Origin of the sequence: Novosphingobium sp. SG919, from assembly GCF_012932495.1 — a bacterium.
GTDB classification, from domain to species: domain Bacteria; phylum Pseudomonadota; class Alphaproteobacteria; order Sphingomonadales; family Sphingomonadaceae; genus Novosphingobium; species Novosphingobium rhizosphaerae.
In genome coordinates this window covers 1-56,829 of the sequence record NZ_JABCNG010000008.1, presented here as the reverse complement: position 1 = coordinate 56,829, position 56,829 = coordinate 1, and the positions used below count along the sequence as shown (strand labels likewise).

Genomic DNA, 56,829 nt, shown 5'->3' with positions numbered 1-56,829 from the left:
GATAGAACAGGTCGTTGGAAACGGCCGCGTCCACGGTGACCGACTGGTTGGTATCGGCCAGGACGGTGATCGAGGGCAGCAGCCACATGCGGTGGGCCTGGGCGGGGCCGGCCAGGGCCAACGCCATCAGCGGCGCGGCCATCAGGAAAGTCTTGCGATTCATCGGCAAAGTCCTGTCAGCGAAGGGAAACGGAAACCTGGCCCAGTTCGGCATGGCCACTGGCGCCCGCCGGGGCAGGCTTGGCGGGGACGGAAAACGGCACTTGCACCAGTTCACGGCCGCCGGTTTCGCGCGCGGCTTCCACGAACAGGGTATAGGCGCCCGGCTTGAGCCCGGCTGGCAAGGGGATGCGATAGGCACCGGGCGCGCGGGTCTGCCCCGAAAGGCCATCAGCCGGCAGCGAGAGCGAGCGGCCACCCTTGCGCCACCAGCTGCGCAGATCGCCCAGCCACTTGGTGCCCGGTTCGCGGCCCACTTTCTTGATATCGTACCACACCCACAGCGTGCGCGCGGCGCCGCCGCCGGCGGGCTCGATCCAGCCGGCCACATAAGGGCGGTGGTATTCCGCCACTGCAAGGCGCGGCACGTTGACGGTGATCACGCCCGCGGGCGCGGCCGGCGCGGCGAAAGCGAGGTGCGGTGCGGCCAGCACACCGGTTGCCAATGCAAGGGACTTGCGCATGAACGATCGGTTCTTTCTTGCGTCAGTGGATGAAGAACAGGGCAATGCCGGCCGGTATCACCAGGCCCAGCGCCACCAGGGGCCAGGTGGCCGGGCGATGGCGGGCATGAAGCTGCAGCAGGATCAGCCCGGTCAGCGTGAAGACGACGCAGGCCAGCGCAAAGACATCGATGAACCAGAACCACACCGATCCGGTATTGCGGCCCTTGTGCAAGTCGTTGGCCCAGGAAATCCAGCCGCGGTCGGTCTTTTCCGACGTGATCGCGCCGCTTTGCCGGTTGATGCTGACCCAGCGATCCGTGCCCGGACCGGGCATGGCGACATAGACTTCGTCGTCAGACCATTCGCCGGCACGCCCCTTGGGGTCGATGCCCACGGCCCCGGCCACGGCAGCGGCCACGGGATTGGGCAGGGGGGCGTCGCTGGCCGCCGGGGCAGGTTGGATCTGGCGCAGCAGCGGGCCAGGCAGGGTGGCATTGCGATCGACCACCACGGGCTGCGCGTTGATCTGCGCCGCGTGATTGAGGGTGATCCCCGTGATCGCGAACAACATCATGCCGACCAGCGCAATCGCCGCGCTGATCCAGTGCCAGGTGTGGAGCTGCTTGAGCCAGAACTGCCTGGCCTTGCGCGCTTTCTTGGCATCCGCGCGCGCGGGGGGGCGAGCGGGGGCTCGTGCGGGGGCTTGCGCGGGCACGCTGGCCGGCGCGGCGGCCTGGCTGTGGGGGCGGTCGATCTGGTCAAGCGTGCTCAAGGGGGTGTCCGTCCGAGGCGGTCTGTTAGGTCGCTCCTAACCTAATGCGAGTCATTTGCAAGTTTGCCATTGTATCAAGTCTGTTACGGATTCGTGCGGCTCCGCATTTGCCCGCACGCCGGGCTGCCCGCCCATTAAGCATCCCAACGCTAGGGAACGTGTGAAAATCCGCCACCGGAGTGATCTCGATGCTGAGCGTGCAAACCCGGCAAGCGACACGGCTTGTCATCGGCCTGGTTGTACTTGCCATCGCGCTTGCCGCGTTTGTGGTCGGGCAAATCCGCTTTGGCGGGCCGATGCACCATGAAAGCCTGCTGCAGGACGAACTGCTGGCCGATATTCTGCCACCGCCCTGCTTTGTGGTGGAACCTTACCTGCACACCACGCTGATGCTCACCGATCCCGGCCATGTCGAGCCTGGGATCAAGGCCCTGCAGGAGGAAGAAGCCCAGTTCAAACAGCGTCTGGCCTATTGGCAGGCGGCGCCCGTGCCCGATGACATGCGCGGCGCTGTAAACGCCACGCTGGATGCCGAGGTGCAATTCTGGAAGACGGTGGACGAACAGTTCGTGCCGGCCGTGCGGCGCGGTGACAGCGCCGCGATGCGCGCGGTTCACGATGGCCCCCTGACCCAGGCCTATGGCCTCCAGCACGATCGCGTGAATGCGCTGGTCGACCTGTCCAACGCCGAGCGGGGGCGCCTTCTGGATGAAGGATACCGGCGGGTGCTGGGTTCGCTGGCGCTGGCCGGGCTGTTGGCGCTGGCCGTGCTGGCAGTGATTGTCTGGGCCGGGATCCAGTTGCGCCGCCGGGTGATCGCGCCGCTGGTGGGCACGGCGGCTGGCATTCAGGAAATGGCCAAGGGGGATTACGATTACCCCATCGATGGCAATACCCGGCCTGACGAAATCGGCGAAATCGTGCGCGCGCTGGACGTGTTCCGCGGTGCGGCCAAGCGCAGCCAGGCCGGCCGGCGCGATCAGGAACTGGTGGTCAGGGCCTTGACCCAAGGGCTCGACGTGATGGCCGCACGCAATCTGGAAGTGCGCCTGGAAGACCCGTTCCCCGGCGACCTCGATACTTTGCGCAACAATTACAACACGGCCGTCGGCGCCATGGCCGAGGCGCTGCGCGCGGTGCGCGTGGGTGCCAACAAGGTGTCGCGCGCGATTGCCGAGATCCGCGCCGCGTCCGAAGACCTGGCCCAGCGCAACGAGCAGCAGGCTGCCAGCCTGGCCACCACGGCGCATTCGCTCGATACCGTGACCAGCAGCGTGGGCGAAACGGCCGAGCGCGCCGCCAACGTGCAAAGCGCGGTCGGCGCCGCGCAGCGCGAGGCCGAGGCCGGCGGAGACGTGGTGACCCGCGCGGTGGCGGCCATGGCCGGGATCGAAGCTTCGTCCGAGAAGATCGGCCAGATCATCAGCGTAATCGACGGCATCGCGTTCCAGACCAACCTGCTCGCGCTCAACGCCGGGGTGGAAGCGGCGCGTGCCGGGGACGCCGGCAAGGGCTTTGCCGTCGTGGCCAGCGAAGTGCGCGCCCTGGCCCAGCGCAGCGCCGACGCCGCGCGCGACATCAAGGAACTGATCGGCGAAAGCACCGCGCAGGTAAGCCAGGGTGTGACGCTGGTGGGCGAAACCGGCGAGCGGCTGGGTGATATCGTGGCCCGCGTGGGCGAGATCGGCGGCCTGGTGTCAGGCATTGCCGAAGCGGCGATTTCCCAGGCGGACAAGCTGCGCGAAGTGAATCGCGCGGTCAGCGACATGGACCGCATGACGCAGCAGAACGCGGCCATGGTCGAACAATCGTCTGCCGCCACGCGCAGCCTCGCGACAGAGGCCGAGGCTTTGGCCCAGCTCGTCGGCACGTTCCAGACCCGCGACGTGGCCAACCGCCCGGCCCACGTCGCCAAGGCGGGAGACCTGCGCCGCGATTCGATGTTGGAACAGGCCCGCACCGGCCCCCGCCTGGCTCTGGCGGCGGGCTGACCGAGGCCGCCTGTCCTGCTATTTCGCCGCTGCGCCGGCCTTGGCGCGCTGGGCCAGTGCTTCGGGTGAGGGGATCACCTGGCCCAGCTCGGCAATGACCGGATCGGGATCGATCAGCAGCGCTTCTGTCGTGTGGCCATCGCCCCTGCTGCCCAGCCGCACCCAGGCAATCGACGGCTTCTGGCCGTTGATGAAGATATTGAACATCTTGCCTTGGGCCTTGGCCGTGAGCGCGGCATGCAGCAGCAAGGCATCGGGCTGGGTCAGGGGCGCGCCGTCGTTGAAATAGGCCACCAGGCCATTGGGCCTCGGCTCCTTGGGCACGATTGCCATTTTCGATTTCTGGGTGTTCCACACCTGCTTGCTCTGCGCCTCGAACGCACTGACCGAGGCATAGGGCAGGATGTAGGAAAACAGCGTGCGGTTGTTCTTGTCGCGCTCGGCCAGGGCGGCCAGCATCCGTTCGCGCCGGCGGTTTTCGCGCTGCAGCCGGGTTTCAGCGAGCATGCCGATCTGTTCCTCGGGCTTGCTGCCGGGCAGCAGCAGCGCGGCCACGCCTTCGAGCGCGCCTGCCGAGGGGGCGGTCCATTCGCTGCGCGCGGTGAACACGCGCCGGGCTTCGGGCACCTTGCCGGCGTGGAACGCGGCCACGACGCCGTAAAGGTCCAGCAATTCGATCACGTTGCTGGCGTCGGCCTCGGCCTTGCCTTCGGCGCGGCGCGCTTCCAGGTTCTGGCGCGCTTGCTCGGCCCGCTTGGCCGCCAGCTCCCACTGGCCGGCCAGGGCCAGCGTGAGGGCGCTCCCGGCATAAACGGCGGATTCGCGCGTGTCGGCCAGTTGCGACTCAAAATCGGCCAACAGCGTCTCGCGCCGCGCTGCCGCCTCGGCAAAGCGGCCGGCATCCTCCAGGCGAATCGCGGCGCGCAGCAGGCTCAAGGTGTCCAGCCGCGCGGCCTGGTCGTAGAACCGCAGCTCGTCAGCCGTCAGGGCCATGCCCGACACGAGGTAGGGGTCGGCAGCCACTTTGGGATACCACGACCACGGCATCTTCAATGCGCCGCGAATCCGCACGGCGGTCGATCCCTCGGGGTCGCCCAGTCGCAGCCGCGCCTCGCCTTCCAGCAGGTCGAACGACAGGCCCATAGACCGGTCGAAATAGGGATTGCCGACCAGGTTGGCGGCCTGCGCCTCAGCCCGGGCCTTGCCCACATCGGCCACGGCGCCGCTGAAATCCTTGGCCTCGATCCGGTGCGCCGCGCGCGCCAGGATCAGGGGCAGGCGGCGGATCACGTTGTGTTCGCCCTTCTGCGGATCGTCGATCAGCTGGCTACAGGCCTCCACCCCCTTGGCGCCGAACTGGCGCTTGGCCGGATCGGCCATCTCACGCGCGGGGGCCAGCAGGCCCAGCAGCGTGACGGCGCCCACCAGCCGGGCGAAGCTTTCGCCACCGGTCAGGTTGTTGGGATTGCCGTCGCAACGCAGGTACCAAGAGCCGTTCTTGCGGAAATCCTCCAGCTCGGCCGCTTTTGCTGCAGCCTCTGCATTGCGTTGCTGTTCCTTGGTCAGCGGCGCAGGCGGTGCCGTCACCGGCGCGGGCGGCGCGGCATCGGCGGCCTGCGCCACGGCGCCATGCAAAATGGCCAGGGCAGCGGCCCCGGCCAGGATGGATCGGTTCATTGTGTCTTGCCCCCTGCTGCGTTCGTCAACGCTGCCCAGCAAACGGCATTTTGCAATGTTTCGCAATATGCCGCCTGCGTGCGATCGTGGGCAAGGCAAGCGCCAGGCTCAGCGCGGTCGGCGGTGTTCGCCTTTCACCCAGCGGACCGTGCCCGAAGACGCGCGCATCACCACGCTGTCGGTGGTCATCACCCCGTTCTTGCGGATCTTGACGCCATCGAGCAGCGAGCCGTCGGTCACCCCGGTGGCGGCAAAGATGCAATCGCCCTTGGCCAATTCGTGCAGGTCATAGATCTTGCCAAGATCGGTGATGCCCCACTTGCGCGCGCGGGCGCGTTCGTCCTCGTTGCGGAACAGCAGGCGTCCCTGGAACTGCCCGCCCACGCAGCGCAGCGCGGCGGCGGCCAGCACGCCTTCGGGTGCGCCGCCCGTGCCCATGTAGAGGTCGATGCCGGTGTCTTCGTTGGTCACCGCGATCACACCGGCCACGTCGCCATCGGGGATAAGGCGAATGCCGCAGCCCAGGCTGCGCAGTTCGGCAATGATGCCTTCATGCCGCGCGCGGTCGAGCACGCAGACCACGATATCGCCCGGCGCCACGCCCTTGGCGGCGGCCACGGCCTTGACGTTGTCGGTGACCGACCGGTTGAGATCGATCACGCCAGCGGGGTAGCCTGGGCCAACGGCGAGTTTTTCCATATAGACGTCGGGCGCGTTGAGCAGGCCGCCTTCTTCGGCGACGGCCAGCACGGCCAGGGCATTGGGGCCGGCCTTTGCCGTGATCGTGGTGCCTTCCAGCGGATCGAGCGCGATGTCGATGCGCGGTCCGGTGCCGGGGGCAGAGCCAACCTTCTCGCCGATATAGAGCATGGGCGCCTCGTCGCGCTCGCCCTCGCCGATCACCACGGTGCCATCCATGTAAAGTTCGTTGAAGGCCGCGCGCATGGCCTCTACAGCGGCAGCGTCGGCTGCCTTTTCGTCGCCGCGGCCGATCAGGCGTGAAGCACCGATCGCCGCAGCTTCGGTGACACGTACCATTTCGAGCACGAGAACACGGTCGAGAACTTGGGAAGCTGCGGGCTTCTCGGGAGATTGGGCGGTCACGGTGCCTCCTGTGGGTGGACAAACAGCGCGGTCGACGCCTGTGCAGACGTATGCACGCTATGTCTGGGCAGCCCCTAGACGGGAGGTTACCGTGTTGTCGAGAGTGCCCTTGCCGATTGTTGCCATGGCTCTGGCCGGCTGGCTTGCCCTGGGCCAGGCGCCCGCTGTTCGCGCCCAGGATGCCACGAGTGCCTCGGCTGCTGCGCCTGCCACCGATGCTTCCGCCGATCCGGCCCCGGCCGTCAAGGTGCCGCAGGTGGCCGGCCCGGGCCTGCCCACGTTGAGCGACACCGACGGCAATATCGCCCAGCGCATCATCACCGGCAGCCAGGCCACGCGCTGCCGCCCCGGCCGCAGCGCCGATGGCGCGATCGTGGTGTGCCGGGATGCCGAATCGCGCGAGAAGGAGCGCCTGCCCCTGCGCGACCAGACCGACACCGCCCAATCCACCAACGACGGCCTGCCCCGCGCGCCCAATGTCTTTGGACTGGCACCGTGCAAGGGCAATGGCGCCTGCGTGGGTTTTGGCAGCGTGCCGCCACCGATGTATTACTTCGATATCACCGCGCTGCCCGAGCCGCCCGCCGGATCGGATGCGGACCGCATCGCCAAGGGCGAGATCCGGGCGCCTTGAACTGCAAAAAGGCCGGGAAAGGGTGTCCTTTCCCGGCCTTTTTGCATTGGCGATCAGGCGGTTTGCCTCATTCTTCCAGAATCGGCAGCACCACCGGCGCCTCTGCCAGGCAGGGCGAGCCGTCGAGCAGGCGCAGCGCATGGTCGATCGCGCTTTCCGGTCCGTCGTGGGTCACCATGTGCACCAGGACGGTATCGGCATCGCCGGCCACCGGGCCGGGCGTGCCCTTCTGGATCAGGCTTTCGATCGAAACCCCGGCATCGCGCATCGCCGCAGTGATTTCCGCCAGGGCGCCGGGGCGATCGGCCACGTTGAAGCGGATATAGGCGCTGCCGATGCGCTGGCCGGTCTGCGCGGGCGGCATTTCGCGCAGTTCGGCAACCGGCATGGAGAAGGGCGCACCGATGTCACCGCGGGCGATGTCGATCAGATCGGCCACCACGGCGCTGGCGGTGGGGCCATCGCCCGCGCCGGCACCCTGGAACAGCAGGCGCCCCACGAAATTGCCTTCGGCAACCACGGCGTTGGTGGCGCCGTCCACGTGGGCCAGCGGATGATCGCGGTGGACCAGGTGGGGTTGTACGCGCTGCACCAGGCGGCGCTGGCCGGCGGCGTCCAGCTCGGTATCGGCCATGCCGATCAGGCGGATGTAATAGCCCAGCACATCGGCCTGGGCGATATCGGCGGCCACGATGCGGCGGATGCCGGTGGTGGTCACGCTCTTGAAATCCACCTTGGTGCCGAATGCCACGCTGGACAGGATCGCCAGCTTGTGGGCGGCATCGATGCCATCGATGTCGAACGTGGGGTCCGCTTCGGCATAGCCCTTGGCCTGGGCTTCGGCCAGCACGTCGGCAAAGTCGCGGCCGGTGTCTTCCATGGTGGAAAGGATGTAGTTGCAGGTGCCGTTCAGGATGCCATAGACGCGGTTGATCTCGTTGGCGGCAACCCCTTCCTTCAGGCTCTTGATCACCGGGATGCCACCGGCGACCGCCGCTTCGAACTTGAGCGCGGCGTCGGCCTTTTCGGCCAGCGCGGCCAGTTCCAGGCCGTGGTGGGCGATCATCGCCTTGTTGGCGGTGACCAGGTCCTTGCCCGCGGCCAGCGTGTTGCGCGCCAGGGTCAGCGCCGGGCCGTCAGACCCGCCGACCAGTTCCACCACCACGTCCACGTCGGGCCGCGCGGCCATCGCGGTCATGTCGTCTTCCCACGCATAGCGCGACAGGTCGACGCCGCGATCCTTGCTGCGATCGCGCGCGGCCACGGCCACGATCTCGATCCGCCGCTCGGCCCGGCGGGCAATGAGATCGGCGTTGGTTTCGATCAGCCGGATCACGCCACCGCCAACGGTGCCGAGCCCGGCGAGCGCGATGCGCAAGGGTTCGCTCATGGTTTTCCCACTCTCGTCAAGTCTGGGGGTGCCCTAGGCGAGCGCCGCCCAAAAGGCCAGTATCAGTGCGTGGGCATCAGTGCGCGGGCCGGTTGCGCGTGCATGGTCCCAGTTCACGCACCACCTGGGCATAATCCTCGCTGGCGATCTGCCGATCATCGGCCGTGCCGCCGATCACGCTGCGCGGCGGCAGGGCCGGGGGCAGGGAGCAGGCCAGGCGATACCAGGCCAGGGTTTCAGGCTGGGGCGGCTTGGCCGATTGATCGACGATCTCGGAAAAGCTCACCCCCCAGACGGTGGGCTGGCCGGGGCGGCGCAGGATCGAAAGCGACGCGGGCTTGCCGTCGGGCGTGGTCAGGAAGACCTGGGTTTCCCCCTCCCCGGCCAGATTGCCGGGAACGTGCATGGTTTCGCGCACCCCGGTGATCAGCGGCGGCTGGTCCCGGTTGACCAGTTCGGTCAGGATCGGGCGCAGGCGCGCTTCAAGTTCGGGCGTCCACGCCAGCATGGCATCGGGCGCCACCAGCTTGAATTCGCCCGGTCGGCCATCCACCGTCTCGCCCAGCAACAGCACCGGCAGCTTGCGCAGCTTGGGCACCTTGCCGCGCGCATCGAGCGGAACGTCGGCCAGGAAGCGCAGCGTCTCGCCAATGTCCGAGCCAACCAGCAGGGCGGTGGTGCGCGCCTCGATATAGAGCCGGACCTTGCCCGGGGCGACGTCGGTGGCGATGCCGGGCTTGATCGTGGATTGGACGGTGATTTCCGCCTTGGCCACCACGCGGGCGGGCATCGCCAGATCGACCAGATCGGCATAGCTGAGCGCCGGCCCGTCGATCGGGCGAATCATTGCCGGGGGTGTCTGGGCCTGCAAGGGCATCGAAATGCTTGCAAACAGCAGCGAGCCAGCGACAAATTTTCGCACTGGATGCGCGGATTTGGGCATATTCCTCCTTCCGTGCGGCGCTGCGCCGCAAAATTGCTAAGATTTCCTTGCGATTGCGGGACGCATGGCTGAATCATGGCTTAACCGATAAAGCATTTGCGCCCTTATGGGTTCGGCGTTAAAGCTCCCGGTCGTTCGGGCAAAGAAAAAACCAAGTCCGAACCATGCCGCCGCCGGGCCCTCTGCGTCCGATGTCGGCGGTCCGGGTTGTTCGGCAGGGTGGAATGAAATCGCTGGATTGTCTCGTCGGCCGGAACGGTGATTCCGGGCGTCGGTCCTTTCTGGGCGCGATGGGCGTTGTCTTTGGGCGATGTATCGGGCCTGGCCGGGACGTTCAGGAGTAATGGAGCTGAATGGCATACGCTGACCAACAGATGAGCGGTAACAAGATCACCGCGCTCATCATCGTTGCTGTTCTTCATGTCGTCGTGGGGTATGCGCTGGTCACCGGCCTTGCCTACTCGGCGTTCAAGAAGATCAAGGACGTGACCACCGCGGTCAAGATCGAAGAGGAAAAGCCGAAGGAGCCGCCGCCGCCGCCCCCGAAGCAGCCTGATCAGCCGCCGCCGCCGATCGTTGCGCCGCCGCCGCCGATCAACCTGAATCTGGCCCCGCCGCCGATTCAGGCTGTGACGACGCCGCCGCCGGTCGCCCCGCCGCCGGCTCCGGTCGTGCTGCCTCCGGCGCCCGCTGCGCCGCCCCCTCCCCCGCCTCCGCCGCCGCCGGTTCCCGGTACGCCGCGTGGGAACCCGGGTGATTGGGTGACGCCGAACGACTACCCCTCGCGTGCACTGCGTGAAGGTGCCACCGGCACGACCGGCTTCCGTCTGGAATATGACGCAGGCGGTAAGCCGACGAACTGCACGGTCACGCGCTCTTCGGGTAACCAGGAACTTGACGCCGCAACCTGTCAGAATCTGATGCGTCGCGCCCGTTTCAAGCCCGGCACCCAAAATGGGCAGCCAGTCGGCAGCGTGTACTCCAGTTCGGTGCGCTGGCAGATCCCGAAGGATTGATGCTCGACATCGATCCTGGGGATCAGCCCCGGGTTCGGCCAACGTCCCTGCGCAGCTTTTTGCACTTGCTATCGAATTCTTGAGAGGAAGACCCGAATGTTTATCCAGACGCTTGCCGCTGCTGCGGCCAATGCCGCGCCGCAGAACAAGTTCGGCTTCGTTGAAGCCCTGCAGGCCGGCGGTTTCATTTCGTACGCCACGGTGACCATCCTGGGCATCATGTCGTTCGGCTCGTTCTTCATCCTGTTCACCAAGTATTTCGAACAAGCGAAGATCCTGGGCCAGTACAAGGCTCTCGCCAACTTCTGGCGTGCGCCTTCGCTGCGTGAAGGCGCTGCCAAGCTGGACAAGAACAGCGCATGGCGCCAGCTCGTCGACGACGGCATCGCCGCCGAAGACCAGCACGCCAAGATGACCGACTCGCTCGAAGCCCATGACTGGCTGCACGGCTCGCTCGCTCGCTCGGAAGCTTCGATCAACGCGCGTCTCGCCGGTGGTCTGCCCTTCCTCGCCACCGTGGGCGCCACCGCGCCGTTCATCGGTCTGTTCGGTACCGTGGTCGGCATCTACCGCGCGCTGATCGCCATCGGTCTGGCCGGTTCGGCCTCGATCGACAAGGTGGCCGGCCCCGTCGGTGAAGCTCTGATCATGACCGCGCTGGGTCTGCTCGTCGCCGTGCCGGCCGTGCTTGCCTACAACTGGCTGCAGTCGCGCAACAAGAAGATCGCCGAGCTGCTCCAGGGCTTCTCGACCGACGTTCTGGCCAACATCACCTCGAAGGGCGCTGTGAAGCCTGCCGTGGGTCCGGCTCCGGCCGCCAAGCCGGTTGCTCCGGCTGCTGCTCCGGTCAAGAAGTAAGCTGTCACCCCAAGACCGGTGGCAACCGCTACCGGTCTTGTCCGCAGAACGCGGGTCATGGCCAGGGCGGCCTTACCAGCCCACACCCTGGCCCCTCCCGCGGCTTCAATCGGATAGGATGTAACCAATGGCAATGTCTGTAGGCGGCGCTGGCGGAGAAGAACGCCCGATGTCGGACATCAACACCACGCCGCTCGTGGACGTGATGCTGGTGCTGCTGATCATCTTCCTCATCGCGGTTCCGGTCGCGATCCAGACCGTCGAGAAGCTCAAGGTTCCCGTACTTCCCTCGGAAGAAACGCAGGACAAGGTTGAAAACCTGCTTCTCGCCGTTGTCTCGACCGACGCGAACGGCCGCAGCCCGCGCGAACCGGGCTATCAAGGCTCGACCCGCAACGGTGAATGCCGCGTCTATTTCAACAACGTGACTCCGGTGGACAACACCGAGCTGTACAAGCAGGCTTTCGAGCGCCTCGATGCGATCGTGAAGCGTGAAGGCGGCGCGGCCAACATGGACCCGGAAAAGATCCCCGAAGTGCACATCCGTGGCGACGTCAATGTTCCGTGGAAGTGCATCGCTGGTGCGATCTACAACGTGCAGGCTGCGGGCTATCCCAAGGTCGGCTTCATCTCCACCCCGGTCGATCCCAACGGCTAAGGCCTGACGGAGACCGCCCGGGGCGCGCCTTTCGGGGCGCGCACGGCGAACAGGAGTAACACACCATGGCAATGAGCGGCGGCAAGGACGATGGCGCGCCGATGATGGAAATGAACACGACGCCGTTGATCGACGTCATGCTCGTGCTCCTCATCATGTTCATCATCACCATCCCCGTGGCCACGCACTCGGTCAACGTGAACCTGCCGCAGGCGACCCCGCCTACGAACACGCCTCACATTGACCCGGTGAAGAACAAGCTGATCCTGACGCAGGATGGTCAGATCCTCTGGAATGGCTCGACCATTACCGAAGGCAACCTGATCTCGCTGCTCCAGGCGACCAAGGCGATGAATCCGGAACCGGAACTGCAGTTCCAGCCGGACGCCTATGCCAGCTATGAAACGGCCAACCGGCTGCTGAAGGACATCACCGAATCCAAGGTGACCAAGTTCGGCTTCGTCGGGAACGAAAACTTCGCCACCTTCGGGAAGGCGCAGTAAGGCTTTCGGGCCCGTTTCTTCCGGTTGCCACACCGGAAAACCCGATCAAGGGGCGGAGTGATCCGCCCCTTTTTCTTTGTCTGTGCGCAGCATGATCGAGACAAACAAGGCGGGGCCACGGATCAACGCCGCGGCCCCGCTTTGTGTTCAGGCGATCCAGCCCCGGCACATCGACCGGCGGCACGCCGCCGTCACAGGATTTCGAAGACCTTTTCCTTGGGCCGGCACAGTCGCACGCCCTTGGGCGTTTCCACCAGCGGGCGCTCGATCAGCTTGGGCGCGGCCGCCATGGCAGCCAGCACGGTGGCGTCGTCCGCTTGGGGAAGCCCGCGCGCCTCGGCATCGGTGCCGCGCAGCCGCAGCCCTTGTTGCGGGGTGAGGCCGGCATCGCGATAGAGCTGCGCCAGCTTTTCAGCCCTGGGCGCCGTCTTGAGGTATTCGATCACAGTCACTTGCGCACCGGCTTCCTGCAACAGGGCCAGCGTGTTGCGCGAGGTACCGCAGGCGGGATTGTGCCAGATCGTGGCGTGCATCGAAATCTCCTGATGAGAGTGGGATCAGAATCCACCGGTCGTGGCGGTGCGCGGCGCGGGCAAGCGTACCGGCGCTTCCTGGCCGCGCAGGATACGTCCGGCGCGCTGCACCGCGCGCACCAGCCGGGGCTGCACCCCACACCGGCACACGTGGGGCAGGGCAGCGGCGATGTCGGCCTCGGTCGGATCGGCATTGTGGGCAAGCAGCGCTGCCGCCGCCATGACCAGGCCGGGTGTGCAGAACCCACACTGAATCGCCTGCTCGGCGGCAAAGGCCTGCTGCACGGGGTGGCTGCGATCGGGCGACAGGCCCTCGATCGTGGTCACGCTGCGCCCTTCAGCTTCTCCCAGCGACAGGGTGCAACTGGGCATCGCCTGGCCATCGACCATTACCGTGCAGGCGCCGCATTCGCCGGTGCCGCAGCCATACTTGGTACCGGTCAGATTGGCGGCATCGCGCAGGGCCCATAACAGCGGCGTGTCAGCAGGCAGGCGAATGTCGAGCGGCTGGGCGTTGAGCGTGAGGCTGGCCATGGCCGGTGTATAGAGCAGCGCAGCCCAGGCTCAATGCCCGCCTGCCCTATAGCCCGGCCAGCGCCAGCAGCAGCGTGTCGACCACGGCAGTGGCGCTGGTGCCTTCGGGCAGATCGCCCACCAGCACCGCAAAGGCGAGGGTGTGGCCATCGGCCGTGGGCAGGACGCCGGCCAAGGCCTGGGTGCCCAGCAATGTGCCGGTCTTGGCGCGCAGCTTGCCTTCCAACGTCGTGCCGCGCAGGCGGTTTTTCAAAGTCCCGCTCTGTCCCGCCACGGGGAAGCCGCCAATCCAGGTGCCGCCCCAGGGCTGTGCCTGGCCCCAGCGCAGCAGCGTGACCAGCGCCCTTGGGGTGACCCGGTTGTAGGTGGACATGCCCGAACCGTCATAGAGGCTGACGCTGCCGGGCATCAGGCCGACCGGGGCCAGCGCCGCCGTGCGCGCCGCGATGCCGTCTGCCACGGTGCCACTTGGCGCCAGGCGGCGCAGCAGCAGTTCGGCGTGGAGGTTCTGGCTGTTGCGCAAGGTCAGCGCCACATCGTCTGCCAACGGCGGCGGGACAAGGCGCGCGAGCGGGGTTGGTTCGGGCGACGCAGTACCCAGGCGATGGCGTGCGATCGCCGGGCCACGCACGGCCACGCCGCGCGCCACCAGCATGGCGCGCAGCACCGCGGCCGCGCGCGCAGCGGGATCGGCCACGGCGAGGGGCACGCGCAGATTGCTGCCCGCCGGTATCGTGCCACCCAGTTGCCAGCGATCCGATCCGGGCAGCGTGCTGCGGGCAACGGCGACCGGGCCGGCGCGGACGCTCATCACCGTGCCGGTAACGACAAGGCCGACCGGCGCTTCGATCTTTGCGGGCGTGCCTTCCACCCCCGCGATGACGGTTACCAGCGCGATATTGTCATCCAGCGTGAGTGCAGAAACGGCCGTGCCCGATGGCGTCGCCATGTTGTCCCAGCTCATGCCCGAGGGCCAGCGCTCGTCGGCCATGGCGCTGTCATCGCCGATCACCTGCCCCACCCGGCGGGTGCGTGCCGCGATCGCATCGGCGAGGGTGGCCAGGCAATCCACCGTGCAATCCGGTGCGGCAGACAGGCGCGCATCACCATGGCCGCGCAGCACCACATCGGGCCGGCTACCGGCCCCTTCCAGGCTCACGCTGGCGCCGCGGGTGGTGTCGGGCTGATCGGTGGCGGGCAGGGTGGCCAGTGCGGCGGCGGTGGTGAACAGCTTGGTGGTGGACGCGGGCACCATCCGGGCATCGGCATTGCGCTGCGCCACCACGGTACCGGTTTCGTCCACCACCAGCAGGCCGATGCGGGCCCCGGCGGGAAGGGGGGCAAGGATCGCATCGAGCGCCGGCTCTGCCATGCCCCTGCCCTGCGCCACAGGCGCCGCCACAAGCAGCGCAAGGGCCAGGCCAAGGCGCGCTGCGATTGTCACGCAGCACGCATCAGTTCGCGGGCCAGTTGTCGATCAGCCGCGCCTTGCCCAGGTGCGCTGCAACCAGCACGCGCGCGGGGCGGTCTCCCAGCGCGTCGAGCGGATCGAGTGTTTCAGCATCGCGCAAGTCGGCATAGTCCACCCGCGCAAAGCCGCCACGCAGCAGGGCCGTGCGCAAGTCTTCCAGTGCGGCATCGGCGTCGGCGCCGGCGTGCAACGCGGCAATCGCCGCCTCGATCGCGCGCGGCAGGGCGACCGCGTTGGCCCGTTCGTGCGCGGTCAGGTACTGGTTGCGGCTGCTGAGCGCCAGGCCATCGGCCTCGCGCACGGTGGGCACGCCGATGATCGCCTCGGCGCGGGGAAAGGCCAGGTCCAGGTCGCGGGCCATGCGGCGGATGATCGCCAACTGCTGCCAGTCCTTTTCCCCGAACAGCGCGAAATCGGGCTGAACCTGGTTGAACAGCTTGCACACCACCGTGGCCACGCCATCGAAGTGGCCGGGCCGCGCCGCGCCGCACAGCGGTTCGTCCAGCCCCGCCACAGAAACCGTGGTGGCAAAGCCGCGCGGGTACATCACCTCGGGGCTGGGTGCCCACAGGATGTCGACCCCTTCGGCGGCGAGCAGCGCGGCATCGCTTTCCAGCCGGCGGGGATAGGCGTCGAAGTCTTCGCCCGGCCCGAACTGGCGCGGATTGACGAAGATCGACACTGCCACGGCATCGGCCAGATCGCGGGCGCGGCGCACCAGCGTGAGGTGGCCTTCGTGCAGGGCGCCCATCGTGGGCACCAGGGCCAGGGTTTTTTCCCCGATTTTGGATGAAGCTACGGCCGCGCGCAGGTCTTCCAGGCGATAGATGGTTTGCACGCCGGGTGCCTCTCCTTTAAGCCGTGGCAACAACCGGCCGCGCGGCGGGGTTTCCCCTAGCCGCGCCGTGCCCGGTCTTCAAGCGTTCGGTTAACCGCCCAGATCGAGAGAGAGCCGCGTGTCGACAGGTCCCCATCGCATCGTTTTCGCCAACGAAAAGGGCGGCACCGGCAAATCGACCACCGCCGTGCACGTCGCCGTGGCGCTCGCTTACCAGGGCGGGCGCGTGGCGGCGATCGACCTGGACAACCGCCAGGCCACGTTGCACCGCTATCTGCAAAACCGCGACGAGACTGCCCGGCGCCGCCAGATCCCGCTGCCCAATGCCACCCACGTGGTGTTCAACGAAACCACGCCCGAAGCGCTCGACGCGTTGGTCGCCGATCTTTCGCAGGATCATGATTTCCTGATCTTCGATACGCCGGGCCGCGACGATCCGCTGGCGCGCCACGTGGCGACCGGCGCCGATACGCTGGTCACCCCGCTGAACGACAGCTTCGTCGATTTCGATCTGATCGGCCAGGTGGACGCCGAGACCTTCCGCGTGCGCCGCCTGTCGTTCTATGCCGAGCTGATCTGGGAAGCGCGCAAGAAGCGCGCCATGGCCACGATCCAGCAGGCCCGGCGCGAGATGGACTGGGTGGTGGTGCGCAACCGCACCCAGCACGTGGAAGCGCGCAACCAGAAGCGTATCGACCAGGCGCTCAACGAACTGTCCAAGCGCGTCGGCTTTCGCATTTCCAACGGCCTGTCGGAACGCGTGATCTATCGCGAACTGTTCCCCAGCGGCCTCACGCTGCTGGACAAGGGGCATCTAGGCGAACTGGGCACCAGCCACCTGGTCGCGCGGCAGGAGTTGCGTACGCTGGTGGCCGGGCTCAACCTGCCGCTGCCTTCGCAGCGCGCGGCCAATGGCGGCCGGGAAAACGGGCAATCCACCCCGATGGTGGACGTGGCGTGACCAAGCTGCTGGTTTTGGCCGCGCTGGTGTGCCTGGCGGTCAAGCTGCTGACGCAGCGCTGGCCGTGGGAACTGGGCCAGCCGCAGGCGCGTTCCTTGGCAGAATTCCGGGCGCGCAATCTCCTGGGCGTGGAGCCGAATGCCAAGCGCGAACAGATCATCGAGGCGCACCGCCGCCTGCTGGCCATGGTCCATCCAGATCGCGGTGGCAGCAGCGAAGCCGTGCACGAAGCCAATGCCGCGCGCGACCTGCTGCTGGCCCGGCTGGTGGAGCGGCGCTGATACCCTGGGCCGTGGTGTAGGGGCCGCCTGATGACCCACCGGTTCGATCCCACGATCCTGCGCGAATACGACGTGCGTGGCGTGTTCGGGCAAAGCCTGGGCGCCGATGATGCGCGCGCGATCGGGCGCACCTTTGGCACGCTGGTGGTGCGCGATGGCGGCGGCACGGTCGTCGTGGGCATGGATGGGCGGGTCAGTTCGCCGATCCTGGAACATGCCTTGGTCGAAGGCCTGGTGGCGAGCGGCGCCGATGTGCTGCGCATCGGCATGGGGCCAACCCCGATGCTCTATTTTGCGGCCATCACCCTGCCCGGCGTGGCGGGGGGCATCCAGGTGACGGGCAGCCACAATCCTCCCACCCACAATGGCTTCAAGCTGGTGCGCGATGGCCAGCCGTTCTTCGGCGCGGCGATCCAGGCGCTGGGCGATCAGGCTGCCGCCGGCGATTGGACCAGCGGCACGGGCGCCGTGCGCCAGGTTGCGGTAATGGATGCCTATGTCGATCGCCTGCTCAAGGGGCTGGATGGCATCGACCGGGAAAGCCTTGCTGGCCTGGCCATGGCGTGGGACGCGGGCAATGGTGCGGCGGGGCCGGTGCTGGAGCGATTGGTGGCCCGGTTGCCTGGGCGGCACGATGTGCTGTTTGCCCAGGTGGATGGCACTTTTCCCAACCATCATCCCGATCCCACGGTGGAGGAAAACCTGGCCGACCTGCGCGCGGCGGTGGCGCGCGGCGGGCTCGATTTCGGGGTGGCTTTTGATGGTGACGCCGATCGCATCGGCGTGGTCGATGGGCAAGGCCGGGTCATCTGGGCCGATCAGTTGCTGATGATTCTGGCGCAGGATCTGCTGGCCCGCCATCCCGGCGCGCTGGTGCTGGGCGATATCAAGACTGGTCGGGCGCTGTTCGAGTCCGTGCGCGCGCTGGGCGGGCGGGCGGAGATGTGGAAATCGGGCCATTCGCACATGAAGGCCCGCCTGCGTGAAAGCGGCGCGTTACTGGCCGGCGAAATGAGTGGGCACGTGTTCCTGGCCGACGATTGGTACGGTTTTGACGATGGCATCTATGCCGCGATCCGCCTCATCGCCGCCGCCGCGCGGCTTGGCCGCTCCGTCAGCGATCTGCGCAGTGCCATGCCCGAAACCGTGGCCACGCCCGAACTGCGCTTTGCCGTGGACGAGGCGCGCAAGTTTGCCGCGATGGACGAGGTGAAAGCCCGGCTGGAGGCTCAAGGCGCCGATATGGTGGCGATCGACGGCGTGCGTGTGACCACGCCCGATGGCTGGTGGCTGCTGCGCGCCTCGCACACCCAGGCTGCGCTGGTGGCGCGGGCCGAAAGCGAGACCGAGGCCGGCCTGGCCCGGCTGATGCAGCAGGTTGATGCGCAACTGGCGCTGTCGGGCCTCGCGCGCGGGCCGCAGGCGGGGCATTGATTGTCCGCGAAGCTGCACAACCAAGGCGCTACCGATGCACGACTTCATTGGCGACCTTATGCAGGACGCGCTTGGCGATCTTGCCTGCGAGAGCGGCAAGGCGGTTCATCGCCGTTGGGGCAGGACCGGTTGCCTGCTGGCCGCCTTGGCGATTTTGCTGGTGGTGGGTGGCGGGCTGTGGCTGCTGACGCGATGACTGCACGTGAACGGACATGGAAGCATCTTGCAATGGGCACTGTCGCCCGGCCATGATGGCCCCATGGGAGCGAGCACGACGGCATGATCATCGGAATTGACCTGGGCACTACCAATTCGGCGGTGGCGCTGTGGGATGGCGACGCGGCGCAGCTTGTGCCCAATGCACTGGGGCAGATGCTGACGCCCTCGGCCGTGTCGGTTCTGCCCGATGGCACCACGCTGGTCGGCCAGGCCGCGCTGGAGCGCATGGCGGCCAAGGACGGCGCTACCCAGGTCAGCTTCAAGCGGTTTATGGGCACCGATCGCAAGCTGAAGCTGGCGCGGCAGACGTTCACCGCCGAAGAGCTTTCGGCGCTGGTGCTGGCCAGCTTGCGCGACGATGTGGCGGCGCAGACCGGCGCTGTGCCGACCGAAGCGGTGATTACCGTGCCGGCCTATTTCAACGACAAGCAGCGCAAGGCCACGCGCCGGGCCGGCGAACTGGCAGGTCTTTCGGTGCGCCGCCTGATCAACGAGCCGACGGCAGCCGCCCTGGCTTTTGGCCTCGCCAGCCGCGGGGAGCACGAACCGTTCCTGGTGTTTGACCTGGGCGGGGGGACCTTCGACGTATCCATCGTGGAAATGTTTGCCGGCATCGTGGAAGTGCGCGCCTCGGCCGGGGACAACCGCCTGGGCGGCGACGATTTCAACGAGGCGCTGGCCCAGGCCGTCCGCACGCGGCTCGATCCCGAAGGGCTGCTCGACAAGGCGCATCCCGAGCGCGCCCGTGCCCTGTTGCTCCAGGCGGCCGAGCGCACCCGCCGCGCGCTGAGCGACAAGGGCGAGGCGGAATTTGCCCTGACCGTTGACGGGGTGCGCCTGGCCACGGCGGTCACGGCGGCCGAGTTGGAAGCGGCGGCGGAACCCCTGCTGCGCCGGCTGCGCGATCCCGTCGTGCGGGCGCTGCGCGACAGCCAGATCGACACGGCCAGCCTTTCCGAAGTGGTGCTGGTGGGCGGCGCCACGCGCATGCCGGTGGTGCGCAAGGCAATCACCCGCCTGTTCGGGCGCTTCCCCAATTCCACCGTCCATCCCGATCATGCCGTGGCGCTGGGCGCGGCGATCCAGGGCGGGTTGATCGCGCGCGATGGCGGGCTGGAAGAAGTGCGCATCACCGATGTCTGCCCGTTCACCCTTGGCGTGGACCGCAGCGAGCGCGACGCGCGTGGCAACGTGATGTCGGGCCTGTTCACCCCGATCATCGAGCGCAACACACCGGTGCCGGTCAGCCGCGTGCACTATTTCCAGACCATGGCCGACAACCAGCGCCGCGTGGAATTCGGCATCTTCCAGGGCGAGGCGCGCGAGGTTTCGGGCAACGTCAAGCTGGGGGCGCTGGAAATTCCGGTGCCGCCGCGGCCAGCGGGCGAAGTGCAGGTGGATGTGCGCTTCAGCTATGATTCCTCGGGGCTTCTGGAAGTGGACGTGACCATTCCAGCGACGGGCGAAAGCCGCAATGTGGTGCTGGCCGACGAGGAAGACCGCAAGGACGAGGCAGAGCTCGACCGCCGCCGCCGCGCGCTGGCCGCACTGAAAGTCCACCCGCGCGAAGAGGCTGCCAACCAGGCACTCCTGGCGCGGGCCGAGCGCCTGTGGGAAGACCATCTGGGCGATGTGCGCGAGGCGATCGGGCACTGGATCCTGGCGTTCCAGGGCGCGCTGGAAACCCAGGATCACCGTGTGATTGCGCAGGCCAGTGCCGATCTGGCGATGCGGCTCGATAGCCTGGACGCCGAGATGCCCCTATGAGTGCCGACCTGTGAGTGCCGACCTGTGAGTGGTGCCTTGCGCGCCGCGTGGCGCCGGCTGGGGATCGATCCCACCGCAGACCAGGCGGCAATCCGCCGCGCCTATGCCGATGCCTTGCGTGCGATGGACGTGGACGCCGATGTGGCAGGCTTTTCCGCCTTGCGCGAGGCCCGCGATGCCGTGCTCGCCTGGGCGCGCCAGCAGCCCGCCGATGCGCCGATCGCGGAGGTCTTGCCGGAGCAGGGGCCGGCGGAAGCGGACGCGTTCGTGCCTGGCACCTGGCCCCATGCCGCCCCCCGGCTCGATGGCCTGGCGGGCGATGGCGTGGTGCAGGCCGGAACGGACGATCGCCACGATGCGCTGGTGCCGCCGCTGCCGCTTGCGCCCGCCAGCGGCCCGTCCGATCCCCAGTTCGCGCTGCGGCAGCCCACGCTGGGCGTGGTCGAATGGTTTGCCTCCGATGTCGATCCGGTGCGGCTGGCGCGGCCTGAACAGCCGCGGGCCGATCACGCGCTCCATGCCCTGCTGCTGGAAGGGCCGGGCACCGAATTCGGCCTGAGCGAGGACGAACGCGCCGACGCGCAGGCGCATGTGGCAGCGTTGATCGCGCAGGCCGATGCTGGCGGGGTGGACCTGTGGGGCCGCACCGAGGAATGGCTGGCCGAAACCTTGGCACGCGGCTGGCCGCGTTCGGCGCCCTTGCTCGACAGCGCAGCGCAGGCCTTCGGCTGGGCGGACCGCCCTGCCACGACCGGGGATTCACCCGCTGTCGCTTTCCTGATCCCGCGCCTGGGCACGCAGCCCCTGGTGCGCACGGTGCGGCCGGCTGAAGATGCGCTGTTCGTGCTGCTGTTGCCAGAAACCGGCCACAAGGCGCCATTGACCGACGCGCAGGAGGAAGAAGCGCGGCAGTTGCTCGACACTGTGCTGGCCGAGGCACACGAGGAGCAGGTGGAGCGATCGAATGCGATCGAAACCTGGCTGGCCGAGGTTTTGGCGCAAGCCTGGCCACGCAGCGCCCCGCTGCTTGAACCGGTGGCGCAAGCGTTCAACTGGGAAAGCGAGCGCGGCCAGTTGCACGAGCGCCCCGCGATCGCCTTTCTCAATGCCCGGCTCCGCGGCCTGCGCTTTACCGAAAAAGTGCAGGACAAGGGCCATCCCCTGCACAAGGCGTGGGTGGAACTAACCCGTGATGGCAGCCGCAAGGGCCTGTTCGTGCCCAAGCGGCAGGTGCGCCAGTTGATCGACGGCGTGCGCACCAACTTTCCCGAGCTGGAGCAGCACTTCAACCCCGTGCTCGTGGCCGCGTGGGAGGGCCAAGGGGGCGGTCTCGGCGCCAAGTTCGGCTGGATTGCGATTGTCGTGATCGGGGTTATCCGCATGATCATCGCGATCAGTGATTACGGGCAGAACCACCAGGTCGGCGCGCCTGCGGTGACGGCACCCTATGAAGCGGGCGCCCCTGCCACGCCTGGGCAAAGTGCAGGTGCCGATTTCGACCCGGTCACCGATCCGACGTTGGCAGACGTGCTGCACCAGATGTTCGGCCCTGCCATGACCTATCCCCAAGTCTACAAGGCCGATGCCAAGCTGGCCGCCGCGATCAAGGCCAACCGGCGGATGCTGGCCGATCCGGGGGAACTGGCCCACGCGGGGCAAGTGGTGCTGACGCAGCGGTTCCTCCAGGCGCGCCCGCACGCCGGGCCAGCCCGGCTCGAAGCGCTGGCCCGGTGGCGGCTCGACATGATGCTCGCAGCCAAGGCCGATGGCCCGGAAACCTGCCTGAGCGTCTATCACTGGGATGACTTGCCCAAAGGCGTGCAACTGACCGAAGCGGCACTGGGCCGGCAACAGGCCCTGGCCCGCGCGATGCTCGCCGCCGGTGAACTCGATCCACCACCGCCAAGCGGCTACAGTCGCAGCTATCGCATACCCGGCCCGATGATCGACCAGATCATCAGGGCCACCGGGCTGTCGCAAGCGGCGGTATCGGCCGTGTTCGACGGGCATGGGGCGCCCAACACTGTCTGCGCGGTGCAAACAGCCCTCATCAAGGCGGCACTGGGATGGAAGGGGCCAGAGCGCACGGCGATCTTGCGCAACTTCTGAACGCAGCCACCCCCCTGGCAGGGATGGCGACGAACGGCGGTTTCAATGGCGTTCAACAAGGGCGATACCACGTCCGTGGCGGGCTATGTTGCCGGCAAGAAGAACTGATGCCTTTGCCCCGGACGCCAGGTGGACCTGGCGCCTGGGGCTTCCTATCTAACCCTAATGGCCACGATCCCGCCCGAAATTGCCGATTGGTTTGCCGGGCGGGGCTGGCGGGTGCGGCGGCACCAGGCCGAAATGCTCGATGCCGCCGATGCCGGGCAGCATGCGCTGCTGGTGGCCGATACCGGCGCGGGCAAGACGCTGGCCGGGTTCCTGCCCACGCTGGCGGCGTTCTGCCCCTCGCGCCTTGGCCGGGAGGCGGCGCCCGACGGGCTGCACACGCTCTATATCTCGCCCTTGAAAGCACTGGCGCACGACGTACAGCGCAACCTGCTCGCGCCGATTGCCGAAATGGGCCTGAACCTGCGGGTGGAAACGCGCAGCGGCGATACGCCGTCCGATCGCAAGGCGCGGCAGCGCGCCCGCCCGCCGCACGTGCTGCTGACCACGCCTGAATCGCTGTCGCTGCTGCTCAGCTATCCCGAGGCTTGTGAAATTTTCAGCGGGCTGAAGCGGGTGGTGATCGACGAGATTCACGCCTTTGCAACCGGCAAGCGCGGGGACTTGCTGGCCCTTGCCCTGTCGCGCCTGCAAGCCATCAGCCCCGATCTGCAACGCGCGGCGCTGTCGGCCACCGTGGCTGAGCCCGAGGGGTTTCGGGCGTGGCTGGCCCCGTGGGGCGAGATCGACGGCGTGGCCCTGGTGGAGGGGGAGGAGGGCGCCCCGCCCGAAGTGGAAATCCTGTTGCCGCGGGAAGAGCGCGTGCCCTGGGGCGGGCATGCCGCCGCCTGGGCCGTGCCCCAGCTGATCGAGATGATCCGCGCCAACCGCGTCACCCTGGTGTTCACCAACACGCGCTTCCTGGCCGAATATATCTTTCAACTGCTGTGGGATGCCAACGAGGGCAACCTGCCGATCGGCATTCACCATGGCTCGCTTTCGGCCGAGGCGCGACGCAAGGTGGAAGGCGCCATGGCGCGCGGGGAACTGCGCGCGCTGGTCTGCACCGCCAGCCTCGATCTGGGCGTGGATTGGGGCGACATCGACCTAGTGGTGCAGATGGGGGCACCCAAGGGTTCGTCGCGTCTGTTGCAGCGCATCGGCCGTGCCAACCACCGGCTCGACCAGGCGAGCCGCGCCGTGCTGGTGCCCGGCAACCGCTTTGAATACCTGGAAGCCATGGCCGCGCGCGATGCGGTGCACGAAGGCCAGCGCGATGGCGAGGATTTCCGCCCCGGCGGCTTGGACGTGCTGGCCCAGCATGTCATGGGCTGCGCCTGCGCCGGCCCGTTCGAAGAAGCGGCGCTGCTGCGCGAAGTGCGCTCGGCACTGGCCTATGCCTGGGTGGACGAAGCCGCCTTTGCCCGCGTGCTCGATTTCGTGGCCACCGGGGGCTATTCCCTGCGCGCCTACGATCGCTTTGCCCGCATCGTGCGCGACCGCAATGGCACCTGGCGCCTGACTCACCCGGAGCAAGCCGCGCGGCACCGGCTGAACGCGGGGATCATCGTCGATTCCGAAATGCTGGAAGTGCGCTTTCGCAACGGCCGCTCGCTTGGCAAAGTGGAAGAGCATTTCGGCGCGCAGCTGAGCCCGGGCGACACGTTCCGCTTTGCCGGGCTGGACCTGGAAGTGGAAGGCGTGCGCGATCTGGAACTGGTGGTGCGCGCCGCGAAAAAGGCCGGGCAGATCCCCAGCTATGGCGGGGCGCGCATGCCGCTGACCACGCACCTTTCCACCCGCGTGCAGGCGATGCTGGCCAATCGCGGCACCTGGGCGCGTTTCCCCGATGATGTGCGCGAATGGCTGGAAATGCAGGATTGGCGCAGCCGCCTGCCGGCGCCGGGCGAACTGCTGGTCGAAAGCTTTCCCCACCATGGCCGCGCCTACAGCGTGTTCTACACGTTCGAGGGGTGGAACGCGAACCAGTCGCTGGGGATGCTGATCACCCGGCGGATGGAGGAACGCGGGCTGGGTCCGCTGGGCTTTGTCGCCAACGACTATGCCTTGGCGGTGTGGAGCCTGCGCCCGATCCGCGATCCGGCGCCGCTGCTTTCGCCCGACATTCTCACTGACGAATTCGTCGAATGGGTGCAGAATTCGCACCTCCTGCGCCGCGCTTTCCGCGAAGTGGCGGTGATTTCCGGCCTGGTGGAGCGCCAGCATCCCGGCAAGCGCAAGAGCGGCAAGCAGGTCACGTTCTCGACCGACCTGATCTATGACGTGCTGCGCAAGTACGAGCCCGACCATGTGCTGATCAAAGCCGCCTGGGCCGATGCCCGCGCGCGGATGACCGACGTGGGCCGCCTGGCCGACCTGCTCGACCGATCGGCGGCTGAACTGGTCCATGTGGAGCTGGAGCGCGTAACCCCGCTGGCCGTGCCGGTGTTGGTGATGATTGGGCGCGAGAGCCTGCCGGCAGGGGCGGCGGATGATGAGCTGGTGCTGGAGGCGGAAAGCCTGGGCGGGCTGGCGATGCGGGCGGATTAGCGGCTTTGGGGTTGGCCGACAGGGGCTTCGACAGGCTCGGTCCGAACGGAATTCCACGATTGTCTTCCAGCTCCCGTTTGCCCTCAGCCTGTCGAACGGCGGCCAGCGCAACACGAGCGGCAAGCGCCGCACCCACAAAAAAGGCCGGAAGGTTTCCCCTCCGGCCTCTTTGCTAACCGTGATTGGCGGATCAGCCCTTGAGCACTTCGGCCAGGGTTTCGCCCAGCAGGCTCGGCGAGGGGGAGACGCGGATGCCCGCAGCTTCCATCGCGGCGATCTTGCTTTCCGCATCGCCCTTGCCGCCCGAGACGATTGCCCCGGCGTGGCCCATGCGGCGGCCCGGAGGGGCCGAGCGACCGGCGATGAAGCCGGCCATCGGCTTCTTGCGGCCGCGCTTGGCTTCGTCGATCAGGAACTGCGCGGCCTGTTCTTCCGCGTCGCCGCCGATTTCACCGATCATGATGATCGACTTGGTTTCTTCGTCGGCGAGGAACAGTTCCAGCACGTCGATGAAGTTGGTGCCGTTGACCGGGTCGCCGCCGATGCCCACAGCGGTGGTCTGGCCCAGGCCGATGTTCGAGGTCTGGAACACGGCTTCATAGGTGAGCGTGCCCGAGCGCGAGACCACGCCGACCGAGCCCTTCTTGAAGATCGAACCGGGCATGATGCCGATCTTGCACTCGTTGGGCGTGAGCACGCCGGGGCAGTTCGGGCCGATCAGGCGCGACTTGCTGCCAGCCAGGGCACGCTTCACGCGCACCATGTCGAGCACCGGGATGCCTTCGGTGATCGCCACGATCAGTTCCATTTCCGCGTCGATCGCTTCCAGGATCGAATCGGCAGCGAACGGCGGCGGCACATAGATGCAGGAAGCCGTGGCACCGGTGGCGTGCTTGGCTTCGGCCACGGTGTTGAAGTTGGGCAGCCCGATGTGGGTGGTGCCGCCCTTGCCGGGCGTCACGCCGCCGACCATCTGCGTGCCATAGGCCAGGGCCTGTTCCGTGTGGAACGTGCCGGTGGCACCGGTCATGCCCTGGGTGATGACCTTGGTGTTCTTGTTGACCAGAATGCTCATGGATCAGGCGACCTTCTGCACTTCGGCGACGATCTTCTTGGCAGCATCACCAAGGTCGTTGGCCGGAACGATGGGGAGACCGGAGTTGGCGAGGATATCCTTGCCCGCTTGCACGTTGGTGCCTTCGAGGCGCACGACGAGGGGAACCTGCAGGTTCACTTCCTTGGCCGCGGCGACGATGCCTTCGGCGATGATGTCGCACTTCATGATGCCGCCGAAGATGTTGACGAGAATGCCCTTCACCGCCGGATCCGACAGGATCAGCTTGAACGCGGCCGTCACCTTTTCCTTGTTGGCGCCACCGCCCACGTCGAGGAAGTTGGCGGGGAACATGCCGTTGAGCTTGATGATATCCATCGTCGCCATGGCGAGACCGGCGCCGTTGACCATGCAGCCGATGTCGCCATCGAGCTTGATATAGGCCAGATCGTACTTGCTGGCTTCGATTTCGGCCGGGTCTTCCTCGGTTTCGTCACGCAGTGCAACAACGTCGGGGTGACGATAGAGCGCGTTCGAATCGAAGCTCATCTTGGTGTCCAGAACGAGCAGCTTGCCGTCCTTGGTTTCCACCAGCGGGTTGATTTCCAGCATGTCGCAATCGAGCGCGACAAACGCGGTGTAGAGCTGCTGGGCGATCTTGGCGGCCTGCTTGTTGAGGTCGCCCGAAAGGCCAAGGGCAAAGCCCACGGCGCGGCCGTGATGCGGCATGAAGCCCTGCGCGGGGTCGATCGTGATCGTGGTGATCTTTTCGGGAGTCGCATGGGCGACTTCCTCGATGTCCATCCCGCCTTCGGTCGAGACGATCAGGGCGACGCGGCCAGTGGCGCGGTCGACGACCAGCGAGAGGTAGTATTCCTTGGCGATATCAACGCCATCGGTCACATAGAGGCGGTTGACCTGCTTGCCCGCTTCACCGGTCTGCACGGTGACGAGGGTGTTGCCGAGCATTTCCTGGGCGAAGGCTTCGACTTCCTCGATGCTCTTGGCCAGGCGCACGCCGCCCTTGGCATCGGGGCCCAGTTCCTTGAACTTGCCCTTGCCACGGCCACCGGCGTGGATCTGCGCCTTGACGACGTAGAGGGGCCCGGGAAGCTGCTTGGCCGCAGCCACCGCTTCTTCGACCGTGAGGGCGGCGATGCCGGCCGGAATGCCGACGCCAAATTTCGCCAGCAGTTCCTTGGCCTGATATTCGTGGACGTTCATGCAGGATCCCCGCTTACGTATGAGTGAAGGGATGGCTTGCGCCGTGATTTTCCGCGCTGCCATAAGCACAGGTCTTCGCAGTTGCAAAGGCCTTCGTTGCCCGATCGGCTGTGCACTGTCGGAATCGCTAGCCCGCGGCGCGCCTGCAACCTTGCTCTTCACCGCCATTCCGTCCCGGCAATCCGTCTTGCCAATCGGGCTGGGCGCGCCCAAGGCTGGGCGGCATATGATCGATCCCGTCACTCTGGCCGCAATCGTGGATGAAGCCGCTGCCAAGGCGCTGGCGCTGTGGCCCGGTCATGGACACGTGCCCAAGGTGTGGGAAAAGGGCCCGAACAATCCGGTGTGCGAAGCCGATATCGCGGTCGATACGTACCTGCGCGTCGCACTGGGTGACCTTGTGCCCGATGCCGGCTGGCTTTCCGAAGAGACGGCGGATGACCCCGCCCGGCTGGCGCGCGAGCGCTGCTGGGTGGTCGATCCGGTGGACGGCACGCGCGATTTCGTGCGCGGGCGGCCGGGCTGGGCCGTCTCGGTGGCGTTGATCGACACCGGGCGCCCGGTGGTGGCGATGCTGGCGGCGCCGGCACGCGGCGAAGTGTGGCTGGCCCAGGCCGGGCATGGTGCGACGCGCAACGGCGTGCCGCTGGTGGCGAGCCAGCGCACGCAATTGCACGGCGCACGCATGCCCACAGACCACATGCCGCCCGGCAGCGTGGACCTGACCATGGTGGCCAAGCCCAATTCCATCGCCTTGCGCATGGCCATGGTCGCTTCGGCCGAAGCCGATCTGCTGGCCACATGGCGCTGGGGCTATGAATGGGACATCGCCGCCGCCGCCCTCATCGCGCAGGAGGCCGGGGCGACGGTCACCGATGCCCATGGCAGCGCGCTTGCGTTCAACAAACCCGATCCGCGCACGTTCGGCGTGCTGGTCAGTGCCCCCGCGATCCACGCCGAAGCGCGTGCGCGGGTGGCGCCGACCACCGCCAAGGCGCTGCGCGGCTGACGGTGTTGCCGGTTCGAGGCGGCGATCAGGCCGGCTCGAAATCCTCGGTGTCGATCGTGGGCAGCATGGCGCCGGCATAGCGGTGGCCAGCCACGGTCTGCTGGTTGATCAGGGCGTCGATTTCTGCTGTCACCTGCGCCGGGATCGCCCAGTTCCAGCGGGCGATGTTTTCTTCCAGGTGCGCGATCTTGCCGGTGCCGGGGATGGCCACGATGTGCTCGCCCTTGCCCAGCACCCACGCCAGCGAAAGCTGCGCCGGGGTCACGCCTTCGCGTGTGGCAATGGCGTTGAAGGCATCGACCAGCGTCAGGTTGCGTGGCCAGTTGTCGCCCATGAAGCGTGGCATGGCCTTGCGGATGTCTCCAGCTTCCAGCGCCTCGGGATCGCGCACGCCATTGGCCAGAACGCCGCGCGCCACGGGCGAGAACGCGACGAACGTGGTGCCCAGATCGCGGCAGGCCTCGATCACGGCGATTTCCGCCTGGCGCGTCCAGGGCGAATATTCGGTCTGCATCGCGGCAATCGGGTGCACGGCGGCGGCACGGCGCAGCGTGTCGGCCGACATTTCCGAAAGGCCGATGGCGCCGATCTTGCCTTCCTTGACGAGGTCGGCCATCGCGCCCACCGAATCCTCGATCGGCACTTTGAAATCGCGCCGGTGCATATAGTAGAGATCGATGTGATCGGTCTGGAGCAGGGCGAGCGACTTTTCCAGTTCCGCGCGGATCGTGTCGGGGTGGCAATCGATCCCGCGCTTTTCGCCGCTGGCGAAAATGCCCATCTTGCTGGCCAGGAACACCTTGTCGCGCTTGCCCTTGAGGGCCTGGCCAACGAGGGTTTCATTATGGCCATGGCCATAAAGACGCGCGGTGTCGAAATGATCGTAGCCCAGGTCGATGGCGCGGTGCAGCAGGGCAATGCCGTCGGCATCGCTCGGCCGCTCGCCATAGGCCCAGCTCAGCGACATGCAGCCAAGGCCGATCGGGTTGAGCGTTCGCCCGGCGAGCGCGCGGCGGGTGATCTGCGAAGTGGACATGGCCAGTTTCTCCTTGTTGACGCGCGAGATGCCAGCCCATGCCGCATTGCGTCAACCAGTATGCAGGGCAAACGAAAAGGGGCGCCACCCGATCCGGATGGCGCCCCTTTTGCTAGGTTTGCGGTGGCGGCGCTTACTGGCCGCGGGCGCGGGCCACGTCGTCCTGGGTGACGGGCACGATCTTGATTTCCACGCGGCGGTTGGCGGCGCGGCCTTCCTCGGTGGCGTTGGAGGCGACCGGGCGGGTCTTGCCGAAGCCTTGCGCACGGATGCGCGCCGGGGCCACCCCGCGCGAAGACAGGTAATCGGCCACGGCCTGGGCGCGGTTCTGCGACAAGGTCATGTTGTAGGCGTCCGAACCGGTGGAATCGGTGTGGCCATAAACGTCGATCAGCGAGTTGGGATACTGCGTGAGCGATTGCGCCACGCGGTCCAGCGTGTCGCGGAACGCCGGCTTGATCATCGTGCTGTCGGTGTCGAACGTGACGCCGTTGGGCAGGTTGACCAGGATGGCCTGGCCATTGTCGGTCGGCGTGACGTCGACGCCCGAACCGGCGGTCTGTTCGCGCAGCTGCTTGATCTGCTTGTCCATGGTGTAACCCACGGCCGCGCCGGCGATGCCGCCGATGCCCGCGCCCACGATGCGGCCGGTGCCGCCGCCGATCAGCCCGCCCAGCAGCAGGCCACCCAGTGCGCCAGCGCCGGCGCCGATCGCCGTGCGCGATACCTTCTGCTGGCCTGTGTTGGGATCGGTGACGCAGGCCGAAAGGCTGACCAGCGACACGGCGCACATGCTTGAGACGAGCACCCGACTGAACTTCATGATAAATTCCCCTTTTGCATCCACCGCCCGGCGTTTTGCCATGCCAGGCGTCCCGACATGATCGGTAATTCGGACGAAACCAATACACCAGCCCCGCCTGAATGGTTCCCGAATAGGCGGGGGCCCTGCCGGCGCGATGCAAGGTCTTCGCGGCGCGGCACAAATCTGCTAGGGGCATGCGCGTGACCTCTTTTCCGTGGCCAGACGCCCTCGTGATCCTGGGCCTTGTCGTGCTCAACGGCCTGTTTTCCATGTCGGAACTGGCCATTGTCTCGGCACGGCCAGCCCGCCTGAAAGTCCTGGCCGAAAGCGGCCGCGGGGGCGCCAAGGTGGCGTTGGAGCTGGCGGCAGACCCCGGAAAATTTTTGTCGACCGTGCAGATCGGCATCACCCTGGTGGGCATTGTGGCCGGTGCCTATTCCGGTTCCAGCCTGGGCGGGCCGGTGGGCGAGCGGCTGGCAGCGCTCGGCGTGCCGCAGGCCTATGCTGCCGAGGCGGGCTTTGCCCTCGTCATTGCCATCACCACGTATCTCAGCCTGGTGGTGGGCGAACTGGTGCCCAAGCAACTGGCGCTCAATGCGGCCGAGCCGATCGCGGTGGTGGCAGCGCGACCCATGGTCATCATGTCGCGCGTGACGGCGCCGTTCGTCTGGGCGCTCAACCGGTCTTCTGGCCTTATCATCCGCCTGTTGGGCCTGTCGCGCGGCGGAGATCAGGAAGTCACCGCCGAAGAACTCCAGATGATCTTTGCCGAAGCGACGCGTTCGGGCGTGATCGAGGAAGAAGAGCGCGCGCTGATGGCCAGCGTGATGCGCCTGGCCGATCGCCCCGTGCGCGAGGTGATGACGCCGCGCATCGAAGTGCACTGGATCGAGCAGGACGCCGTGCCCGCAGACCTGGACGCCGCGATCGAGGACAGCCCGCATTCGCTGTTGCTGGTGGCCGATGGTTCGGTCGATCGCATTGTGGGCGTGGTCAAAGTGCGCGATGTGCTGGCCGCGCGCCTGCGCGGGGCAGAGCCGGACCTGGCCAGCCTGATGAAGAAGCCGGCCATCGTGCCCGACCGCCTGGATACGATGGATGCACTGCGGGTGATCCAGCAGGCCGAAGTGGCCCTTGCCCTGGTCCATGACGAATATGGCCATCTCGAAGGGATCGTCACGCCGGCCGACCTTCTGGCCGCGATCGCCGGCAATTTCGTGGCCCATGGCGACGAAGGCGATGGGCCGATGATCACCGAGCGTGAGGACGGTTCGCTGCTGATCGCCGGTGCGCTGCCGGCCGATGCCATGGCAGACCGCCTGGGCATCGATCTGCCCGAAGACCGCGACTATGCCACTGCCGCCGGCTTTGCGCTTTCGGTGCTGCGCAAGCTGCCCACCGAAGGCGAGCATTTCACCGAGCAGGGCTGGCGCTTCGAAGTGGTCGACATGGACGGCCGCAAGATCGACAAGCTCTTGGTGCAGCGCGCCAAGGCCGCGACGCCGCCGGCCGAACTGGACGGCTGATCAGAGCAGTCCGTACCCCACTAGGTCGGCCTCCAGCGCGGCGGCGCCCTGGGTGAAGTGGTGGGTGTGCCAGCCCAGGGCGCGGGCCGTGGCGATGTTGGCGGCGTTGTCGTCGATGAACAGCATCGTTTCCGGCGTCTGGCCAAACCGCTGCGCCGCCAATTCGAAAATGGCCGGATCGGGCTTGATCAGCCGTTCCGCCCCAGACACCACGATATCGCGGCAATGGTCGAGGATCGGGAACGTGGGGCGAAACAGCGCCCAGGCATCCACCCCGAAATTGGTGATGGCATATTGCGGCACGGTGCGCGCGCCCAGGCGGCGGACAAGATCGTGCGTACCGGCGACGGGGCCTGGAATACTGTCCATCCAGTGGCTGGCATAGCGGGCGATCAGGGCGGCATGCTGCGGAAATTGGGCTATGCGCGCAGGCACCATGTCCGACCAGGGCACGCCGGCATCGTGTTGGCCGTGCCATTCCTCGCTCACCACCTCGGCCACGAAACGCGCGCGCGCTGCCGCATCGGGAATGGCATCGCGATAGAGCAACGCCAGATCCCATTCCACCAGCACCCGGCCCACATCCCACACGACGACGGTTGGTTGGGCAGGGGAATCGGTCATGGCAGGGCATCCATGCAAAGGTGGGCGTCACGCCCGTGGCGCACAAACGGAACCAGCCCGCTTCCTGGGCCGGGGCCGCAACAGGTGCGGTTACCGGGCCAGGAAGCGGGCTGGAAGCAGCGTTGCAGCCTTGCCGGTGGTGTGCCGGACCGGGGCCGCCAGCGCGAAAGGGCTGATTAGCCCTGGCGCGCCTTGAAACGACGCTGGGTCTTGTTGATCACATAGGTCCGGCCACGGCGGCGGATCACGCGGTTGTCCCGGTGACGGTCCTTGAGCGACTTCAGGCTGTTGCGAATCTTCATGACTATTCCCTTTGCCCGAATCCGACCCGGGCGCGAAACTGAAGGTGCGCCGTTAGTGGCCCACCTGTGGAAAGTCAACCGTGGCCCGGCTGAATCATGGTTGGCGGTTCAGCCCGGTGTGGGCGTCAGCGTGCCCTGCATTTCGCCCAGCTTGCGCTCCCACGCCAGGGCATGGGCGATGATCGTGTCGAGATCGGCATGGCGCGGCACCCACGGCAAGGTTGCCTTGATGCGGGCGTTGTCGGAAATCAGCGAATCGGGGTCGCCAGGGCGACGGCCCTGCAGCACGCGATTGATCGGCTGGTTGGTGGCGCGGTCAACGGCGTCGAGCACGTCGAGCACCGAAAAGCCCCGGCCATAGCCGCAGTTCATGGTGAGCGAGCGCCCCGGATTCTCGATCAAGGCCTCAAGTGCCAGAACATGGGCATCGGCAAGGTCGGTCACATGGATATAGTCGCGCACGCCGGTGCCATCGGGCGTGTCGAAATCGGTGCCGAACACGGCCACGCTGTCACGCTTGCCCAGGGCGGCTTCCACCGCCACCTTGATCAGGTGCGTCGCCCCGGCGGTGGATTGGCCCGTGCGCGCCTGGGGATCGGCCCCGGCGACATTGAAATAGCGTAGGGCACAGAAGTTGAGCGGATGCGCGCGGGCGGTGTCGGCCAGCATGAGCTCGGTCATCAGCTTGGACATGCCATAGGGATTGATCGGCCGCTGCGGGCAGTCTTCGGTGACGGGCGAAACCTCGGGAATGCCGTAGGTGGCGGCCGTGGACGAAAAGATGAAGTGGCGCACTCCGCCGCGCACGGCCGACGCGATCAGGCTGCGCGTGCGGGCGGTGTTGTTGTCATAATACTTGAGCGGGTTTTCCACCGATTCGGGCACCACCACCGACCCGGCGAAGTGCATGATCGCGCCGATGCCCTGCTCGGCCAAGATGCGCGCCAGCAGCGCTTCATCGGCAATGTCCCCCTGGTAGAACGGCACGCCATCGGGCACGGCAAATCGAAAGCCGGTGACCAGATTGTCGATCACCACCACGGGCCAGCCGGCATCCTTGAGCGCCAGCACGGCATGGCTGCCGATGTAGCCGGCACCGCCGGTGACGAGAACGGGGATCTTGAACATCACGGCGAATCACCTTCTTGTGGCCTGCCTTTTCGCACTAGCAGCATGATCACTTATGAGAATTTGCTAATTGATCCGCCACCGGGCAATTCCATCCGTAACGGGCTGTCCGCCCGCCGTGGCGCATGGTTTTGGGCGCTGGCGCGTTTAACCTGGTGGTTCAGCCGTGCGACAGCCCACTGGTGTCATGCCGTTCGGCCAGATTGATGGGAATTCCTTGCCATGCCCGCCCGCGTTCGTGTTCTTGCCCTGCTTGCTCCGGCCTTGGCCGCCCTGACTTTGCCCATCGCGGCGCAGGCGCAGCCGTGGGGCGGGTGGGGTGGCTATGGCCCCGGTTTTGGTGGCGGCGGTTGGGGCGGCTATGACGGCCCGCGCCGTGGCGTGAGCGCGCCAGAACCATCGAGCAAGATCGACGTGACATCCTATCGCAGTGCCGATGCGATGGCGCTGCTGGGCAAGGGCAAGATCGTGGTGGCCGGGGTCGATGCGCCAGCCGAGGACCTGGAGCAGGGCGCCGACGAACCCACGCCAGACAAGCTGCCGGTCTATGAAGCGGCCGTGATCGATGCCCTGGTCGGCCATGGTTATGACACGCAGACGGCCACCGATGCCGGCCAGATCGCGCAAGTGGCAGTGAGCCACCAGGTCGTGGTGCCCGAAGAGCAGAAGCGTTCTCCGGTAAGCGGTGCGATGAGCACCACGGTGAGCAACCGCGGCTCGGCCGTGTCGCTGGGCGTGGCGCTGGATTTCACCAAGCCGGCCAAGGCGATCGTTTCCACCCGCATGGACGTGCGGATTCGCGACAAGGCCAGTGGCCGCGTGCTGTGGGAAGGCCACGCCGAAGGCATGGCACGCGAGGGCGAAGGCGGGCTGGACGATGGCAAGATGGCCGCGCGGCTGGCCAAGGCGCTGTTCGCACGCTTTCCCGAGGGCCAGGTGGTGGTGGCCGATGCTGGCGCGCCGGGTAATGTGCCGGCCGGCATGGTGCCGGTGGGTATGGCACCGCCCAGCGAAAACAATCCCTGATCGCCATGGCGCTTGTGCCCTGCCCTTGAGTGCCTTGGGCGTCATCCCTATCTTCGAAACAGATCCGCGTTCGGCGGGCATTTCACGAAGGATGAAGGGCCTATGCGCCGCCTGGCGTTTCTCATGCTCATGGCCGCCCCGCTTGCGGTTCCGGTTGCAGCACTTGCCGCGCCTGTCCAGGTGACGCGGTTTTCCAAGCCCGATAGCGTAGCCCGGCTGGGCCACGGCGCGGTGGCGGTGGTTTCCGTCAGCGCCGGGCCGAACGGCAGCCCGCAGGCCGATCCGCAGAGCCTGGCCGACCAGCCCTGGCTGCTGGCGGTGCAGCGCGAAGTGGCCGCGCTCGGCTTTGGCGCGGCAACACCTGGCGCGGCTGACGTGGTGGCCGAAGTGGATGTGCAGCACGACACGCAAGTGCGCGGCGGGGGCAATGGCCCGGTCAGCCTGGGGCTGGGCGGGGCCACCGGTGGCCGGCACAGCAGCGTTGGCCTTGGCCTTGGCTTCAACATCGGTGGCGGTCCGCGCCGGGTGGACAGCACCTGGCTGCGCGTGGTGCTGCGCGATCGCGCCTCTGGCGAGCCTTTGTGGGAAGGCCGCGCGGAAAACAGCGAGAAAAGCGGTTCGCCGGCCGCTTCGGCCGATGTTCTGGCCCCGCGCATGGCCCATGCGCTGTTTGCAGGCTTTCCCGGCAAGTCTGGCGACACTATCTCGGTCAAATGACGCAAGACGCAAACCCTGCCGCCCCGATCCTGATCAACGCCGCTTTCGATGCCGGCAATATCGAAGTCCTGGCTGTCGATGGCGCCCGTGCCACCCTGGCGATCCGCCGCGACAACCAGTCGGAATTTGCCCAGTGGTTCCATTTCCGCGTGAGCGGCGTGGCCGGGCGCGAACTTGACCTGGCGATTACCGGCCTCAACACTTCGGCCTATCCCGATGGCTGGCCCGGCTATTCCGCCTGCGTTTCCGAAGATCGCCAGGAATGGACCCGCGCCGAATCGAATTTCGACCGCGGGCGTGATGGTGGCACGCTGCACATCCGGCACCGGCCCGAAGGCGACCAGGCATGGTTTGCCTATTTCGCACCCTATTCGCTGGAGCGGCATAACGACCTGGTGAGCGAGGCCGCAGCCAGCCCGGGCGTTTCCCATCGCGTGCTGGGGCTCTCGCTCGACGGGCGGCCGATCGATTGCCTGACGCTTGGCAACGGTCCGCGCCAGGTGTGGCTCTATGCCCGGCAGCATCCGGGCGAGACGATGGCGGAGTGGTGGATCGAAGGTGCGCTGGAGGCGCTGACCGATCCGGCCGATCCGCATGGCCGCGCGCTGCGCCAGGCCTGCACGTTCCACATCGTGCCCAATTGCAATCCCGATGGCAGCGTGCGCGGGCATTTGCGCACCAACGCGGTGGGGGTCAATCTCAACCGCGAATGGCATGAACCGAGTGCGCAGCGCTCGCCCGAAGTGCTGGCCATCCGCAATGCGATGGACGCCACCGGGGTGGACTTTGCCATCGACGTACATGGCGACGAGGCGATCCCCGCCGTGTTCCTGGCCGGGTTCGAAGGCATTCCCGGCCTCACGCCCGAACAGTTGGCGGGATACCAGCGCTATCGCACCATCCTTGACCGGCGCAGTCCCGATTTCCAGGTGCGGCGTGGCTATCCGGAAAGCCGGCCGGGGCAGGGCAACCTGGCGATGTCCACCAACCAGGTGGCGCAGCGCTTTGGCTGCGTGGCGATGACGCTGGAAATGCCGTTCAAGGACAATGCCGACTTGCCCGATGCGGTCTATGGCTGGAGCGCGGAACGCAGCAAGCTGCTGGGCCGCGAATGCCTGGCGGCGCTGTGGGAATGGTTGCAGCCGCAATCGGATTGATGGCGTAACCGTGCACAAAGCCTGGTCGGTTTTTACGACCCGTTAAGGCTTGTGGGATCATGGGAGAGGGATGGTACGCGCCCTCTCTCTCTCCCTCTCTGCCCGGCCGGCGCTTGGCGCCCTGCCAGGCCTTGCTGCGCACGCGCTTGCTTGCCTGCCGGTGCTGGGTTGCGCCCTGGCCTTGATCTGTGCGGGGCGCGCGCTGCCGTTCTGATGGTTATGGCCGCCTTGCCCACACGCCCCGCTGGAGGGGGGGTGGTCTTCAGGCGGCGCCCCGTTTCCCCTGGCTTTCGGCCCAAGGCTGGGCATCATCATCGGCGCATAGCGCAAGCAGCGCGGCGAGCGGCAACGGCTTGCTGAACAGATAGCCCTGCGCGTGTTTGCACCCGGCTTCCTGCAGCATGCGCCGCTGGGCCGTCGTTTCCACCCCTTCCGCCACGCAGGGAAGGCCGATGGCGTGGCAAAAGGTGATCATGGCCTTGGCGATGGTGTCGCCGCCGGGCTCGTTCAGCGCCGAGACAAAGCTGCGATCGATCTTGATCTTGTCGAGCGGCAGGCGTTGCACATAGCCCAGGCTGGAATAACCGGTGCCGAAATCGTCGAGCGCGATGCGCACGCCGATGTCGCGAAAGGCCTGCAGCGCCTGCGCGGCCACTTCGGCATTGGCCATCACTGCCGTTTCCGTCACTTCCAGCCAGATCCGACCTGGATGAATGCCGGCGCGCTCGATCTCGCGGCGGATGAAAGCCAGCGTGGTGGCCGATGTCAGGTCGCAGGCCGAGATGTTGAACGACAGCGCCACGGATTCGGGCAACTGTTGCGCGGCCTTGAGCCCCTTGCGGATCACCGCGCGGGTGATGCTGTGGATCGCGGTCGATCGTTCGGCCACGGCGATGAAGTCGGTGGCGGAGATTTCCCCAAGCACGGGGCTGGTCCAGCGCGCCAGCACTTCCACCGCGCTGAGCCGGCCGCTCTCAAGCTCGACGATCGGCTGGAGCACGATGCTCAGCTCATCTTCCAGCGTGCTGGCTTGCAATGCCACTTCGATCGCCCGGTCGGCCCGCACCGCGGTTTCCAGCGCGGCGGTGAACACGCACACGCCGCCGCCGTTCACGTGCTTGGCATGATAGAGCGCATAGTCGGCGCGGTCGAACAGGTCGGCCGCGTTGGTGCCGGCCTGCGGGAAATGCGCCACGCCCAGCGATCCGCCTACGTGGAGCACGATTTCTCCCACGTGCAGCGGCGCCTGGATCTGCTGCAGCAAGCGCTCGCAGGTGCGGGCAAAGCCCTTGGCGTCGCTGTCGATCAGCCCGAATTCGTCGCCGCCCAGGCGATAGACCCGCGCCGTGGGGCCGGCAGCACGGCGCAGCCTTGCGCCGATTTCGGCAAGCAGGCGATCGCCCACGTGATGGCCATAGGTATCATTGATCGGCTTGAACCGATCGAGATCGAGCACGCCCACGGCAAAGGCGCCGTTGCCGCCATCGCTGGTGGTCCAGCGATCGAGATCGGCATGGAACAGCCGACGATTGGCCAGCCCGGTGAGGGCGTCGGTCATGGCCAGCTTGCGGTTTTCCTCGTTGAGGCGCTGCAACTCTTCGTGCTGCTCGGCGAGCAGGGTTCCGGCCGAAACCTGGTTGCGGAAATGGGCAAAGCTGTTGAACAGCACCCGCAGCAACACGGCCAGCACCAGCGCCACGTTGATCCCGACAGTCACGAAGATCAGTTGCTGGCGCGCAAAGCACACGATGATGAACGGGGGGAGCACTGTCAGTGCCACCAGCAGTGCGGCCTGCGGCAGCACGATCAGGCAAAAGATGCAGCCGATCACCGTGGTGGAGATGTACAGCGCGACATGCGCCTGTTCGTAAGGACCGCCATAGGGCGCCAAGGCCAGCGACCAGCCAACGTAAGCCAGGGCAACCGGCCCGGCGACGATGGTAATTGCCCGCAACTGCCGCCGCGCCTTTTCGGGACTGGGTGCGCCACGCCGCGCCTGGCCCAGCCAATGGACCATGCGGATGACCGTTACGGCAAAGAGTACGGCAGGCACGCTGACGGTGAGCGCAGCGGGAGCCTGGTGGCGGTGGGTAATGGCCACCGCCGCCGAATTGATCAGCAGCAGGCCATAGAGCAAGGGCACCTGGCGTTGCAGGTTGACCGCCTGGGACACGGCCAAGGCAGGATCATGTCCGATTTCCGCGAACCATCGAAACGGACGCGATGCGCGCAATGGCTTTCTCCCCTGGCCGCCGAATACATCCGCAAGCAGATTTCATGCACCTGAAAGCATGAAAAGAATCATACCTGGGGGCTCGTGTTCCCCGACGTGGACACCACGCGGGCGTTTGCCTGCGGGCTGTCGCAACGAAGTGACACAATCTGTTGCGGGGCCCGGCTTGGCAAGATTTAACGCCCGTGTCGCCGCAGGCTACGCTCAGCGTGGGCTCAATGGACTTGGCAGCGCGCGGCCGCGTGCGCGAACGAGCGGTGGGCCGCGGCGTTAAATCAGCGATTTCGGGAAACTGGATGCCCCGCGAGGATTAGAACTTTGATCCTCGAATTTCCATGAATGCCCGAAAAATACCAACGATTATAGCGAACTTGAAAAATGGTTCTCCGCAGCGGTCCGTTGACGTTCGCCAGAATCCGCGATATTGTGTGGGGGCAAATGTGGGGATAAAAGTGTGGGGAAATTGACCGCCGCCAAAGTTCGCAATGCCAAGCCCGGATTCGGGCCGTCGGGAAAGCCGGTTAAGCGCGCCTACCAGGACGGAGACGGTCTTTTCCTTCTGGTCTCGCCCGGCGGGGCTAAGTCATGGATGCTTCGCGTGCAGGCCGATGGGAAGCGTCGGGACATCGGACTGGGCGCGGCGGACATCGACAATCTCGGCAGCACCGCCTTCGGCAAGGACGATTCCCGGCATTCTGATCTGCCCCTCATGCTACGCAAAAGCCTGTCCTTGGCGGAGGCCCGAGAAAAAGGGGCTGCACTGCGGAAGCTCGCCAAAGCAGGAAAAGACCCCAAGGTGGAACGCGATCGGCAGCGGGTGAAGGTGCCAACGTTTGCCGAAGCTGTTATCGAAACCCACAACGCCCTGATGTCTGGCTGGAGCGATCGCACTGCCAAGGCATTCAAGGCCTCGCTGGAAGAACATGCAAACCCCAGGCTTGGGGCATTGAAGGTCGATGCCATTGGCAGCGCCGAAGTCATCGCCGCGCTGGCTTTGATCTGGAACGATAAGCCTGTCATTGCCCGCAAGGTGCGCAGCCGCATCGGACAGGTACTCGCCTTTGCCAAGGCACGTGGCTGGAGAAAGGACGCTTTGCCCGACGCTCGCGAATTGCGGACCGGCCTTGCCAAGCAAGACAAAGGGAAGAATTTCGGCGCTATGGCCTTCATGAGGGTACCGAGTTTCGTTGCCGGAGAATTGGCCAAGAATGCCACGGCCAGCCGATTCGCCGTCCTCTTCACGGTATTGACGGCCGCACGGTCAGGTGAGGTGCGGAGCGCGACTTGGGAGCAAATCGACCTTGATGCCCGCACCTGGAGCCGACCGGCCAGCCTTATGAAGATGGACAGGGGCCACGTCGTCACTCTGTCCGATGCCGCCGTTGCGCTATTGACGCTCTGGGCGCCTGAGGAAAGCCTGCGCACAGGCCTAATTTTCAGTGGCATGAATGGCGGCGCTTTGTCGGATATGTCGTTGACCAAGGCCTTGCGCGCTGCACACGAAGCCGAACTCTTGGCTGGGCGACCTGGTTACACCGACCCTAATTCAGGCAAGACCGCCACTGTACACGGCTTCCGCTCTGCTTTTCGTGATTGGGCCGCAGAACGGATGCCGACCGTTCCCGCTATGGTGGCAGAAATGGCATTAGCCCACAAAGTCGGTACGTCCACCGAGCAAGCCTATCTGCGCACCGATCTGCGCGACATGCGCCGAACTCTGATGGAAGCCTGGGGCCACTTCGCCGCCGCATCCTTGTCCGGCGCGGCTCAGAACTTGCACTGATTCGAGCGGTAGTAAGGCACGGCAAAGCGGTGTAGTGCTACGGCGGCCTCCGCCCGCTATTGGATAGCTGCAATTTTCTGGGCACCTTCTATCCTGCTGTTGAGGACAGGCGGCGACGAGAGGGACGGCCAATTTCAGCGTCGGGTTCGATGTGTTCTGGACCGCGCAGATGGAAGCCATCGAGGCGCGGGCCGAAGCCTATCGCGATGCCGGGTGGGACGAGGTCGTAATCATGGCCAGGGGCGAGGCGTTCCATTCGTGGGAGCACGTCTCCTGTCCCAAATCCAAGGGTGGCCGGGTCTATGTCACCATCGGCCATCGCGGTGATGTCAGCTTCCACGAAGGCTTTGTAACAAACAAGGAAGCGCGGCGACTGGAGCGCGGCGAAGCGCTGGAGAAGGCGGTCCGGCCCGAAGTGTCGAGCACGGTGAATGCCTATGTCGACCTGCATCGCCATGCCGCCGTGCGCGCCAAACTGGTCGAGGACAGCAGCCTTTCTCTACCGGTGATGGTCGCCCATGCAATTGCCGGGTCGGGTCTGTGGACGGTGCGGATCGAACCGCAGAAGGCCCCCAGCGATGCCGTAGCCGAAAGCGTCGAGAACTGCCTGTCCGAAGCCTTGTTCGATGCCCGGCGGCGCGAGGTTCTGCGCCTGCTCGACCTTGATCCTGACACCCCAACCGTCACTGGCAGCGATCCCGATGGGCAAGGTATCTGCGGTCTGGTCCGGCGGCTGGTCGCTCTGGACGACGCTGCCGTGCTGCGCGTGTTGGCCGTGGTCATGGGCGAAACGCTCGACGTCGGGACCGGCCTGATCGAACTGCTGGGCGAGCACTTGGGCCTCGACATGGCCGATGTTTGGCAGGCGGACGATGCCTTGCTCGACGCCGTGCGCGACCGCGAATTGATGGGCCATCTGCTTGCCGATGTGGCGGGCGAACAGGTTGCTACCGAGAACGGCAAGGCCGCCACCAAGGTCAAGCGTGGCATCATCCGCGACTGCCTTTCGGCCAGCAATGGGCGTGCGAAGCGCGATAACTGGGTGCCACGCTGGATGGCTTTCCCAGCGAGCGCCTATACGCCGCGCGGCGGGGTTGGCAGCGCCGAGCGAGCGGCCCGGATCGCAGCGGTTGGTGAACGCGAGGCCGAGGCGGAAGCTGCCGCAGACGTCGAGGTCGAAGCCGCAACAAGCGACGACACCGAAGTCGATGCCACCTTGCCCAAGGCGGCGTGACAGGGGATATGGCCGGTTCCAACTGGGGCCGGCCAACCACTTTGTACTTGGCAAAGCGCCGTTTTCCCGCGATTCTGCACCCATGAAGACCGACCTCGACCATCTGCCTGCGAGCAAGCAGCGCGACCTGGACCGCGTGGTCCAGATCCTGTTCGAGGAGTTTGCCGCCGCGCATGAGAATGCCACCGCACGGCGCCGTCGGGGCCGCATTCTCAAGGTCATTCTCTATGGCAGCCATGCGCGTGGCGGCTGGGTGGACGAGCCGCATACCGCCAAGGGCTACGTCTCGGACTTCGACCTGCTGGTGATCGTCAACCAGAAGGAACTGACCGACCGTGCCGCCTACTGGACGGCGGCCGACCAGCGACTGATCGAGGAGAAGATCGCCGGCACGCTGCGCACGCCGGCAAATTTCGTGGTCCACACCTGGCAGGAAGTCGGCGACGGCCTTGCCCATGGGCGCTACTTCTTCATGGACATCGCCCGCGATGGCGTCTTGCTGTTCGAGGCCGACGACAGGCCCTTGCCCGAATCCAAGCCGAAGACGCCGGAGCAGGCACTTGCCATGGCGCAGGAATATTTCAATGAGTGGTTTCCTGCCGGGGCGGGAATGTTGGAAACGGCTCGTTTCAGCCAAGAGCAGGGACGGCTAAAAGACGCAGCGTTCTTGACGCACCAAGCTGCCGAACGTCTCTATCACTGCGTGCTGCTGGTCTGCACCTTCTACACCCCACACAACCACAATCTGGCCTTCTTACGCACGCAGGCTGAGGGTTTGGACATACGCCTGGTGGAGGCGTGGCCGCGCGATACCCGGCGCGAGCGGGCCTTGTTCGAGAAGCTGAAAGACGCCTACGTGAAGGCGCGCTACTCCAAGCATTACCGCATTTCAAAAGAGGATTTGCTGTGGCTTGCCGAGCGGGTCGAGAAGCTCGGCCAGCTCGTGCAGGACGTCTGCCAAGAGCGGCTGGCACTGCTCGACTCGGAAGTCCGAGAAGCAGGGTGACCCGCGTCTAGCAGGGAGTGGTGGCCCCCTGCGCCTCCCTGATTGTCCCAGCGGCAACCATCCTAGAACTATGCAAGTAACTGCCGCGCGCACTTCGATATCGAGCGTCAGTTGCAGCACAGCATCGATCGCTACACTGGCTTCCGCCTGCGGCGTCTGCGCGCCGCAGGCCAGCGTGATCCGGTCAAATTTCCGGTCCAGATCGAGCGCTTCGCCCAGCCCGTGGCGGGTGATCCTTACCATCGCCGCACCCTCGCTGGCGATGCCAAAACGGCACGCATTCCCGCCAGGAATCCAGCACCCAAGCACCGCGTTCCATCCGAAAAGGCCAACGGAAATCCCGCGCAATCCCACGCGCCGGGACATCTAGGACTGTCTAAATGCCACCCTGCAATTGCAGGCGATGCCCTGCCTTTGCTTCGATCCGTATAGGCATAGACCCGTCCTCCGTCACAGCTCACGTCGCAAAGTTCAAATAGACCATATAGCGAACGACGTAAGGGTTAGTGAGGATGGGCGAAGGGGTGCTGGGGGGCAGATCGGCAGGAAAAGGAACCGACGCAAGATAAAGGCCCCCATCTCGCGATGGGTGCTAAGCTGTTGTCTGCACGTCGTTTTCTTTGGAGATAGGCTGGACTTGCGCCATCCGACCGCCTCCGGTTGCGAGATGCGTGGCCAAGAAAGCGTGTCGTTGCAGGCATTTGCCGCGAGACAGGCGTGGAGGCCCTTGCAGCCTCGCGCGCGCCACCCCTGATTGCTGGTTCCGGCAGGAATTCCAGCATCAAGGAAGCGGCAATGGACGACGGGTTTGAGGTATGGCTGGGTCATATCGGCAAAGAACGGCCCATGCGCCACGACCTGCGCCGGGCGGTCAACCAGGCCGGTGGTTCACGCCTGGCGAAGGGGCGAACCAAGCCCCGCTTCACCGGCGCCCGGACCGGGCGCGGCGTGGCAGTCGGACGGATGCTTGCGGGCGCGCCGCGTCAGGTTGGCGCGGGTACCCGCCGCGTGGTGGTGAAAGCCCGCTTCGTGAAGCTTGCCGGCAAGGGGCTGAAAGCGGCGAGCGCGCATCTGGCCTACCTGCAGCGCGACGGCACCACCCGCGAAGGTGAGCGCGGCACGCTGTATGGGCCGGACAATGACCATGCCGACGGAAAGGCGTTCCTCGAACGTGGCGCTGGTGACCGCCACCAGTTCCGCTTCATCGTCGCCCCCGAGGACGGCGAGCAATATGCGGATTTGAAGCCGGTGACCCGGCGACTGATGGAGCAGATGGAAAAGGACCTTGGCACCCGCCTCGAGTGGGTAGCGGTCGATCACTTCAACACCGGCCATCCCCATACCCATATCGTCGTACGTGGCGTGGACGAGGCGGGCAAGAACCTGATCATCGCCCGCGACTACATCAGCCAGGGCATCGCCGCGCGTGCTGCGGAGATTGTCAGCCGCGATCTCGGGCCCCGCACCGAGCAGGAGATCGCCACCGCCAACGCGCGCGAGGTGACGCAGGAGCGCTTCACCCGGATAGACCGTCGCCTGCTGCGCGATCTCGACGGACAGGGGCTAGCCTCGGCATGGCATGCCGATCCAACCGAGCAAGCCTTGCGCGCCGCGCGCCTCGGTACGCTGCACGCGATGGGTCTGGCGGAGAAGGAAGGCAAAGGCCTCTACCGCCTCGATGAAGACCTGGAAGCCACGCTGCGCGCCATGGGCAAGCGGGGCGACATCATCGCCACCATGTACGAGCGGCTGCGCAGCCATCCCGAGGTGCTGCCGCAGGACTACGCGGTCTATGCCCCTGGCGAGCGAAAGGCCATCGTCGGGCGCGTGCTCGATCGCGGCCTCGCCGACGAGCATGGCGATCGTCATTACCTGATCGTCGAGGCGTTTGATGGACGCACGCACTTCGTCGATCTCGGCCAGGACCTGGCGGATGGGGCGATGAAGGATCGGCTGGTCCGGGTTTCTCCAGCAGCGGTGGAGGTGCGGACGGCCGACAAAGCCATTGCTGAAGTCGCGGGCGCGAACGGCGGGCGTTACAGCGTGGACCTTCACCTGGCGCATGATCCTTCCGCTACCGATCGCTTTGCCCAGGCCCATGTGCGCCGTCTCGAAGCCCTGCGCCGCGACGGTGCGGCCGTGCAGCGCGAGCCCAATGGCACATGGACGGTCGGCCCGGATTACCTCGGCGAAGCGCTGCGCCATGAAGAGCGGCAAGCGCTCCGGCGCCCGGCCACCATCGCGGTGCTGACCGACCGGCCGCTCGAGCAGCTGGTCCATCACGATGGCGAGACCTGGCTTGACCGCCAGTGCGTCGCGACCAACCCGGAGCGGCTGCAGGGGCGCATCGGCGCCACGATCGGCCAGTCGCTGCAGCACCGGCGGCAATGGCTGATTGAGCAGGGCTTGGCGGTGCAGGAGGGGGATACGATCCGCTACCGCGCCAACTTGCTGGCGACGCTCCGCCAGCGCGAACTGAACCGTGTCGGTGCCCAGCTCACGCAGGAGCTTGGGCTGCAGTTCACGCCGCAGCAGGGCAACCATGTCGAGGGCACCTATCAGCGCGCCATTGCCATAGGCGGCGAAAAGTTCGCCGTGATCGCCAAGTCACGCGAGTTCACGCTGGTCCCGTGGCGGCCGGTTCTGGAGAAGCAACTGGGCCGTCAGGTCACCGGGACCATCGAGCGCGGCGGCAGCATCGACTGGACCTTCGGGCGGCAGCGTTCCGGGCCGCAGATCGGCTGAGCCATCAAAGCGCACGTCGAGATACCGGAGAGGGTCTGTTGCCAAGCCTATGCGCCGCGCATCATCGCCGGCATGCAAACGCGCAAGACCCGCCACCAGTTCTACCTGCCCGACCATCTCTCGGCGAGGCTTGATGCCATGGCAGCCGAGCCGGGGGCAACGAAGACGACTATCCTGAGCAAGGCGCTCGGCGCATGGTTTGAGCAAGCTGGCGACGAGCAGGCAGGCGCACAATTCGGCAAGGCGCTTTCCCGGCAGGTGCGCGCCATCGAGCGGCTCGAGCAACGGCTCGATTACCTGACCGAAGTGCTCGGCCTGTTCGTGCGGCATCAGCTGACACTGACCGCGCATCATCCCGCCTTCGATGCCGAGACGCAGCGCCTGGGCCAGCGCCGCTACGACCAGTTCGTCCGGACGGCGGGCGAATTGGCTGCGCGAAAGGCCAACGTGAAGGCCAATGCCGCCCCATCCAACAGCGAGGAGAACGAGCCATGAGCAGCCCGTCCCAACAGGCAAAGCCCGAGCCCTACAGAACAGATCCGCTGACGGTCCGAATTCCCGAGGCGTGCCGCCTCACCGGCATCGGCCGTTCGAAGCTCTACGAGCTCATTACCGACGGCAGCATCGAGATCGTCAAGGTCGGGGGCATGACCCTCATCCCCTTTGAGAGCCTGAAGCGACTGATTGCCGCTGGTCGCGAAGGGCATGGGCTATGACAATTCATCCCATCCTGCTGCGGGCTTTGCTGACCGCGATCGTCGCGGAAATCAGGGATGAGCAGCGCGAGGCGCTCGCCTCCGGCACAATGACTGTCAGGATTGCAGCGGAAGATCGCCTTGTAGATGACCTCATGGCCGCGATAGCGAGCGCTGATCGTAACGGGGGTGAATGAGCGTCCAGTCCGCAGCACTTCACGTCTTCCCCGCCTTATACCCACTGTCCCGCGCCGCCTAGCACGGGAGTTGTCTCAAATTGCCCTTACTGAATCCCTTTGGGGCGTCCGTCTCAATGGCAGATGTTGCGGACAATCCGGAAAGGCAACTTTTGGACGCGGGAGGCGTGCAACTGCCCTTTATTCACATGACCAGCAAAGGGGCAGCCTTACCCCCTGTGCGCTACGAATTTGATGCCGAAAGCAGCCTTTAGCCTATTTAGCGACGCCCATCGCCCCGTCGGCCACGCGAATATCAATGCCCACGATTACGCACTCATCTCGCGATCTAGCATTTAGCGGCTCTCAAGAATAGGATTGCTGCTCAAGATATGGTGGGGCGGATGAACAATCAGTTGAAGAGCAGGCCATCGCCGACTGACAGTTTCTTTCAGTCGATTGCAGCGTTCGAGAGCGCACTGGTTCCTAGCTTGAGCTATCTCGCTTTTCAGCGCGACGGAGTTTGGCACCTGTTTCGTGGCCGGATAAATTACAATATGGTGGGGTATGAGCGCGAACCGTTGGAGGTCCGCACAGCGAATATCCTGGCCGGCACGAAGATAATTGAAGGTGGGGCCACGGAGGCGCGAAAGATTGTCGAAGGCGTCCAGGCTGGATCGCTCGTGGTCGGCAGTGACGCTCTGCGTTTCGAACCTCAATTTGGAGGAGGTTATGGTTCCATCCATATCCCGCTACTGCCGGAAGGCGCGGAAAAGCAGTTCCGGATAGGGCTATTGCAAATACGAGGAAGCGACCAGCAGGGCTTCCTGGGACACACGCCGTTTGACTGGGAGTTGCGGGCTGCCACGACGCCGTTCGATGGCATTGGAGAGCTGCTGTCAGCAATCAACATTGCTCACCTTCCCGAGCAAGCAAGCCTGTTCGAAGCGTTGGTCGTCCAGATCGCAGCTATCAATGCCGCCTCCACCGTTGATGGGGAAAAGGCTCGCCTAGGAATAAGCCTTGCACCGGGCCTTGATCATTCAAAGGCGAGCCTCGGATATCGCATCGTTTCCGCGGGCAGTGTTACCCGCGGAAGCATCGCCGGTTCTAACCTGGAATGGACGTCCGAAGCCGGGCGCGAGATTGCGTGGGCTGAATTGGAGGTCCCGCCTGCAGCTGTCCTGCAAACCTTCGCCTGCTATGATGGCGTGGCCTATCAGCACTGGTGGATCCAGGACCCCAAAAACAGCCAGAACCCTCGACGAGCGGTATTTACAAAGAGCGATCCGGGTCTGGCTACGCTGACCTCGTTTCTGGGCGACCAGCCAATGAAGCAGGCTCGCGATCTTGAATTTGCCGTGTCCTGGCTCTTGTGGCTGCTGGGCTTCAGTCCCGCCCACCTTGGCGCTAATCAGAAGATGTCAGACGCCGCGGACATTCTCGTGTCAACGCCTCAAGGGCATTTCGCCGTCGTCGAATGTACCACTGGCGTACTGAAAGCCGGCCACAAACTATCGCTTCTTGTCGAGCGGACCGAGGTGGTGAGGGAAGCGCTCAGGCTATCCAATAGTCAGCACTTTCGCGTGCTTGCCGTGATCGTAACAACCAAAACCCGCGATGAGGTCCGTGGTGAGTTGGGCGATGCGCGGAAGTCAGGGATCGTTGTGATCACGCGAGACGAACTCCCGTCCTTGATCGAGCGGACATTGCTGCTGCCCAATGCAGACCAGATTTACCTCCAAGCGGAACAATCGCTTCGCGAGCCCGAGATCATCATTCCGAATGATCCGGAGCTTCCCCTCACTGCCTAGCGCGGCACCCCGATCTTACCGTTGACCGAGGCGGTGGGCTCCCCTGCTACAGCTGAACAAATGGCTGGTCTCAGGGACCGCGGTCTGGTGCCTTAACGGCGGGTTTCGCGGCGGATTCGGCGGCGGGCGATGGCACTGAAACCGGCAAGTGTCGTCCAAAAGGCGCCGTGGCGGTTACGACGCCGTCTCAATCATCCTATTGGGGATGTGATTTGGCATACTCAGGCGACAACTCAGCCATCCAATAGCGGCGCACCGCAGCTTGGTGGTTACGGAATGCCACAAGCATTGCCGGATTTGACTGTGAAAAGGGTTTGCCACTTGCCCCTGAAATAGAATAGCGGGACCATTTATCAAGCGCTGTCTGGCAACGGGCTAGAACCGAATCTGCTTTTGCAATTGAGACGCCGCGTCCTTCCGGTACTTGTTCTCGAATGCAAGTAATCGCGCGGCTGATCGGGGTGTCGGGTGATCTGGTGCATGCTGGCAGCACTGCTAAGATCCCAAGCCAGGGAAGGCGTCTTGTAACTCTCATGGGGTTCCCGTAAGCTAGCGCTGAACCGGCCGCAATTCACCAACACAGGCTACACGTGGGGCCAGCGACATCAATAAACAAATGACCGCTTCCGGCGTACCAACTCAGGCGCCTGAACGGCGGCTTTTGGGGCGAACGCAGCAGAAGGCAGAGCGATGCTCAAATCCGCGGCTCACGCCCGGTTGCGTTCATTTGGTGTTCTGGAAAGCCGAACATGAGTGAGCCGTCTCGCCGCCCCACTCATGTTCAGTTCGCTGTCCGCCTGTGGCAGTGCCGCACCTCCGTCATTGCCGTCGATCCCCGACAAGTTGCCGTCCGATGTTCATGACGCAGAACCAGAGTTCGATCGTCGGGTTAATGCCGCTTATCCCATCGACTCGCTCGAGGAGGAAGCCGTTGCTGACCTGCACCGTGCCGGTTTTGAGGTCAGTTCCCGAGCGTCTGACGGTGATCGCTCTGCCGACAGCAAGCGAGCAGACACGATCTGCCAAACGGTCTGGTCGGTGCGATGGAAGGCGGATTCCGGGCGGCTGGGCGAGTTATTCGGCGTCTATGGGGCCCGCTGCCTTAGAGCTGGTTTCGAAGCTGCCTACAGGTAAGCCGCCGAGGCCAACGTACGCGACGACTTCGGTTTGTCGGAAAAATTTACATATCCGTCTGCAGCGGATTCTAATTGTCTATTGTTTTTAGAAATATCCCGAAATGGCATGAATTGTGCTTAACGCTGCATTAGGCATTGGGTAAGTGCGCAGGGGTAGGCGACATGAGATTCACAGCATATCGGGCAGGAATTGCCCTCGTAGCGTTCATGGCCATGTGTGGTAGCGCGAACGCAGATTCTATCACGCTCGGTTCCGGTGATATCGGTTCGAGCTTCACGCTCAATTACGATGGCTTTTCGAACGGAACGACGATTTCAGGCCTGACCGGATCGACCACGTTCAAGCTGACGGGCATTTCCGGCAACACCTATAATTTCGACTACACCGTCAGCAACACGTCGTCGGCGCCGGTGACGGACTCGCGCATTTCCAGCTTTGCATTCAACACCGATCCGAACATTTCGTCGGCTTCGAGCACGGGTGCCTATAGCTACACGACGCTGTCCTCGACCTATCCCAACGGGATCGGCACCGTGGACGTGTGCTTCAAGGATGCGCAGACGGGCAGTTGCGCTGGGGGCGGCAGTGGCGGATTGACCTTGGGTCAAAGCGGCAGCGGCACCTTCTCGCTGGGATTCTCGGCACCCGTCTCGTCGCTCACGCTCAGCGACTTCTATGTCCGCTATCAGTCGATCACCGGTGTGCCCGGCATTAGTTCGGCAAGCGGTGCGGGCACTCTGACCAGTTCGGGATCGACGTCGAGCACCAGCACCAGCACGAGCACCGGCGGTACGCCGGTTCCCGAGCCGGGCATGTTGGGCCTGTTTGGGGCTGGCGTCATTGGCCTTGCCCTCGCTCGCCGGCGGCCGGTTGCGCGATTGGCTCGCTAAAACGTCCGATGCCGGCTCTGCAGCGCGAGCAGCAGGGCCGGCGTCCATCAGCCAGTTTTGCCGGATTCCGCGGCCTGCAAATGGGCTTTGATGTTGGGGTTTGCAGGCGCCTTCGCTGCTGCATCGCGCAGTAGCTGCAATCCCCGTGCACGTTCGCTGGGTACGCGCAGCAATTGCCATCCTAACGTATCCATGATCGAAGGATTTTCAGGCGCAAGGGCGTAGGCTCTTTTGGCAAGATCCAACGCGCGAGCAGAATTGCCGACCTGGGCCTGGGCATAGGCAAGGTTGTTCAGGATCATGGCATTTCCGTTGGTGGACGCAAGGATGTGCTCGTAGCTGGCGATGGCCTGGCCCCAGTTGCGCGCCTTCATCGCGGCGTCGGCCGTGGCAAGTTCGCCAGCCAAGGCCCTTGGATCGGGAAAGCGTGCCCGTGCCGCCAGAGCAGCTGCCTGAGGATCGCCGGCACGCTTTGCAGCATCTGCTATCAGTCGGGCGTCTTCAGGTTGCAGCGCCTTGCCCGCATCGCTCAACGGCTTTAGCGTTGCGAGCGCGCCTCGGGCATCGTTGCCGGCAAGCTGCGCGCTTGCCAATTCCCGCCGAACAATTGCGCTCTGCGGGTTCCGCATTAAAATTGGCTCGAGACGGGCAGTTGCTTGGGCAGGCTGGTCGAGCATCACCAGCACGCGGGCGTAAAGCACGTCGGCTTCCTGGAGGCCTTCCAGGGTTTTCTCGTTCGCCTGAAGGATATCACGCGCCCCGGCCCAATCCTTTTGATCTGCCGCAAGGCGCGCGCGCAAATAGATCACGTTGCGATCTCGCGAATTGCCGAGTTGGGCAAGTGTCTGCTTCATGTCGCTGATGCGGCCGAGATCGCCTTGAATACCGGCTTTGCCGGCCAGCGCCGCCACGTTGCCAGGATAGCGCTGCGCGGCGCGCTCATAGGCGGCCAATGCGCGTGCCAAGTCGCCTTGTGCGGTTGCGACCTGGGCGTCGGCCATCATGACCTCTAGCAGGTCGCCGTCGCTGTGAAGCGCACGATCGATCTTGCTGCGAGCATCGGCCAGATTACCACTTTGAAGGTCTAGCTGTGCGGCAAGGGCCAACGCACGCGGATCGTTGGGTGCCTGTGCCAGTGCGGAGGCAATCGCCCTGGTCGCGCCAGGTCGATCCTCTTTCGCCAGGAGCGCCAACGCGCGCAGCCGTTCGGATGCAGGGTCGCTGGCGCGGGCCAGGCCGGAAAGCGTGCGATCGGGCAGACCGCGCTGAAGATCGGCTTCGGCGACAAGCTGCGTCATGTCCGCTGGGGCACGGCCAGACTTGGCCAGCTTGTCAAGCGATGTGGCCGCCGCTTCGCCGTTGCCCAGCGCCAGCGCATTGCGGGCGTGCAGTTCCAACAAGGCTGGATCGTCTGGCGTGGCCTCGAGAGCTATCGCGAGATCGGCCTGCGCAGCGGTATAGTCTCGTGCGGCATATTCACGCTCGGCGCGTTGGGCTGCAGCTTTGGGATCTGCGCCGCAGCCGAACAAGAGTATCGCTCCGAGGCCGCAAGTCGCCAGCCAGAGTGTTCGGTATTTCATCGATCCAGTCCTCCGCCCGTCCTTCTATTCATGGTCGGTTGCGTTTCTCCTACCAAAGGCGTCCTTTCTCGGTCTTTGTCTGTAGGTACCTTGAACTTATCTCACTCGGCAAGACGCAGGCGGTTTGGCTACCCCCTGCCTGCCCGCAAAGCAGACGTAGCCCTGCTCTCCGGCGACGGGCACGACCATATGAACTAGGGGCGGGTTTCGACGGACCGAATACGAACGAAGAACGTACAGTTTGAGGGCGGCAATGGCGGGACAGGAGGCGAGGGTGAGACGGGGCATGACGCCGACGTAGCATAGTGACAGGTCGCTGTGGGGAACGCCGATGCTGCAATCTTGTCTGCGTAGCTGGAGACGTATCTGTTTAGCGTGCGGTCTGGCAAAGCAGTCAAGCTTGCCCTTGGATCAATCAAGATACTTGCCGTGATCGGGTTGCTGCACTAGGAGAGGGTGCACCGGGATAAAGCAACCTCCCGGCCAGGCGTTAGCCCAAGTGTTGCCTTTTCCGGCCTGTATTGTGCGGGCGGAAAGGTGATGGGCGCATAAATGACGACCTCTTCTTCCCATCCTGATTTTGCCGAACTGGTGCGCGTATCCGCCCGCATTGGCTGCCTCAGCTTTGGCGGGCCGGCAGGGCAGATCGCCTTGATGCACCGTGAACTGGTGCAGGAACGCGGCTGGATCAGCGAGGAGCAATATCTCCACGCTTTGAATTTCTGCCACCTGTTGCCAGGGCCCGAGGCACAGCAACTGGCCATCTGGATCGGCTGGAAGCTGCATGGCATTCGCGGAGGGCTGGCGGCGGGGCTGCTGTTTGTCATTCCGGGCGCGGCTGTCATTCTAGCGCTTTCGATGCTCTATGGCGCGGCGGCGCAGCTGGCGTGGTTTGCTGCGCTGTTCCTGGGGATCAAGGCGGCGGTTCTAGCCATTGTGGTGCAGGCGGTGTTTCGGCTTGCTGGCCGCGCGCTGGGGACGCGGTTCCGCAAGGGCGCGGCTTTGGTGTCGTTCCTTGCGCTGTTCCTGTTCAACGCGCCCTTTCCGCTGGTGGTGATCGGGGCGGGTCTGGTGGGTTGGCTGGTGGCGCACTGGCGCCCGGCGCTGCTGGGGTTGAAGGCGAGCGGTGTGGCCCCGCCTTCCTCGCCGCGCCCATGGAGGCATAGCGTGAAGGCGGTGTTAATCGGCGCTGCGGCATGGGCCGCGCCGATGGTGGCGGTGTTTGCCTTGCTGGGGCGCGATCACGTGCTGTGGCGCGTCGGCGTATTTTTCTCCAAACTGGCGGTGGTTACCTTTGGCGGTGCCTATGCCGTTCTGGCCTATATGGCGCAGCAGGCGGTGGGCGCGCAGCACTGGCTTTCCGCCGCCTAGATGGCCGACGGGCTGGGGCTGGCCGAAACCACGCCGGGGCCGCTCATAATGGTTACGCAATTTGTCGGTTATCTGGCGGCGTTTCGCAGCCCTGCACCTTTCACCCCGCTCGTGGCGGGCCTGCTGGGCGCGGGCTTGACCACATGGGTGACCTTTGCCCCATGCTTTCTGTGGGTTTTTGCGCTGGCGCCGTGGATCGAACGGCTTGAGCGCGCCTATGCGCTGAAAGGTGCGCTGGCGCTGGTCACTTCGGCCATTGTCGGGGTGATAGCCAATCTCTCTGCATGGTTCGCACTTCAGGTGCTTTTCCATGAGTTGCGGCCGGTCTCGGGCAACCTCAGCCTGCCGGTGCTTTCCAGTTTCGACTGGCGCGCAGGACTGATCGCTGCCGGTTCCGCTTGGCTGATCATCGCCCGCAAATGGAACATCATGCGTGTTCTGAGTCTCGCGGCGGCTTGTGGCTGGCTCATGTCGTTCCTCCTCTGACACCCACCATTTGGAGCATCCCCATGACTAACATGTCCCGCCGCAACGCTCTTGGCACTATCGCCGTCGGTGCCGCCGCAGTCGCAGTGCCGCTCGATGCTGGCGCGCAAACCCCTATTCCGTCTGCCACAGTGCCGGCCTTCGCTGGCAGCCACGCGCCCAAGCCTCTCAGCTTCGATGCCACCAAGCTCACCGGCCTGTCGGAAAAGTTGATACGCTCGCATTGGGAAAACAATTATCAAGGATCGGTCAAGGCGCTGAACATGGTCGAGGGGCGCCTTTCCGCCGCGATGGCCGACAAGGATCTGCCGCCGGTCATCTATGGCGACCTCAAGCGCGAGGAACTGCACCGCACCGGCTCGGTGATCCTGCACGAACTCTATTTCGAGCAATTCGGCGGTGATGGTGTGGCGAAGGGCACCATCCGCGAGGCGCTTGCGAAAAGCCACGGCAATTTCGAGGCTTGGGAGGCCGAATTTCGCCGCACGGCCATGGCGTTGGCGGGCGGCTCCGGCTGGTGCATTCTGGCGTGGAATCAATACACGAAGTCACTCCACAATTACTGGGCATGGGATCACACCAACGGCCCCGTCGCCGGCACGCCGCTGCTGGTGCTCGACATGTATGAACATGCCTTTGCCATCGACTATGGCGCGGCGGCGGCAAAATATGTCGAAGCCTTCATGCACAACATCGACTGGGCAGTGGTCGATGCCCGCTACAAAGCCGCCGCGCGCGGCTAAAGCTGGAACAGGGGAGTGCGATGAGAGGTTTTACACACGGCGGACTCATCGCGTTCCTTGCCCTTGGCGGGTGCACGCAGGCCCAGCCTTCCGTGCAGACGCCCTTTACGCTGGAGCGCGAGATTATCTTGCCCGATGTGAAAGGGCGGATCGATCATCTCGCGCTGGATGTGGCGCATCACCGGTTGTTCGTGGCCGAAATCGCCAATGGTTCGGTTGATACTGTCAACCTCGCTAGCGGGCAGCTGCGGCGCATCACCGGCCTGGCAGAACCGCAGGGGGTGGCCTACCTGCCTGGGCTCGACCAGTTAGTTGTCGCCTCCGGTGGCGATGGGACGGTGCGGTTCTTCAATGCCGCCACGCTGATGTCAGTGGGCAGCCTCAAGCTCGGCAGCGATGCTGACAACGTCAGGGTGGACAAGGCAAGCGGCCTTATGGCGGTGGGCTATGGCGCGGGCGCGATAGCGCTCATCGATCCGGTCAGGCGCGAGGTCGTCAGGACCATACCGCTGCCCGCGCATCCAGAGGGGTTCCAAATCGATGCGGCGAAGGGGCGGCTCTATGTCAACCTGCCGAATGCAGGTGCGGTGGCCGCCGTTGACCTCGCCGAGGGAACGGTGCTGGCCCGCTGGCGTGCGCCGCATCACCTGAATTTCCCGATGGCGTTGGGAGCGGAGGGGCAGACCCTTGCCATCGTTTCCCGCCTGCCAGCCTATCTGTCGATGCTCGATGCAGCCAGCGGGGCGGTTCATCTTGATCCGTCAACCTGCGGCGATGCCGATGATGTGTTTCGCGATGCCAGGCGGAAGCGATGGTATGTCAGTTGCGGCTCGGGCAAGGTCGAGGCCTTCTCTGAAACTGCCTCTCCACTCGGCTTTGTCAAAACCGGATCGTGCGCGCGCACTTCGCTCTATTCTCCCGATCTCGATCGCTTGATTGTGGCGGTGCCCGCCGGCTGGACCGGCGGCAGCGCCCGTTTGCTTGTCCTCAAACCCGAAAATTGATCTGAAAGGCATCCCCTTTTAGCCTTGAACACCATCGCCCCGCCGCCGAAAGGGCAGGTCCGGCGGTGGCGTCAACAAGCTGAGGGTGATGTCATCCCCTTGAAGTGATGCCCGTTGTCCTCTTTGCATGTTACCTATCCGCAAGCTTCCAAGCAGCTCCGACCTAAGAGACTGTTTGGAAATCCGGATTTGCCGGATTTGCCGCACCGGCCCACTCAACCACCCAACCTTCCATAGGGCACTATTGTTGGGGGGCGGGTGGGGGCGTGGGCCGGTACCGCAACGAAAATGGGCCTTGGCACATTTTCAAAACGGACTCTAACCAGCCGTAGGGAGATCGCATAGAACTGACAGATACTGCCGTATGTCCGCCTGATCATCGATAAAGGTTCGCTCGGTAAACGTGCGCGCAGCAAACCCAGGTGGTGCCGTGCGGCCTTCAGCAAGCACCAGTACTGGCACCGACTGGTGTGCTTCGCCCACCAAGGCAACGATCGGTAAGCGAGGGCGCTCAAAATCGACGTAGACCACATCGATTGTTTCGCGCAGCTGCGGGAAGAAGCTTAGCATTCCCTCGACCGGGGCTGAATCGCCGCAGTAGAAAGGGCCCAGCCCGGCATTGAAGAAGCCCGGCCGCATGAGAAAGAGTGTGTCCTTCATTTGCAAAACTCCCAAAGTGTCAAAGCGATTGGCGCAGGCGGCGCCAAGCGACAGCTATGCCGGTCACGCTGAACGCAACGCCAACCAGCATGAGCAGCAGAACCACGCCCTGGCGCAGCCAAGGCACCCCAACCAAGCCGGGAAAACGCCAGGTGTGCAGGGCGTAGTAACTCCAGGCATAGCGTTTGCGGCTCGCGTTGAGCACAGTCAGAAGGTGTCCATCGCGACCATCTATAATCAGGTCGGGCCGTTGTGCGGCAGGATCGGTCGCGATTAGCGCGTTGTCCGGGGCGCCTTCCGCCTGGGCGTAGAATGCATCGGGCGCGAGAGCGTGCAATTGCGGCGATCCGCCCTGGGGCCATGCCGCTCGCACACCCGTGACGATGGCCGCTGAAAGCCCGGGCGACGAAGTGGCGGCGCCCCTCCCGTCCCAAGTGGTCGTTATCAGTTGGCCGCCCACCATGCCGAAGGCCTTTTCGCGAAATTCGCCGGCCTGGCGTAACGCGGCCAAGGGCATGCCCGCAAGACCCGATGCAAGCGGCGCGCCGGCGTAGGCCGTTGTCTGGCCCGCAGTGGCCTGGCCGCGCGAGAACAGCCGCCCATGGTCCATCGACAGCCACCCGCTCAGCATCCATGTCAGCACGAACAAGCCGGTGAACAGGCCGAGAAGATGGTGCCAGCGCATCCATTTGCGCTGGTAGAACGTCAGCG

General features: G+C 65.3%; 51 protein-coding genes and 2 pseudogenes (1 of these 53 only partly in view). 31 read left to right on the top strand and 22 right to left on the bottom strand.

Annotated features, from left to right (window positions below):
• The 3 genes in view from FHT19_RS22995 to FHT19_RS22985 are tightly spaced (at most 22 nt apart) and all read right to left on the bottom strand, a layout consistent with a single transcriptional unit that may run on beyond the window.
• On the bottom strand, positions 1-163 hold the 5' portion of the coding sequence (locus tag FHT19_RS22995) for a DUF4198 domain-containing protein (RefSeq protein WP_169476975.1). 848 nt of this gene lie to the left of the window's left edge; the window shows 163 of its 1,011 coding nt (coding positions 1-163); its start codon is at positions 161-163; its stop codon lies off the left edge, out of view.
• A gap of 13 nt (positions 164-176) precedes the next feature.
• Positions 177-683 (bottom strand): DUF2271 domain-containing protein, encoded by a 507-nt coding sequence (locus FHT19_RS22990; RefSeq protein ID WP_168557973.1) that lies wholly within the window; start codon positions 681-683, stop codon positions 177-179.
• Between the two features lie 22 nt (positions 684-705).
• Positions 706-1,380 carry a PepSY-associated TM helix domain-containing protein gene (locus tag FHT19_RS22985; protein ID WP_169476984.1) on the bottom strand — a complete coding sequence of 225 codons (675 nt, stop codon included), beginning with the start codon at positions 1,378-1,380 and terminating at the stop codon, positions 706-708.
• A gap of 245 nt (positions 1,381-1,625) precedes the next feature.
• Between FHT19_RS22985 and FHT19_RS22980 the strand changes: the two genes are divergently transcribed.
• Positions 1,626-3,428: a HAMP domain-containing methyl-accepting chemotaxis protein gene (locus FHT19_RS22980; RefSeq protein ID WP_168557974.1), complete on the top strand. Its 1,803-nt coding sequence runs from the start codon at positions 1,626-1,628 to the stop codon at positions 3,426-3,428.
• Positions 3,429-3,446: 18 nt separating this feature from the next.
• On the opposite strand, the gene FHT19_RS22975 is transcribed toward FHT19_RS22980, so the two are convergent.
• On the bottom strand, positions 3,447-5,105 hold the full coding sequence (locus tag FHT19_RS22975) for a hypothetical protein (RefSeq protein WP_169476974.1): 1,659 nt from the start codon (positions 5,103-5,105) through the stop codon (positions 3,447-3,449).
• A 108-nt stretch (positions 5,106-5,213) separates the two neighbouring features.
• Entirely contained in the window at positions 5,214-6,209 is a 996-nt protein-coding gene (glpX, locus tag FHT19_RS22970; protein ID WP_348981817.1) for a class II fructose-bisphosphatase, read from the bottom strand.
• A gap of 124 nt (positions 6,210-6,333) precedes the next feature.
• On the opposite strand from glpX, the gene FHT19_RS22965 reads away from it, so the two are divergent.
• A complete protein-coding gene (locus tag FHT19_RS22965) occupies positions 6,334-6,843 on the top strand; it encodes a hypothetical protein (RefSeq protein ID WP_169476973.1) in 510 nt (169 codons plus the stop codon).
• A gap of 67 nt (positions 6,844-6,910) precedes the next feature.
• On the opposite strand, the gene FHT19_RS22960 is transcribed toward FHT19_RS22965, so the two are convergent.
• Positions 6,911-8,233, bottom strand: a complete 1,323-nt coding sequence (locus tag FHT19_RS22960; protein ID WP_168557977.1) for a homoserine dehydrogenase — start codon at positions 8,231-8,233, stop codon at positions 6,911-6,913.
• 76 nt (positions 8,234-8,309) lie between these two features.
• A complete protein-coding gene (locus FHT19_RS22955; protein ID WP_248290623.1) occupies positions 8,310-9,080 on the bottom strand; it encodes a hypothetical protein in 771 nt (256 codons plus the stop codon).
• 449 nt (positions 9,081-9,529) lie between these two features.
• On the opposite strand from FHT19_RS22955, the gene FHT19_RS22950 reads away from it, so the two are divergent.
• The 4 genes from FHT19_RS22950 to FHT19_RS22935 all read left to right on the top strand — a co-directional run bounded on the left by FHT19_RS22950 (position 9,530) and on the right by FHT19_RS22935 (position 12,211).
• The gene (locus FHT19_RS22950; RefSeq protein WP_168557979.1) at positions 9,530-10,192 is read left to right on the top strand and encodes an energy transducer TonB; all 663 of its coding nucleotides are present in this window, start codon (positions 9,530-9,532) and stop codon (positions 10,190-10,192) included.
• A 96-nt stretch (positions 10,193-10,288) separates the two neighbouring features.
• Positions 10,289-11,050, top strand: a complete 762-nt coding sequence (locus tag FHT19_RS22945; RefSeq protein WP_168557980.1) for a MotA/TolQ/ExbB proton channel family protein — start codon at positions 10,289-10,291, stop codon at positions 11,048-11,050.
• Between the two features lie 127 nt (positions 11,051-11,177).
• A complete protein-coding gene (locus FHT19_RS22940; RefSeq protein WP_168557981.1) occupies positions 11,178-11,708 on the top strand; it encodes a biopolymer transporter ExbD in 531 nt (176 codons plus the stop codon).
• Positions 11,709-11,773: 65 nt separating this feature from the next.
• Positions 11,774-12,211, top strand: a complete 438-nt coding sequence (locus FHT19_RS22935; protein WP_168557982.1) for a biopolymer transporter ExbD — start codon at positions 11,774-11,776, stop codon at positions 12,209-12,211.
• Between the two features lie 191 nt (positions 12,212-12,402).
• Here the strand turns inward: FHT19_RS22935 and FHT19_RS22930 are convergent, their stop codons facing one another.
• Genes FHT19_RS22930 through panC form a run of 4 tightly spaced genes read right to left on the bottom strand, consistent with a single transcriptional unit; the run spans position 12,403 to position 15,587 of the window.
• Positions 12,403-12,744: an arsenate reductase family protein gene (locus FHT19_RS22930; RefSeq protein WP_169476972.1), complete on the bottom strand. Its 342-nt coding sequence runs from the start codon at positions 12,742-12,744 to the stop codon at positions 12,403-12,405.
• Positions 12,745-12,768: 24 nt separating this feature from the next.
• Positions 12,769-13,278: a (2Fe-2S)-binding protein gene (locus FHT19_RS22925; RefSeq protein WP_169476971.1), complete on the bottom strand. Its 510-nt coding sequence runs from the start codon at positions 13,276-13,278 to the stop codon at positions 12,769-12,771.
• A gap of 46 nt (positions 13,279-13,324) precedes the next feature.
• On the bottom strand, positions 13,325-14,722 hold the full coding sequence (gene dacB, locus FHT19_RS22920) for a D-alanyl-D-alanine carboxypeptidase/D-alanyl-D-alanine-endopeptidase (protein WP_248290622.1): 1,398 nt from the start codon (positions 14,720-14,722) through the stop codon (positions 13,325-13,327).
• Positions 14,723-14,732: 10 nt separating this feature from the next.
• Positions 14,733-15,587: a pantoate--beta-alanine ligase gene (panC, locus tag FHT19_RS22915; RefSeq protein WP_169476970.1), complete on the bottom strand. Its 855-nt coding sequence runs from the start codon at positions 15,585-15,587 to the stop codon at positions 14,733-14,735.
• 118 nt (positions 15,588-15,705) lie between these two features.
• Between panC and FHT19_RS22910 the strand changes: the two genes are divergently transcribed.
• The 7 genes from FHT19_RS22910 to FHT19_RS22880 all read left to right on the top strand — a co-directional run bounded on the left by FHT19_RS22910 (position 15,706) and on the right by FHT19_RS22880 (position 24,953).
• Positions 15,706-16,548 carry a division plane positioning ATPase MipZ gene (locus tag FHT19_RS22910; protein ID WP_168557986.1) on the top strand — a complete coding sequence of 281 codons (843 nt, stop codon included), beginning with the start codon at positions 15,706-15,708 and terminating at the stop codon, positions 16,546-16,548.
• Positions 16,545-16,829, top strand: a complete 285-nt coding sequence (locus tag FHT19_RS22905) for a DnaJ domain-containing protein (protein WP_169476969.1) — start codon at positions 16,545-16,547, stop codon at positions 16,827-16,829. Before FHT19_RS22910 ends, FHT19_RS22905 begins: the two co-directional genes overlap by 4 nt.
• Before the next feature lie 30 nt (positions 16,830-16,859).
• Positions 16,860-18,263, top strand: coding sequence for a phosphomannomutase/phosphoglucomutase (locus FHT19_RS22900; RefSeq protein WP_169476968.1), 1,404 nt, complete (start codon positions 16,860-16,862; stop codon positions 18,261-18,263).
• Positions 18,264-18,297: 34 nt separating this feature from the next.
• Positions 18,298-18,459: a hypothetical protein gene (locus tag FHT19_RS22895; protein WP_169476967.1), complete on the top strand. Its 162-nt coding sequence runs from the start codon at positions 18,298-18,300 to the stop codon at positions 18,457-18,459.
• An 83-nt stretch (positions 18,460-18,542) separates the two neighbouring features.
• Positions 18,543-20,249: an Hsp70 family protein gene (locus FHT19_RS22890; protein WP_169476966.1), complete on the top strand. Its 1,707-nt coding sequence runs from the start codon at positions 18,543-18,545 to the stop codon at positions 20,247-20,249.
• A 24-nt stretch (positions 20,250-20,273) separates the two neighbouring features.
• Positions 20,274-22,358 (top strand): hypothetical protein, encoded by a 2,085-nt coding sequence (locus tag FHT19_RS22885; RefSeq protein WP_169476965.1) that lies wholly within the window; start codon positions 20,274-20,276, stop codon positions 22,356-22,358.
• A gap of 165 nt (positions 22,359-22,523) precedes the next feature.
• Entirely contained in the window at positions 22,524-24,953 is a 2,430-nt protein-coding gene (locus tag FHT19_RS22880; protein WP_169476964.1) for a ligase-associated DNA damage response DEXH box helicase, read from the top strand.
• 190 nt (positions 24,954-25,143) lie between these two features.
• Here the strand turns inward: FHT19_RS22880 and sucD are convergent, their stop codons facing one another.
• Together sucD and sucC are read right to left on the bottom strand one after the other, a co-directional pair.
• Positions 25,144-26,028: a succinate--CoA ligase subunit alpha gene (gene sucD / locus FHT19_RS22875; RefSeq protein ID WP_022675716.1), complete on the bottom strand. Its 885-nt coding sequence runs from the start codon at positions 26,026-26,028 to the stop codon at positions 25,144-25,146.
• A 3-nt stretch (positions 26,029-26,031) separates the two neighbouring features.
• Positions 26,032-27,231 carry an ADP-forming succinate--CoA ligase subunit beta gene (gene sucC / locus FHT19_RS22870; RefSeq protein WP_168557993.1) on the bottom strand — a complete coding sequence of 400 codons (1,200 nt, stop codon included), beginning with the start codon at positions 27,229-27,231 and terminating at the stop codon, positions 26,032-26,034.
• A 226-nt stretch (positions 27,232-27,457) separates the two neighbouring features.
• Here sucC and FHT19_RS22865 point away from each other — a divergent pair, with 226 nt between their 5' ends.
• Positions 27,458-28,240, top strand: a complete 783-nt coding sequence (locus FHT19_RS22865) for a 3'(2'),5'-bisphosphate nucleotidase CysQ (RefSeq protein WP_168557994.1) — start codon at positions 27,458-27,460, stop codon at positions 28,238-28,240.
• Positions 28,241-28,265: 25 nt separating this feature from the next.
• Here the strand turns inward: FHT19_RS22865 and FHT19_RS22860 are convergent, their stop codons facing one another.
• Together FHT19_RS22860 and FHT19_RS22855 are read right to left on the bottom strand one after the other, a co-directional pair.
• Positions 28,266-29,276 (bottom strand): aldo/keto reductase, encoded by a 1,011-nt coding sequence (locus FHT19_RS22860; protein ID WP_169476963.1) that lies wholly within the window; start codon positions 29,274-29,276, stop codon positions 28,266-28,268.
• A 133-nt stretch (positions 29,277-29,409) separates the two neighbouring features.
• Positions 29,410-30,099, bottom strand: coding sequence for an OmpA family protein (locus tag FHT19_RS22855; RefSeq protein ID WP_168557996.1), 690 nt, complete (start codon positions 30,097-30,099; stop codon positions 29,410-29,412).
• A gap of 182 nt (positions 30,100-30,281) precedes the next feature.
• Here FHT19_RS22855 and FHT19_RS22850 point away from each other — a divergent pair, with 182 nt between their 5' ends.
• Positions 30,282-31,607: a hemolysin family protein gene (locus FHT19_RS22850; RefSeq protein WP_168557997.1), complete on the top strand. Its 1,326-nt coding sequence runs from the start codon at positions 30,282-30,284 to the stop codon at positions 31,605-31,607.
• On the opposite strand, the gene FHT19_RS22845 is transcribed toward FHT19_RS22850, so the two are convergent.
• From FHT19_RS22845 to galE, 3 genes are all read right to left on the bottom strand, one after another.
• Positions 31,608-32,231 (bottom strand): HAD family phosphatase, encoded by a 624-nt coding sequence (locus FHT19_RS22845; RefSeq protein WP_168557998.1) that lies wholly within the window; start codon positions 32,229-32,231, stop codon positions 31,608-31,610.
• Positions 32,232-32,407: 176 nt separating this feature from the next.
• Positions 32,408-32,533, bottom strand: a complete 126-nt coding sequence (gene ykgO, locus FHT19_RS22840) for a type B 50S ribosomal protein L36 (protein ID WP_008069451.1) — start codon at positions 32,531-32,533, stop codon at positions 32,408-32,410.
• 108 nt (positions 32,534-32,641) lie between these two features.
• Complete coding sequence (gene galE / locus FHT19_RS22835; protein WP_169476981.1) at positions 32,642-33,661, bottom strand: UDP-glucose 4-epimerase GalE; 1,020 nt, start codon at positions 33,659-33,661, stop codon at positions 32,642-32,644.
• Positions 33,662-33,883: 222 nt separating this feature from the next.
• On the opposite strand from galE, the gene FHT19_RS22830 reads away from it, so the two are divergent.
• The 3 genes from FHT19_RS22830 (at position 33,884) to FHT19_RS22820 (ending at position 36,561) form a co-directional block, all read left to right on the top strand.
• Complete coding sequence (locus tag FHT19_RS22830; RefSeq protein WP_211185055.1) at positions 33,884-34,687, top strand: DUF4136 domain-containing protein; 804 nt, start codon at positions 33,884-33,886, stop codon at positions 34,685-34,687.
• A gap of 102 nt (positions 34,688-34,789) precedes the next feature.
• Complete coding sequence (locus tag FHT19_RS22825) at positions 34,790-35,404, top strand: DUF4136 domain-containing protein (RefSeq protein WP_169476962.1); 615 nt, start codon at positions 34,790-34,792, stop codon at positions 35,402-35,404.
• A complete protein-coding gene (locus tag FHT19_RS22820; protein ID WP_169476961.1) occupies positions 35,401-36,561 on the top strand; it encodes a carboxypeptidase family protein in 1,161 nt (386 codons plus the stop codon). Before FHT19_RS22825 ends, FHT19_RS22820 begins: the two co-directional genes overlap by 4 nt.
• Positions 36,562-36,823: 262 nt before the next feature.
• Here FHT19_RS22820 and FHT19_RS22815 read toward each other — a convergent pair whose 3' ends face one another.
• Complete coding sequence (locus FHT19_RS22815; RefSeq protein WP_248290626.1) at positions 36,824-38,734, bottom strand: EAL domain-containing protein; 1,911 nt, start codon at positions 38,732-38,734, stop codon at positions 36,824-36,826.
• 523 nt (positions 38,735-39,257) lie between these two features.
• Between FHT19_RS22815 and FHT19_RS22810 the strand changes: the two genes are divergently transcribed.
• The 10 genes from FHT19_RS22810 to FHT19_RS22765 all read left to right on the top strand — a co-directional run bounded on the left by FHT19_RS22810 (position 39,258) and on the right by FHT19_RS22765 (position 50,274).
• Positions 39,258-40,577: a site-specific integrase gene (locus FHT19_RS22810; protein ID WP_169476959.1), complete on the top strand. Its 1,320-nt coding sequence runs from the start codon at positions 39,258-39,260 to the stop codon at positions 40,575-40,577.
• Positions 40,578-40,746: 169 nt separating this feature from the next.
• Complete coding sequence (locus tag FHT19_RS22805) at positions 40,747-41,811, top strand: chromosome partitioning protein ParB (protein ID WP_168558003.1); 1,065 nt, start codon at positions 40,747-40,749, stop codon at positions 41,809-41,811.
• An 82-nt stretch (positions 41,812-41,893) separates the two neighbouring features.
• Positions 41,894-42,817 carry a HEPN domain-containing protein gene (locus FHT19_RS22800; protein ID WP_169476958.1) on the top strand — a complete coding sequence of 308 codons (924 nt, stop codon included), beginning with the start codon at positions 41,894-41,896 and terminating at the stop codon, positions 42,815-42,817.
• A 795-nt stretch (positions 42,818-43,612) separates the two neighbouring features.
• Positions 43,613-45,562, top strand: coding sequence for a relaxase/mobilization nuclease RlxS (gene rlxS, locus FHT19_RS22795; RefSeq protein WP_169476957.1), 1,950 nt, complete (start codon positions 43,613-43,615; stop codon positions 45,560-45,562).
• 72 nt (positions 45,563-45,634) lie between these two features.
• Positions 45,635-46,057: a CopG family transcriptional regulator gene (locus FHT19_RS22790; protein ID WP_169476956.1), complete on the top strand. Its 423-nt coding sequence runs from the start codon at positions 45,635-45,637 to the stop codon at positions 46,055-46,057.
• Positions 46,054-46,278 (top strand): helix-turn-helix domain-containing protein, encoded by a 225-nt coding sequence (locus tag FHT19_RS22785; protein WP_169476955.1) that lies wholly within the window; start codon positions 46,054-46,056, stop codon positions 46,276-46,278. Before FHT19_RS22790 ends, FHT19_RS22785 begins: the two co-directional genes overlap by 4 nt.
• The gene (locus FHT19_RS22780; RefSeq protein ID WP_169476954.1) at positions 46,275-46,454 is read left to right on the top strand and encodes a hypothetical protein; all 180 of its coding nucleotides are present in this window, start codon (positions 46,275-46,277) and stop codon (positions 46,452-46,454) included. Before FHT19_RS22785 ends, FHT19_RS22780 begins: the two co-directional genes overlap by 4 nt.
• Before the next feature lie 116 nt (positions 46,455-46,570).
• Entirely contained in the window at positions 46,571-46,708 is a 138-nt protein-coding gene (locus tag FHT19_RS22775) for a hypothetical protein (RefSeq protein ID WP_169476953.1), read from the top strand.
• A 129-nt stretch (positions 46,709-46,837) separates the two neighbouring features.
• The gene (locus FHT19_RS22770) at positions 46,838-48,247 is read left to right on the top strand and encodes a hypothetical protein (RefSeq protein WP_169476952.1); all 1,410 of its coding nucleotides are present in this window, start codon (positions 46,838-46,840) and stop codon (positions 48,245-48,247) included.
• 1,298 nt (positions 48,248-49,545) lie between these two features.
• Positions 49,546-50,274 carry a cistern family PEP-CTERM protein gene (locus FHT19_RS22765; RefSeq protein WP_168558018.1) on the top strand — a complete coding sequence of 243 codons (729 nt, stop codon included), beginning with the start codon at positions 49,546-49,548 and terminating at the stop codon, positions 50,272-50,274.
• A 47-nt stretch (positions 50,275-50,321) separates the two neighbouring features.
• Here FHT19_RS22765 and FHT19_RS22760 read toward each other — a convergent pair whose 3' ends face one another.
• Positions 50,322-51,854: a tetratricopeptide repeat protein gene (locus FHT19_RS22760; RefSeq protein ID WP_168558019.1), complete on the bottom strand. Its 1,533-nt coding sequence runs from the start codon at positions 51,852-51,854 to the stop codon at positions 50,322-50,324.
• A gap of 552 nt (positions 51,855-52,406) precedes the next feature.
• Here FHT19_RS22760 and chrA point away from each other — a divergent pair.
• From chrA to FHT19_RS22745, 3 genes and pseudogenes are all read left to right on the top strand, one after another.
• Positions 52,407-53,711: pseudogene (gene chrA, locus FHT19_RS24805) on the top strand (chromate efflux transporter).
• Positions 53,681-54,454 carry a Fe-Mn family superoxide dismutase gene (locus FHT19_RS22750; protein ID WP_248290621.1) on the top strand — a complete coding sequence of 258 codons (774 nt, stop codon included), beginning with the start codon at positions 53,681-53,683 and terminating at the stop codon, positions 54,452-54,454. Before chrA ends, FHT19_RS22750 begins: the two are co-directional and overlap by 31 nt.
• 92 nt (positions 54,455-54,546) lie before the next feature.
• On the top strand, positions 54,547-55,458 hold the full coding sequence (locus FHT19_RS22745) for a hypothetical protein (RefSeq protein WP_248290620.1): 912 nt from the start codon (positions 54,547-54,549) through the stop codon (positions 55,456-55,458).
• A 318-nt stretch (positions 55,459-55,776) separates the two neighbouring features.
• Here the strand turns inward: FHT19_RS22745 and FHT19_RS22740 are convergent, their stop codons facing one another.
• Both FHT19_RS22740 and FHT19_RS22735 read right to left on the bottom strand, forming a co-directional pair.
• Complete coding sequence (locus tag FHT19_RS22740) at positions 55,777-56,118, bottom strand: DUF3088 domain-containing protein (RefSeq protein WP_168558020.1); 342 nt, start codon at positions 56,116-56,118, stop codon at positions 55,777-55,779.
• 19 nt (positions 56,119-56,137) lie between these two features.
• A pseudogene (locus FHT19_RS22735) lies at positions 56,138-56,829 on the bottom strand (peptidase); the annotation flags it as partial.

Excerpts from the sequence above, each read along its gene's own strand:
- FHT19_RS22990 (WP_168557973.1), bottom strand. The coding sequence starts at position 683 with ATGCGCAAGTCCCTTGCATTGGCAACCGGTGTGCTGGCCGCACCGCAC.
- FHT19_RS22980 (WP_168557974.1), top strand. The coding sequence starts at position 1,626 with ATGCTGAGCGTGCAAACCCGGCAAGCGACACGGCTTGTCATCGGCCTG.
- FHT19_RS22975 (WP_169476974.1), bottom strand. The coding sequence starts at position 5,105 with ATGAACCGATCCATCCTGGCCGGGGCCGCTGCCCTGGCCATTTTGCAT.
- FHT19_RS22965 (WP_169476973.1), top strand. The coding sequence starts at position 6,334 with ATGGCTCTGGCCGGCTGGCTTGCCCTGGGCCAGGCGCCCGCTGTTCGC.
- FHT19_RS22960 (WP_168557977.1), bottom strand. The coding sequence starts at position 8,233 with ATGAGCGAACCCTTGCGCATCGCGCTCGCCGGGCTCGGCACCGTTGGC.
- FHT19_RS22955 (WP_248290623.1), bottom strand. The coding sequence starts at position 9,080 with ATGATTCGCCCGATCGACGGGCCGGCGCTCAGCTATGCCGATCTGGTC.
- FHT19_RS22950 (WP_168557979.1), top strand. The coding sequence starts at position 9,530 with ATGGCATACGCTGACCAACAGATGAGCGGTAACAAGATCACCGCGCTC.
- FHT19_RS22945 (WP_168557980.1), top strand. The coding sequence starts at position 10,289 with ATGTTTATCCAGACGCTTGCCGCTGCTGCGGCCAATGCCGCGCCGCAG.
- FHT19_RS22940 (WP_168557981.1), top strand. The coding sequence starts at position 11,178 with ATGGCAATGTCTGTAGGCGGCGCTGGCGGAGAAGAACGCCCGATGTCG.
- FHT19_RS22935 (WP_168557982.1), top strand. The coding sequence starts at position 11,774 with ATGGCAATGAGCGGCGGCAAGGACGATGGCGCGCCGATGATGGAAATG.
- FHT19_RS22930 (WP_169476972.1), bottom strand. The coding sequence starts at position 12,744 with ATGCACGCCACGATCTGGCACAATCCCGCCTGCGGTACCTCGCGCAAC.
- FHT19_RS22925 (WP_169476971.1), bottom strand. The coding sequence starts at position 13,278 with ATGGCCAGCCTCACGCTCAACGCCCAGCCGCTCGACATTCGCCTGCCT.
- FHT19_RS22900 (WP_169476968.1), top strand. The coding sequence starts at position 16,860 with ATGACCCACCGGTTCGATCCCACGATCCTGCGCGAATACGACGTGCGT.
- FHT19_RS22895 (WP_169476967.1), top strand. The coding sequence starts at position 18,298 with ATGCACGACTTCATTGGCGACCTTATGCAGGACGCGCTTGGCGATCTT.
- FHT19_RS22890 (WP_169476966.1), top strand. The coding sequence starts at position 18,543 with ATGATCATCGGAATTGACCTGGGCACTACCAATTCGGCGGTGGCGCTG.
- FHT19_RS22880 (WP_169476964.1), top strand. The coding sequence starts at position 22,524 with ATGGCCACGATCCCGCCCGAAATTGCCGATTGGTTTGCCGGGCGGGGC.
- sucD (WP_022675716.1), bottom strand. The coding sequence starts at position 26,028 with ATGAGCATTCTGGTCAACAAGAACACCAAGGTCATCACCCAGGGCATG.
- sucC (WP_168557993.1), bottom strand. The coding sequence starts at position 27,231 with ATGAACGTCCACGAATATCAGGCCAAGGAACTGCTGGCGAAATTTGGC.
- FHT19_RS22865 (WP_168557994.1), top strand. The coding sequence starts at position 27,458 with ATGATCGATCCCGTCACTCTGGCCGCAATCGTGGATGAAGCCGCTGCC.
- FHT19_RS22860 (WP_169476963.1), bottom strand. The coding sequence starts at position 29,276 with ATGTCCACTTCGCAGATCACCCGCCGCGCGCTCGCCGGGCGAACGCTC.
- FHT19_RS22855 (WP_168557996.1), bottom strand. The coding sequence starts at position 30,099 with ATGAAGTTCAGTCGGGTGCTCGTCTCAAGCATGTGCGCCGTGTCGCTG.
- FHT19_RS22845 (WP_168557998.1), bottom strand. The coding sequence starts at position 32,231 with ATGACCGATTCCCCTGCCCAACCAACCGTCGTCGTGTGGGATGTGGGC.
- ykgO (WP_008069451.1), bottom strand. The coding sequence starts at position 32,533 with ATGAAGATTCGCAACAGCCTGAAGTCGCTCAAGGACCGTCACCGGGAC.
- galE (WP_169476981.1), bottom strand. The coding sequence starts at position 33,661 with ATGTTCAAGATCCCCGTTCTCGTCACCGGCGGTGCCGGCTACATCGGC.
- FHT19_RS22830 (WP_211185055.1), top strand. The coding sequence starts at position 33,884 with ATGCCCGCCCGCGTTCGTGTTCTTGCCCTGCTTGCTCCGGCCTTGGCC.
- FHT19_RS22825 (WP_169476962.1), top strand. The coding sequence starts at position 34,790 with ATGCGCCGCCTGGCGTTTCTCATGCTCATGGCCGCCCCGCTTGCGGTT.
- FHT19_RS22820 (WP_169476961.1), top strand. The coding sequence starts at position 35,401 with ATGACGCAAGACGCAAACCCTGCCGCCCCGATCCTGATCAACGCCGCT.
- FHT19_RS22805 (WP_168558003.1), top strand. The coding sequence starts at position 40,747 with ATGGAAGCCATCGAGGCGCGGGCCGAAGCCTATCGCGATGCCGGGTGG.
- FHT19_RS22800 (WP_169476958.1), top strand. The coding sequence starts at position 41,894 with ATGAAGACCGACCTCGACCATCTGCCTGCGAGCAAGCAGCGCGACCTG.
- rlxS (WP_169476957.1), top strand. The coding sequence starts at position 43,613 with ATGGACGACGGGTTTGAGGTATGGCTGGGTCATATCGGCAAAGAACGG.
- FHT19_RS22790 (WP_169476956.1), top strand. The coding sequence starts at position 45,635 with ATGCAAACGCGCAAGACCCGCCACCAGTTCTACCTGCCCGACCATCTC.
- FHT19_RS22785 (WP_169476955.1), top strand. The coding sequence starts at position 46,054 with ATGAGCAGCCCGTCCCAACAGGCAAAGCCCGAGCCCTACAGAACAGAT.
- FHT19_RS22780 (WP_169476954.1), top strand. The coding sequence starts at position 46,275 with ATGACAATTCATCCCATCCTGCTGCGGGCTTTGCTGACCGCGATCGTC.
- FHT19_RS22775 (WP_169476953.1), top strand. The coding sequence starts at position 46,571 with ATGGCAGATGTTGCGGACAATCCGGAAAGGCAACTTTTGGACGCGGGA.
- FHT19_RS22770 (WP_169476952.1), top strand. The coding sequence starts at position 46,838 with ATGAACAATCAGTTGAAGAGCAGGCCATCGCCGACTGACAGTTTCTTT.
- FHT19_RS22765 (WP_168558018.1), top strand. The coding sequence starts at position 49,546 with ATGAGATTCACAGCATATCGGGCAGGAATTGCCCTCGTAGCGTTCATG.
- FHT19_RS22760 (WP_168558019.1), bottom strand. The coding sequence starts at position 51,854 with ATGAAATACCGAACACTCTGGCTGGCGACTTGCGGCCTCGGAGCGATA.
- FHT19_RS22740 (WP_168558020.1), bottom strand. The coding sequence starts at position 56,118 with ATGAAGGACACACTCTTTCTCATGCGGCCGGGCTTCTTCAATGCCGGG.